Here is a 57,671-nt window from a genome sequence, read left to right on the forward strand (position 1 = left end):
TCTCGGATATCAAACACCGACTGAGTTTGGGTTAGTGGCTTAATGTTGGTGTACGGGTTTTCGAGGAAGGATCATTCTCCAACCAAAGGTTAACATTTGATTACTATCAAAAATAAGAAAAAGAGAGGTTGCCACAAGTGATGCAATTAGTATCCCAACCCCTGAAGATGCCCATATAATAGATGTTAGGAAGCTTTTGCCTTTTTCACAGGACTCAATTATTAATGTTGTTGCGCCAATACCTTCACCACCGACAGATAAACCTTGAGCAAGCCTAAGTATTAAAATTGCTAATGGAGCGAGAACTCCTATTTCCTGATACGTTGGTATTAGCCCCATAAACAGAGTAGATACGGTCATAGTAAGCAGAGTTATAAATAACACTTTTTTTCTACCGTATCTATCTCCAATATAACCAAATAAAATTCCACCAAGTGGTCGAATTAAGTAACTTAATATAAAGACAGTGAAATATAACAAAAACGAGACACGTTGATCATTATTAGGAAAAAATAGGTCTGACATTACCTTAGACAGATAAACATAAATGGTAAAATCATACCATTCAAAAACAGTTCCCATGGAACTGAGCAGGACTATAAGGCTAGTTTTCTTCACACATTAACTTCTTAAACCAAACAATGATTTTTATAAACTCAACTACCTCTAAACCTACACTATTTTGTTTATCTAAAGACTCAAATATGTAATCTGTATTAGTCTTAGTAATGATTGATAAAAATTTTTCTCCTTCTACACACCTCACATAAGCAAGACTCTGTAAATATAAATCCAACTCTTTTACATCTACCTGCTTTAAACCAATATAATCACCTATATGGGCTAACGGTTCAAAGCGATTGTCGCCCACAACTAAGACCTCCAATCCTGGATTATTTTGCTTAAAAAATAAAACTTCATTCAATGTCTTCTCATTGACAGGATCAAAATCAATCGATGATGCATAGTCAATTGACTCTTTAAGCATGATGGGAGACTCACCCATTCCACTTAAAAACCATTCAAAGCTGCAATTGATACCATTACTATTTAATAAATCCACTACTCTCTTAATTGCATTGTCAGTGAACCTTTTTTCCCCTATCTCCCACGCTCTTAGAGTATGCCGACTGATCCCAAATTTTATTTCAAAATTTTTCCTAGTTAGCCCCAAATACAATCTAAGTTTTTTCAGTCGAGAAGCCTGATCTGATAAGATCGCAGTTTCTGCCGCCATTATTCCCCCATCAAATAATGAGTTATTATTTTTTTTCTACAAGACAGCAAAAATTTCGTTAAGACATTTTTCTTATTATTTAATAAAATTCGCATTGCTAGGTTATCTCGATATTCCTCTGAAGCCACAGCAATAGCATCGTGATGTTTGCCAAAATAGGTCGATAAAGTTATTCCATGACATAAACCAATATCTGTCCTCATTCCCATTATTTCTCGATATACACGCGGTTGTTCTCTTGACACAAAATCATCCCAAACCAAAATTAAATTCTTACTTTGACGTGAAAATATGTCTAATGGACATTGCTCAATTAAAGGTAAGCCATTGTATTTTTCATTATCATATGTCTTCGCCCATAGCGGATCACTTCTAAAGCTGTACCGAATTTTATTCATATAATCAAAGGTATAAGACATATATGTGACACCGAGATTATGACATAACTCTATAAATAATTTATAGAGTTCTATTTCAATTATGTCATCAAATTCGTGACATTTTGATTTTTCGTATAACTGAACTTTATCTATTACTTGGAAAGTCATTTTTAATAAAACCTGAAACATCATTGTAAATATTTTTGCCTTCCAATGTAGATAGATGCCCGCAATTACTATAGGCTACAAGTTTGGAATCTGTTATTAAATCAAACATTTCATACGAATCTTCAACAGGTAAAATCTGATCATTTTTACCCGAAATAATCAATGTTTGTATATTTATTTCTTGCAATCTATTGGTTAAATCCTCTCTGGATATTATCGCTGTCTGTTGATTTATATAAGCATCAGCCCCAACACTGATCCCCATTCTGATTTCCAGCTCATCAGTCTCTTTGCTTGTTTTAAAGAAACAATATCCCTTAGAGGACTTTAAGACCTCTGAAAATCGCCCTTCTTTCACATACTCAATCATTTCTAAACGATTTGACACAGTTTCTGGAGCAACTGCATGGCTAGAAGTATTTATGAGTACTAACATTTTTATTTGTCTAATGTGCTGTAATGCCAAATTCAAAGCCACATATCCACCCATAGATATACCGATTGCAACAATGCTATTTTCTGCCTCTTGCGCAATCATACTAATTGTATCTTCGGACATTCCAAAGATTGAGTTATTTCTCGAAACATCTGCATCAAAGCAATCAAAATCATTACGTAACAAATTTAAACCACCCCAAACTTCAGAAGTGCAGAGCAAACCAGGAATAAACAGAATTTTCATAGACAAAAGAGTAAAAAATTTACACCAAATATTACACCTCTATTCCTTTATTGTCTAACCACTAAACCTGAATAAATATATTCCGCTATTTCTTTTTATTATTGTTTAAAGCAAGAGTTGAAAAAAATAAAAAAATTGCGGTGGCACTCGTATAAACATTTTAACCCTTAAAGAGACTCATAGTGTAATGTGAGCCAATGTTCGATAAAAGTAACTGTCTCTTCAAGGACTGAAACAGCTTGTTCGTACAGTTTTTCAAACAATTCTCGTTGACCTGATTTCCAATAACGTTCTAGGTATTGGCAGGCATATTTCATACGAATAGTCCCTACATAGACAGCACCACCTTTCATTTTATGAGCTAACTTTTCAACTTGTTCATAGTCTTTAGCTGCAAAAGCGTCTTTCATTCGAGGGAGGTCTTGAGGGATGCTCACATTAATTAAATCTTGCAAGAGCTCAATAAATACTGATTTATTGCCTAAGTTTTTTAAGGTTTGTTCAACTTCTAAGAGAGGAAATTGTTTAAGTGCAAATAGCTCTGCTTCGGTATCGGGTAAGTCGAGTTTAGCTTGTTCTATTTTTTCTCGTTTAACACCTTCAGGATTTCTAATAAAGTGATTTAAGATATTAGACGCATGAGTTTTAGTAATTGGTTTTGATAAAACAGCATCCATACCTGCTTCAATACAAGATTGTTTGTTTTCTTCTGCAGCATGAGCCGTTAAGGCTACGATAGGGGTATGTTCATTGTCTGTTTCTTGTTTTCGAATTTGTCGGGTGACCTCATAGCCATCTGCACCTGCGCCAAGACCTATATCCATAAAGATAAGGTCGTAGTGATTTTGCTTTATTTTTTCAATCGCTTCCTGGCCTGAACTGGCTAGCTCTACGTGACAGTCCATTGAGTTAAGTAAAGTTCTTGCGACTTTTTGAGCGATAGGATTGTCTTCTACAACGAGTACTTTGTTTCGTTTAGCTAAATTCGGATGGTGACTTATTTGAGGAGAGGGTGTTATTAAATAAGGCTTACCTTCAAAATCTGATTCCTCTTCATCAATTCCATCACTATCATCAAGAAGAGATTCTTGAAGAGGAATTAAGCAAGTGAAAGAGGTGCCTTCTCCAATCTTGCTTTTTACATAAATTTCACCATTTAACTCATCAATAAATTGCTTAACGACGTACAACCCTAAACCTGTTCCCTTATAAAGTCCTTCATAAGAAGGAATAAGTCTTTTAAACTGGAGATAAATGTCTTGTTGTTTGTCCTTGGCAATGCCTATCCCTGAATCAGAAACTTTAATTCGAACAATTAAATCCCGTTTTTGAATTTTAGCGAGTTCTACGGTTAGTGTGACATGGCCTTTTTGAGTAAAATTGAGGGCATTGCCAATCAGTTCTGAGATAATTCGCTGTATACGAATTTTATCCCCAATCACAAAGCGGGGTAATTTTTTATCAATAATCGCATTCAAGAGAACTTTCTTTTCAGAAGCTTTTGCTTTATGTAAATCAATCACTTTAGCTAGCAAGGAATTAAAATCAAATTTACGCTTAAGTTTTGGGATTTCTCCTGAACTGACTCTTACTGCCTCTAAAACCTCATCCATTAGGTCAAGCAGGGCATAGCTTGAGGCAATAAGGTTATCAGCATACTCTTTTGTGTGTAGCTCTTTTGATTCTGTTTTCAAAATTTCTGAAAATCCCACTATTCCTGAAAGTGGAGTACGAATATCATGGCGCATATTTGCCAGAAACTCAGTTTTTGCCCGGTCGCCAGCCTCAGCTGCGTCCTTAGCTAACTTAAGCTCATCTTCCATTTTTTTACGTTCTGTTATTTCCGTTGAAATACCAAGCATGCCAATAACGTGGCCACGCTCATCACGTAAGGGCACTTTTTTGGATAGATAAACTAATTTACTTCCATCAGGTTGGTATAGGGGCTCTTCTAGATTCACTGATAGTCCCTGTTCGATGACCTTTCTATCCGATTTTATATAAGAATCAGTAGACTTTTGGTCGTATAAATCCTTATAAGTTTTACCGACTATCTCTTGACGAGAGCCTAAATTAAGAAGCTTCGCCATGTTATTGCTACATCCTTGATAGATATAATCTTTGTTCATCCAGTATACACTTACTGGAATTTGAGAAATGATAATATCCAGATATTGACGATCGTTGAGATTGGAAATAGGGTTTGTTTTGCGAGCGTCCTGAACAATTATTGCATAGCAGAGCTGGTGTTTTGATTTAAGATTAATTGTTACAAGACCCGTGGTGGTTAATTGATCGAGCTCTTCTTGGGTGCATAGCTCTTTTAAGGAGGTTCCTATCACTTTATTTTTTGCAAGAGCGAGTTGTTGTTCTGCAGCGCTATTTAAGTTTTGGATTGTATAGTCACTATTTACTAATAAAATGGATTTTTGAACCATTTGGATTAGCATTGTTAAAGCTTGCTCATCAATAGATGTCATTTCGTCAACGTCCATGAGGTTGGATAAATTTTCAACTTATCAGATTATTATTCTATAGCACAGTATTTAGGGAGTTTAAACTTTCATTCAATTTCTTAGCTAAAATACGGATATTAGGTTCTGAAAACATACTCTCATGGTCGCCCGGTACTAAATGACATAGAATGTTCCCGGAGATGACGTTTTCCCACCAATTTAATGGGGCGTCATAATTAAAAATTTCGGTTAAGATTTCTGCTTTAAATAACATCAAATGACATTTAAGATGAGGGAGCTTATAGTGCATCAACATTTTTTCTCTATGCCATTGTAACTCTAATAAGGCCTCTGAATTAGATATTTGATATTTCAGATGTTGTTCTAGGATGCGCGCATTTTGTTCTCGCATCAATTCTTTGAAATAGTCTTCATTTCTTTGAAGTGCAGGGTATTCTGCCCATCCGTCAAGTGAGATAATGGCTTTTATATTCTCATTCATGTTTTGAAGTTGCTTAGCTATTTCTATAGCAATAGTGCTTCCAAACGAGGCACCTCCAATTAAATAGGGGCCTTTGGGTTGAATGGTTTGAATCGCTTTAATATAAGAACCTGCCATCTGCTCAATGTTATTAAACAATAAATCTTGATGTTCCAATCCGGGATCTTGTAGACCATATAGGGGGAAATCTTCATCAAGGTATTTTTCTAAGTCCTTATACCAAAAGATACTTCCTCCTATGGGATGAATAAAAAATATGGGGGTTCGTATACCCGTTCGCCTAATTGGCACAATAATCCGATCAGAGAATGATAATTCTTTATATTCATTATTTGTTGCTAGCAGTGATTGTTCTATTTCAAGAGCCAAAGAATGAATCGTGGGATGATTAAATAAGAGGCTCATGCTTATATCGATTTTAAACTGGTCTTGAATCTGAGTTATAATGCTCATTGCAACGAGGGAATGCCCTCCTATTTCAAAGAAATTATCATAGATACCTATATCATCTAAATTCATTACTGAGCACCAAATGCTATGTAATTTATTCTCAACCTCATTTTGAGGAGGAAGATGTTCTTTGCTTAAATAAAGTTGCTTTATGGGCGTTAGATCATGTTTTCTATCTAGTTTTCCATTGGATGTTATCAATAATTTTTCGACTACAAAAAATCGAGAGGGGATCATATAGTCAGGAAGCTCATGCTTTAAAAAGTTTCGAATCTCTGTTGCCGTTATGGGGTTATTATCAACAAGGACAAGAAAGGCAGATAAAGAAAGACCTGTGTTATTTATATTTTCTGGTTTTACGAGGCATTGATAAATACATGCTATTTTATCCAGGCATGATTCTATTTCACTGATTTCTATTCGAAATCCTCGTATTTTGACCTGACTGTCTTCTCGTTCATGATATTCGATAATACCCTTAGATTGCCATTTTACTAAATCCCCTGTTTTATAGAGGCGCTTATCTTTAAGATTCTCAAAAGGATTGGGCAGAAATTTTTGTTGGGTTAAGACCTCATTATTGAGGTAGCCATCTGCTAATCCCTCGCCGGAGAGATAGAGTTCTCCTAGTATACCTGTAGGGACTAATTGCAAGCACCTATCCAATATATAAGCTTTCATATTCGAAATAGGCTTTCCTATTCGGTTAATTGGATAATCTGCATCTTTAGGCGAGCATGTATAAGTCAGCGAATCAATCGTTGCTTCCGTCGGGCCATACAAATTATGCAACGCACATGGGGACGCGCACTGTTCATAAAAAGAATGAATAATTTCTGGTAATAATATTTCACCACCACAAAAGACCTGTTTTAGGGAGGTGCAAGAAACAAATCTTGGCGTTAAGGTTATCTCTCTTAACATGGGGGGAACGAGTTGGAGTATTGTTACTTTATTTTTGATGACTAGCTCAATCAACTCGGTGGGGCTTTTGTGTGCATGCACAGGCGCTATCACTAGGGTGCCACCAACCCATAAAGGCATAAAAAATTCCCAAACTGAAGCATCAAACGAGAAGGGTGTTTTTTGTAAAAAAATATCTTTCTGAGTAAAATTGTAAGCGCTTTTCATCCATGTCATATGGTTACAGGCGGCTTTATGAGAAACACATACCCCTTTTGGGGTTCCTGTTGTGCCAGAGGTATATATGATATAGGCTAAATCGGATGGTTGGGTTTTTATGTCCGGTAGCTCAGTATTAAATTCTTGAGATTGTAAGATGGTTTCTACATCGATGATTTTGCCTTCAAATCCCTGGAATCCTTTGTCAGCGAGAGACTCATGTGTCAATAGAAGCGGTGATCCACTATTGTGAAGCATATAATTAATCCGTTTATCGGGATAAGTAGGATCTAGAGGTAAATAGGCAGCTCCTGCTTTTAAAACACCAAGGATGCTTATTAACATATACATGCTTCGGTGAATATAAATGCCTACTATGTCATTCGGTTTAATGCCGTGAGATATCAAACAATGGGCGAGCTGATTAGATTGTTCATGAAGTGTCTTATAAGTGAGTGTATGTCCATTGAACCTTGCGGCGATTGCCTGAGGAACATTGGTAACTTGAGTTTCGATGGCTTGATGAAGTAGGCGACTGAGATCATAAGATTGTTCGGTCTTATTCCATTGAAACAAAAGACAGTCTTTTTCATTTCTTCCAATAATAGACAATTCAAACAGTCTCTTGTCATGATCATGGATAGCATCTTCTAATAAAACGAGCAGATGTTCTTCCATAAAATTAAAAAAACTATATGATTCTTCCCAATCTTTATAGTTAGTTTTGTTATCAATGGTGACGGAAGAGCCATCTTCGGCGATATAGAAATTTAATTTTTTGCAACATTTCGATACAAGAGGCGCTATGGGATCAGCAATAGTAATACTGATATCGATTTCCTCTGCTATGCCATGTAGTTCAGGATAGCGAACTAAAATATCTTTACAGTAGCTATCATTTGGAATGAGACGCTCCTGTTCTTTGTGAATAAAAAATAATACCTCACGAAAACTACTCGAGCTGTCAAAGTGTGATGTTAAGGGGATATGCCTACTTATTAATCCATGAAGTTTGTTTTCATTCTTGTTAGAGACGGGAGTATAATCGAGCGTGAAATTGTTATAGTTGTTAAGACGGTAAATATAAGTCAGTACCAGTCCGACAAGAATAGATTGGGCTAAGATAGAATGTTCATGCGCATATTGGTTTATTTGGCTGAGCAAATGATTAGGCAAGATTACTTTTTTTATTGTCGAATCATTAGTTTTGTAAAGATGAGATAAAAACGAAACGCCACCGTGGACAGATTTTAGGAGTTCTTTCACCCAAAATTTTTCTTTATTGGGCTGATATAACACAGGATTATTAGTTAACTCCTGGATGTGATGAGGCGTCAGTTCAGTAAGAACTTGTCCGACCGATATACTCTTTTGTTTAATAATAGACTCTATGGGGAGTACTTCGCCGCTTAGGCTCATTAACTCGTAAAAAACTATATCTGTTGTAAGTGTCGCAATTTGTAAGTCTGTGGCAGAACAGTGTACGATGGTTCCTGATTCTCTTCCTGATGAAATCCCTAGTTTTCTATATGCTTTAACAATCATAATTTCATCGTGTAGGAGTACCTTTGGGGTAACTAATTCATTTTTATACTCTCCAAAGGTCAATGCCCGACATAGCGTATCAATTGCTTCAGCCGTATTGTTCCATGAAATAAAACCATAAGATTCAGGTTTATTTTTTAAACCATAGTAGGAGCGTGTAGAGAGATCTTGCTTCAATAAGGCTGTAGTGTTTGATGAAAGTTCATCAATTAATTCGTTAAAGGCTTTAACTGCATGTTCATAGCATTTTAGGTTTAAGCTCAATGCCGTTTCATCTTCATTAATGCTAAATCGAGGTTGCTTTAAAATCTCACCCGCATCAACCTGTTCGCACATGATGTGCCAGGTGATCGCATGTTCTTTTTCTTTATTAAGAAGTGCCCAGGTGGTTGCATATAATCCAGCATACTTAGGCAAGGGGCTGTTATGATAATTAATGGCAGCGATGCGGGGATAATTAAGTATTTTAGGCTTAAGAATTGTCCCATTGGCGATACTGAACAAATAATCACAAGGGTTATTTAAACAATGTGTTTCGAAATCTTTAAGACTTCTAACAGAAGGAATAGAATTAAGGCTGCACCATTTTTTAATTTTTCGAGAGGAGGATATTATTCCCAAAATATGGTGGTTTTTTGCACGTATCAATGAGGCACACTCAAGAGTGATATTATCATCGCCGATGAGGTAACAGTTGAATGATTTATTCTGCACGATACATGCCTTTTTGATGGTCTTTGGTTTTCCTATTATAACTCGGCTTATACGGTCTTTTTCATCAACAACTATTATTGAGTGTAATTTAATCAATTTCTGATACAAACTTAGCCTTTTCCATAAAGATGATAGACAACGTATTTCAATTGACGATGATAGATTGCCGATTCATTTTAATTTAAACTTAAGTGTTTTTTTGCTAATCCCTGCAAGTTACTGAAGCGAAGAAAAAAGCAGATACTATTTTTCAAAGCCACCGCACAACTTTTCCGTTTAAAACTCACATTCTTCGAAACTGTTATTCAATTTGTCTTAGTACTAAAAAACAATTAATTTTATACTCCAAAGCCTTATATCTGCTTAAAACTTTTCAAATGAATTTCGGAAGAAAGAAAGTTTGGTTAAGATGGTTTTTTAGGAGCAAACATCGAGAAGTGCATGTGTCCAGAGCTTTCAAAAAAGCAATCTTAAAATCAAAAACAGCGCCTCATTTAAAAGAGTTTGAAGTAATTATACTATCACTGTCGTCCAATCAAACCCTATAGTTTGTATCAATAGGTTTGGTAGACGATAAGCAATTTTCTTTTGCGCGAATTATGGTATGCGATATTTGCAGAGCGCTATGAAATTTCCCTCCTTCTTACTTTAGATGAATGCGGATTGTATCTATATTATGAAAAATAAAAATAATTAAGGCTTTTATATCTGAAGAGATTTCAGATAAGCGCTTTAAACCACAGTCTCATCTCAAATAACATTCTCTAATTAAATGAATAATAACGCATTTTAAAAAAAAGCATACTGACAAAATCTGTCATAGTGAAAGATTAATATATCGTCCTCAGTATTTAAAAGGAGTCATCGATATGTCGTTTAGTGAGCCTAAATTAGCAACTCTTAAAAGCTTTATTGTTTCTGGTTTAAGTGTGCGGACTAAAAACAGTGAGGAGTTTAATCAGAGTACGGCAAAGTTGCCTAAGCTTTGGGAGGATTTTGGAGGGGTTGTGCATAACCTATCTGGTTCGAAGGAATTCTCAGAGGTATTTGGGGTGTATTCCGATTATGATTTTGATGCGACAGGGTATTATAAAGTCACCGTTGGGATTCCTGTGAAGTCTTGGCAAATATCACCTGAGTTTTCGACTGTCATCATTCAAGCGGGTAACTATTTAGTTTTTAGTGGGAAGGGGGAAATGCCTAAAACTGTTATCGAAATTTGGTTGAGGATTTGGTCTTTTTTTGAATCGCGTGTTGAGTATACACGTAATTTTATTTCTGATTTTGAGCGATATCGCGGGGATGAAATTGATATTCATATCGGTATAACAAGTTAAAATTTTCAGTTGAATTCACATTTTGGGCGTGAAATTATTTAGTCCGAAAGGTATCGATGGTCGGAAGATCCTTTTGTTTGGATTAACTTTCATGCCTGGGAAGTCTCCCATTTATTTAAAATGCAAGCCCTTGATTAGCTCTAATTAAGAATGGTTGTCCGAAAGGAGCTAAAAAGCATTTTCTGTTTTTTCAATATATCTTTTTTATTCATCAGCCTATCTCTTTTAACAAGCAAGGTCATTAATTTTCCATTCACTTTATAATCAACTGCAATTTTATTTAAACACAGTTAATAATATCTTAACAAATTGAGACTATATTGTACTTATAAAGTATAGATAGAGGTGAATGCAATGAAGTTGATACAGGTGTATGTAAGAAATGATTGGCTCCAGCAAAATACCAATCGTCAGAAATTTAGAGAAGTGGAACCAAAAGATGTGTTGTCAATTTCTGCGAAAGTATTGAAAGCCGCTCCACTGCTAACTATTGCGACTGCTGGCATGAGCAAAGGTATGTTGACTCAGAGTATGAGTTTGCTCAATTTTAGTATGCACATTTTAAAACAAGCCCATACAGGTATAGGAAATGTAGGAAAAAATAAAGGTTGTTCTTTTTATGAAGACATTGATTTACTTAAGCAGAAAAAACTTGCAGGAACACTCGATGGGCACCCTGAATTACCCTATGCTAAATTGTGGTTAGCAACGGACGAGGATTCGTCTGTAATTGAAACAGGGGTCTTGTTCTATAGCAAAACAGAAGCAGCTAAGTTTGCAGAAATGTATTCTAGTTTAGATAAATATACTCAATCCGGTTTTTATAAATATAAAGGTATTTCTGTTCAAATCAAAGAAGATGACCTTCCGACCTTTGAAAAGGAAATGCTTGATTATCTCAAAGTTCGTGAAAATCGATTGTGGTCTCAGCTTATTCAGACCCAAGCAGTGAGTGGTGAGCATTTTATAGCGAATTATACGGATGAATATGTGGCTACTACAGAGCTTAGCGAAACATCGGTAATACAAATCGATTTTCCTGAAACGGTGAGTCAAAAAGAGTTAGAAAAGTATTTCCCAGAAACTTTGAAATCTCTGGTAAAAGAAGAAGAGAAGAAACTATCATCCGCAAACATAGCTGAATTTGAAAGTACCAATGTCTATGAAGCGCTTGTTCAAAACGTTGAAGAGTTGAGTGATTCAGAGCTCGAAGATAGCGAAATCGAGGTAGATGAATTTAGTGGCTACGGAGCAGAGCTTGAAGAGGTTGAATCAGCGTCTGAAGAATATGAAAAAGAAACGGAGAAGGGAAAAGAAAAGCCAAAGTCTTATTTAAATAAAAACAAGGAAGAGGTTGTCTCTCCAACAACGACCTCTGCTCAGTCAGCTAGTTCAGGACTAAGTTCTCAAGCCGAAGGCCAATTAATTAAAGAAAGCTCCTTTCAGTCTTCATCGGTTGATTCCGATATAAATCCTCAAGCCAGCGGGAAACTCTCTAAGAAAAGCCCTTTGGTTCAATCTATGAGTGAAGGAATTTTCAAAACGAAAGAAAAAGAGGCTAAAACCGATGAATTGACTCCAGATTCTGAGTCTGATGCAACCTTAAAACATTAATAACTTTAGGCATTAAAATTTGATTGATTGGTCAATATGAGTTAATATTGGCCATCTGGATTTTTAATGTGCAAAGGTTATGCGTAATAAAAATGAACAAAGATCTCCAAATGATAGAGCTGTTCGAGATCCTAGAAACACTCGACCCAATACAAAAATGGATAAATTACCGCCAGCGATCAATGGTGCAATAAAAAACCAACTTGAATTCATGCGGCAATATTTGAGTGAAAAAGGTTCGGATGTATTATTACAAGAAAGAGAAGTCATAACAAATGGGACTGCTCTTCATCTGGCTGCTTTTTGTGGTCATCTCAATATGTTAAGGTTTCTAGTCGATTTTGCAGGTAAACAAAATTTACTTGAGGTTAACAAAGAGGGTTGTTCAGTTTTAGATACCACACTTGATAGTCCAAGACGATCAGCTGGGGTTTTTATCTATCTTTTATTTGAAGTGAAGGTTCCTTTTAATGATAAGAAGACCTTAGATTTGCTGAAGAAAAAGAAAGACCTTTTTATTGAAGAAATTAAAAAAGATTTTCCAGAGACGAACCAATTTCCAAGCAAATCAGCTTTTTATCTAGCACAATTAGAAGACTTATTACGCCATGCGGATGAACCTGAATGGACCAAAAAGAGAGAGGCTAACTTTAATTTGCCTAAAGTCCTGAGTTTGTTTCAGTACGCTACTCGCTCAAGTTTCTTTCTTAAAGATCTCAAGGAAAAAATGGAAATTTTACCTATGGATATTCAAGAGAAAATGACCGACCAGATGTGGCTTGATGGTCAGGATGAACTACTTGAGACATTTAAATTAAAGTAAATCGAAAGTCTTGAATCAATAGAACTAGATTTCATTAAAATTTCGTCGCTTCATGTACTCTATTAAGTTTTTCGGACGATAAGTCTTATCATTTAAATATCGCTCTAGTACTGAGGAATGAAGTGATTGACAGCTTTCTTTTCTTGAGTCTGCGATTTTTTGATCGATCGGTCTTAAATACGGGGGGTATAATATCCTCTACCGCATAAGTTCCGCGAAAAAGAGTGATTCAATCTGTCGCGGCTGTGATGCAGGTGAGCGTGAATTGTAGAGTTTGAAAGCCTGATCGATTTTATCAATTTCATTGGGTCGAAGAATTCCGCAATTGCGAATCATTCTAGCCTAGGTTCTTACGGTGAAAGCGCCTCGACTAACTCGACTAAAGCCAAAAAAGAATAACTCATCGCCAATTTCGTAATTGTGAACAAGATAGCGGTAGGCATTTAACAGGGTTTCAAACAAACCGTTTCCAGTAATGCCATCAATAAGTCGATTTAATCGGCTTCCAGAAGTATCAATCCCCATTTCATAAAACATCATCTGCTTGACGCCGGTGTTAGTTGTTAAAACGGCGCCAGCAATCTTTGCGACATTGGTTTTTACCGGTACGCCATTGATATTATATCGGGAGAATCCCATGTACCATCACAGCAGATAACGATGCGTTTCACGAACCTGATCCCTTTACCAATAATTATCGAGTAGCGTATACAATAATTCCACCAATTTTCTGTTCTCTGAGATCGATTAGTAGCTGGTGATAACTATCACGCATTGTCTTAAACAAAGACAGGTCAAACTGTGAGAGGATCGCTTCTTTTTTGGTCTCGAAATAGTGTAGCAATTGAACATACCAATGTTCGAATTGAGTACTAACGTCTAAACTCGTTTTATAATGCCAGCCTGCTACTGAGAGTTGTTCTTTTAATTCAGGTAAATAAATAGGATGAAATCTCGAAGCAGTTTTGGACCAAGAAAACGGACTTTCAAGAGGTGAGGCATGGGGACGGGAATAATCAAAAATCATTAAATTGCATCCCTTGTCTGCCAAACCTGCAAATTGATGAAGCGCATTTTGTTGCGAGGAAAAGCAAAAGAAAGAGCTAAAACAATAAATGACATTGAAGGTTTGCGATATTTCCGCCTGTAAAATATCGCCCTGAACAAAAGAGACTTCTGGATAATGTTTTTTGGCATACTGTATGAGCTCATTATCCAAATCAATACCAGTAATTTCACCCCAATTTCGTTGTTGCAAATAATGTGCGGTCCCGCCTAAACCACAGCCGACATCAAGAAGACGCTGTGACTTGTTTTTGGGAATGGGTGCCATAGCGAGCTGAATCGCTTCAACCTCACCAGGATGAGCAAAGTCACCATGTCGGGCATAAGAGAGTAATTGCTTGGTTTGACTCATATTTTTCTCAAATTTGAAGTGAATAATTAAACTAGCATTTTTTGCGAACAAGTTTAATCTTTATTAACTAATTCCTTAATTTTGACCAATAGACAATAAGATTAGGACAGAATACAATCAATTGGTGCTAATTATATATTAAGGAATCATATGTTAAGGAAAACACATGTAATTGGACTAGTCTCTTTGTTAGCTGCAAACCCCTGTTTTTCTGGTTTTTATGTTGGCGGTGCTTTTGGTCCCGAAGCTGCAAGATTTAGTCAAAAAGCACATGTCCAGCGCTTGGGGACATTCGATGTAGTGGCCAAGCAACGTTTAGGAGGAGCAGGTTTTTTTGGTACTATTTTTGCGGGATTTAGTTATATCTATAAGCAAATTTTTATAGCAGCTGAAGTCAATGGAACGCTGAGTTCAGTCGAATATAAATTAACCAATGATGAATATCTCAATCTGAACTTCCAGAAAAACAGATTCACTATCAGAAACAGTTATGGTGTGAGTGCATTGCCAGGCTTTCTTATTTCTCCCGATACTACACTCTATGGCCGTATTGGCTATGCCAATGGTAGGGTGGAAATCTTTGAAGGGGCAGACCCATCAATACAAAGTTCTAGATCCAGAAAAAGTGGCCTGCGCTGGGGGGCTGGAATTCGCCATGCTTTCACAGAGAAACTTTCTGTGATGGTTGACTTTAGTGCAATCACTTATCGAAGTGTCTACAGCTTTGTTTATGATCCCAATGGTCAGGTCACTAAATCTACAAAAATCACACCCCAAACAGGTCAGGTGGCTTTTGGTCTAATCTACCGATTCGATGCCCCACCGCCACCAGTTTATGTAAAATAATCGTGTAGGTTGGGCCAAGGCCTGCCCAACCGCTTTCACGGCGCAAACTAGAGAGAAAATCCGCGTAATAAAACGCTCATTTACCGTATATTTTATTATCAAGCCAGTTAAATAATAATTTCTGTGTCGACTCCGGTGCTTCATCAATACTTTGTAGGCATATAAATGGAATATTATTTTTCTTGTCTGCCCGCGCTAATCGTGACTTAATTTTAGCCAGGGAATGAAAGCCACCGTTTACTGTTATTACTTTTAGTGAAGAGTCGAAAATGACATTTCCCCTTTGAATTTCTTGATGTTGAATCAAGGAAATGGGCCAAAATTGTTTAAGATCACGCAGAGGGTGGCTTAAATTTTCGGATAGTAATTGGGGATTTTCTTGAAAACAACGTTCAAAAATTGTTTTCTTAACCGGATAGGGTGCATGGGGGAGATGAAAAAAACGCTTATGAAAACCTGCTAGCCTCGCACTTTTTTCTTGTACTGCTCGATGCGGGTTATTTATTGCCCAGTTTTGCCTGGTTTTCAGGAAATAATTTTTTACCTTATTATGCCATTTTTGTTCAAACTGAACGCTCCATTCGCCACGCAAGACTAGTTTATTATCACGAAAGAAATCTTCTGGGAACACAGGACGAATCAGCGAAAAATCATCATTAAAATAAATAAATTGCTCAGAGAGCCCCGGGATGCGCCATAAAACGGTTTCGATGGTTAAGCTATTAAAAGTGGGTAAATAGTTTTCAAACCCGTAGAAGATATCACGATGATCAATAAGTTTTACCTTAGCTGCATGAGCAGTTCCTTCCAATTGCTTGATAATAGGAGGAATTTGATTATCAGTGACAATATAAATGGTTCTAAGCCAAGGTGCAAAGCGCAGCAGAGAACTCACACAGTAACTCAGTTCCCCACGCTCATTAAATCGAGTAGGTGCAGCACCTGCTGAACGTTTGATGCCGTGCTGTAGGCAGTAATTCGTTAATTTTTCAGCGTGCGCTTTATCACTACCATCGACCCAGGTAATGACCGCATCCACTGCTTCATTAGAAACCATTAGAAGCTCAAACCATTATTTAAAACCGCAGAGTATAACGCTCCTTGCTATTCATTATCAAAGTTTCAGGTATTTTTTCTTTATTTGCTGGATCATCGCTGTGGATCCCGCCTCGCGGAGGTTCAGCCAAGTAGAGCCTTAAGCAAAGTTTTTAATCAAGGTTTTTAGCGTTAGAGTTAATATCTGGCAGAGTTTTGATAAAGATTCAGCATTACTCATTAAAGTTTGGTTTGATTCGATTTCAATCCCGGCGTATTCATCATCCATAAAACGTTTACGTAGAGCTGAGGTAAATCCGTCGCTGACGCCTCGGTAAGGGTAATTCAGACGTACCCGTAAATTTGAGTTATGATCTTTAAATTGTCTTTGCCAAAGTGTAGCAAGTTTTTTTTCATTATTTCGTTTGGGATCATACAGGAAACCCACATCCGTATTGCGAGTGAGATTGTTTAAGGTAGGTGTGAAACTATGCATGGATAAATGCAACACTAATTTTCCTTGCTGGATGTGTTTTTTTATATTTTCTTCAACTTGCTGACGGTAGGGCAAATAATATTGATGGATCAGGAAGGTCTTTTCTTCTTTCGATAAAACAGTCGTGATTTCAGAAAAGCAATGGCGGTGATGTAGACTCCGATTACAGTCGATCAGCAAACGAGTTGCTTGAGCAAGCACCAGATCGCAACTAAATTGTTGGCTAAAAAAATAGGCAAGATCTTGGGCCCCTAAATCGAGGCCGCGGTGAGTTTTTAATAATTCCAAATGTGAGGCAAAGAGATCCTGGTAAGCATTCGGAACGGTATTGACTGCATGTTCACAGCTTACAATAAGAGCGATTTCTTTCATGTAGGATTAAAAACCTGATTCGTTAACAAACAATGACCCAATTGGCGATAAACGCGTGTTAAAGTCGATTTACTATAATCATTTCCACAAGCGCGAACAATTCGCTCGCTTAAATTACCCTGACTCAAAATATATTCAAGTGCCTGCTGACTGGGCTTATCCAAATCGGTGCTAACACGTTCAATAAGCTGAGACCAAATCTGCTGGGCGCTCATTTTTCGTTTAGGAAGTTGCCACTGATTACATAGATCGGAATCATCAATAGTTGATGCTAAGCCGGTTTTTATCGTTTGATCATAAACAGATCGCAAGCGTTTAATATCACAGGGATTGTCTAAATAATAGCTCGAATTAGCTTGCCAATTTTTCAAAATAGCGTGAATTGCAAGTACTATGGCAATGTCTGATTGAACGCATTCTTGTGAATCGAGAATACGAATTTCAATGGCTTTATAATTGAATTTAGGAATAGCTGCGCGAGAATTAAGCCATTCATGTTGCAAAATTCCTTGAGGATCAAAAGGACGAATGTCTTTATACATCGGCTCTAAGATTTCTTGCTGGTATTGTGCTTCAGAGCAGATAAATTCAGGAATAATCTCCCCGCTAATCGAGGGAATACTTTGCTGATTCTTGCCGTAATAATACAAACGCGAATCGTTAAGTCCTGTTTTGTTTCCGTCTAAAAAGGGTGTACTTGCGGCAATTGCGGGTAGTAAAGGCAGAATCAGACGAATTAAATTATGGAGCTGACAAAATTCTTCATCATTGGCAAAGGGCAGATTAAGATGCACACATTGCAAATTTGCCCAGCCATGTCCTTGGCAATTGAAGATAGAATCATATTGGCGATAGATATCCATATTGCCGTGTGGCCAGCGCTTCGTTTCAGTCAGAGGATCCATCCAGGGATGAGCGCCTGTCGGGAGTAAACACAAATTATGTTGAGTCAATAAAGGTTGTAATTGCTCTATTGTTTGTTGAAATTGTTGCACTATCGGCGCGTTTGCTGGCTTAGGTCCATTATTTTTTAGCTCAAGAACATGCAGAACTAGCTCATTACTCACGGCAATATCGCCTAATTCAACCTCATTAGCTTGTTTTCCCGCCAAAGCGCTCAAAATGATATCGCTTTTAGGCTGTACATTTAATTTTTCAGGGTCGACGAGCATATACTCAATTTCAATACCTAATACAGAAAAAAGTGAATAATTAGACATAACCATGCTTCCTGCGAATTCGTTGTAAAAAGACATTCATAATCTGCTCATAAAGAGCTTCACCAACCAGTCTATCTTCGATGCCAAAATCAATATTGGGATTGTCGTTTACTTCAATGACGTAATGTTTATCTCCCTGACTTTTAATATCTACCCCATATAAACCGTCGCCAATTAAACGAGTGCATTTTAATGCCGTTTTAACGATGGCTTCGGGTACCTCATGGATTGGAATTGTTTCGTGAGGCCCTTCTATTTTTTCATTCATTGGTTCTCTCATGGAATCCTTTTCACCCATCGCTTCCCAGTTATAAATTTGCCAATGGTTTTTAGCCATGTAATAGCGGCAGGCGAAAATAGGTTTATTGTCTAAAATGCCAATTCGCCAATCATATTCCGTCGGAATAAAAGGCTGGATTAATACCAAATCAGAGATTTTAAAAAATTGAGCGAGCGATTTTTGTAATGCTTTTGAATCATCTAGTTTAAGTACGCCATGTGAAAAGGCGCTATCCGGGCGTTTTAGGACGCAGGGAAATTCAATATTGGGAATATCTTTATCGTATTTGCTAATAAAGGTGGTATCAGGCGTTAAAATTTGATGGCTACGCATTAATTCGGCCAAATAAACTTTATTGCTGCATTTGACAATAGATTGCGGATCATCGATGACCACAAGATTTTCTTGGGCTGCTCGCCTTGCCATGCGGTAAGTGTAATGATTCACTGCCGTCGTGGCGCGAATAAACAAAGCATCATATTCGGCAATACTTCGGCTATCATTCCTTTCAATAAAATCAACGTTTAAACCCAGTGACTCACCTACATTAGCAAAAATGTCTAAGGCTTTTCTATTCGATGGGGCATTCGGCTCGCTGGGGTCGATAAGAATGGCTAAATCATGAAAACGTTGTTTTTTACGCCATTGATGAAAGCGTTTTTTGGATAGATAGCATTCCGACGCATGTCGCATGAATTCCTGGTGATTAGCAGGAATGTCATCAGGAGATAGAATTTGTAATCCTTTAATTCGCCACTGTTTTTTCTTTTCAAATGTAAAACGAAGCATGGGTAATGGAAATAATCCATGTAATTTTTTAGCCAGGGAAGCATGACATTTAGCCATATTTTGACCAAAATAAAGGCTGAATATAAATTCGTCAGTTTTAATGTCATGTAAACTATGTTGAATCTCGTCATCCACATCCTGCGAAATAAATTTAGATAAACTTGAACTTAAAACATCTTGAATGCTATCTACTGAGGGGATGGCTTTATGATCGCGCGCATGAGCAAGTAGTGAGACATAATAGCCTATTGTTTGATGCTCATAAGAGCGACAAAGGTTAATGACCCGCACGGATTTGCTTTGATGGTAATTGGCATTGGATAAGTAATCTGAGGCATGAATAATTGAGGCAAGAGGGGATAAAAAGTTCCAGCTCAAGGGATCATCCGTAACAATTATAGTTTCCATTTAAAGACCTGTCGGTTGAATAATTAATAAGTTAGCATCATAAGTTAAAACACCGAGTAGAATCGCATTAATCAGACGATTCGAACTTACCTTGTAATAGTTATCATGTGAAATTGGATTTTCTCGATGCGGATCGGCCACTACAATCAGTCTTTTTCTTTCATCATAACCACACAATACAACAAAATGACCACAAGGTGTACCGCGAATATCATCATAGATGGATTCCCCCAACTTAGAAAAGCGCTCACGAGAACTACGGTAGAGATATGTGGCGCTGAGACCCGTTAAGATAGGGATGTTTTTAAGAAAGTAGTCTCTTAATAATTGTACGCTCAAAGTATGAAACCGCACTCGCCCGCCCGAAGCTAAGTACTCTAAATAAGCCTCACTTGCTTGGATTATGGCTCTATCTCTTTTATGTTTCATTTGTGCGGTTAACTTGCTGGCTAAATTTTTTTGACAGACATCCTCATCTTGATCGGGTGAAAACCAGGTGGGGTCGAATACGTCGAGACTATTGATATAAATCGTTGCACTAAAACCATGCGCTAAGGCATGTTTACCCAACATTGGCGCTAAAGTTCCACCGGAAAGCGAGCGTTCTACGGTGCTAACGACCTGCTCCAGACTGATATCTAATCCATAATAGCGATAGATAGCATGTAAGCTAGTAGGACCACAACTTTCGTCATCTGGTTGAGTATGAATTATTAAATCAATCATCGCAGCTTATGCGTAATAGGCAAAATCGATATTCTTCAGTTAACGTTAGACTCCGCTAGACCGTTTGTCAATTCCTATTGAGGTGGGAATTTTAACTCGCAGCGAGTAGGGACGTATGCACGGTCAGAGTTAATTTTAGCGTTGTTGTGATAAGACCAAACAAGGATATAAAAAAAACAATTAGAATAAAAATAGAATTTTCCTGCCCGTGATTAAAGTCGTTTTTTCCTGGAAGTTGCTTCTTGAGTACGAAAAAATAATTCAACAACAGCAATCCATAAAAATAAAAAGAGGAAAAAATAAAAGAAACTGCAAAGTTTTGCATCGCATTAGTTGTCACATAACTTTGCGGTACATTAATCAGGAAAAAACACAGTAGCCATAGCAAGATGGTTTTTTTTGTCGATTTGATCTCATTAGTAGCAATTGCCCAACCTAATGCAAGTGGGAAAATAAGGATTGGAAAATAATAAAGCCAGCCAAATGGACTGATCAGTAACATCATTGTCAGAGTCAAACTAAAAGGTTGATGATTCACTTCTGTTGTTTGATTTGGCTGAAGATTGTAAAAATATCCTCCTAAAAAGCTAAAAAATAAAACGAGATAACCAAGTTCCAGATAATGCTTGTCATGGTAACCAAATAAACGAAAAATATAGCCATAGATCGAAGCATTCCAGTTATCGCCATACCAAAATACGCGCTTCATCACGGCAAAATAAGCCAAATAAATGTCGGTTCCATAACTAACAAAAGGCATTAAACTGAATACTAAAAAGCTGGCAAGCATTATAAAAAAAACAGACGAGCGGCCCTGTTTGATAACATAAAAAAATATTAAAGCAGGGAATAACTTAATTGCTACGACAAATCCCCAAATAAATCCGGCAAGAAAGCTGCGATCTCTCAGGAAAAAATAATAACCAATCATTATAAAAAATAATAAAAAAGAACCCACTTGAACTAAAATGGTGTTGACCATCGTCGGGAAAAATGACAAATAAAATAATAATAAGAGCAGCCAATATTTTTTCAGAAAATTAAATGAAAATGCATAATAAAAAGCAAGGCCTGCACCTAACAATCCTAGCGTAAACGAAAAGGCGATCCAGAGAAGAAGTGCAGCATAGTAATTGAGCTTAACTAGCGGGCTGAAAATCCATAACAGAGCAGGTGGATTTAAATTGGGTGTTAATTCTTTGGCTACTGGTAAAAAATGGCTCCATAATACTCCATAAGGATTCTCATGATTTTTTAGCGATACAAGCGCTGCATAAAAAGAAGTAAAATCCAGTTGATTGGGGTGGTTTAATAGGAAATAAAAAATCAGGTAATAAGCGATAAGAAGAATAGAAATAAAAGCGGTTGGCAAATAACGACTATTCATGATAATAGGTTGTGACCACGGTATTTAGCTTCACTGACTAACTCCTTTATTATTTAAATTTTCCATTTGCCTAAGCAGCTTAGCTCTATCCTCCGGCGTTAGGGACAAGCTAATTAGGAAGCTATTAAGTGGCACAATTAAGCCAAATATAAAAAAGATAGCTACTGCAAGAAGCGAGCGACGCTTTCTCTCATTTTCGAGCATGGTTTCTATCTTTAACTCATTATTTCCTTGAATTTGTTGATTAGAGGTTAAAATATAAAATAAAACTAATAAGCCATAAAAATCAAATGAAAATAAGGTAATTCGCTCAGTAAAATTATGCATGCTTTTATTAATAACATAAGCCTGTGGGAAATTAATGAGAAAGAAACAAGCAGTCCACAATAAGACGGGAATAGAGGAGGTTTTTTTATCAAAAGAGATCATGAAACTAAGAATTAATGGAAACATTAAAACTGAAAAATAGTATAACCAGCCAAAAGGACTTAATAATAACATCATTACAAGAGTTAGGCAGAAGGGTTGATGATTGCTCTGATCCGTTTGGCCCTTGATATAACGTGGCCCAAGCGCTTTTAAATAGACAAGAAGTGAAATTAAAAATAGGCCTGCATACAAGAGTTCTATGGGCATCAAATTATGATAACTAGAGTTTGTATCAATAAGTAGACGGAATAGGAAGCCATAGATAGAAGCATTCCAGCTATCACCAAACCATAGTATGCGTGCCACCATGGAATGATATTGCGAATAAATCGTCGGACCATAGATCAAAACGGGAATTAGGCAAGCTAATAAAAAAGTTGCAAGCATGCTCAAAAATACCTGCCTTCTCCCTTGTTTTAAGACGTAGAAAAATAATAAGGCTGGAAATAGTTTTAGAGCAATAATAATTCCCCATGAAATGCCAGCCAGATAGCAACGATCATTAAGATAAAAATGGTAGCCTACCATCATAAAAAAAGCTAAAACAGCCCCGATTTGTACAATGGAGGTATCCATTAAAATTGGGAAAAATGAAAAATAAATAATGTAAAAAATTAGTCGATATTTTTTCCAAATTTCATCAGAAAAAGCATAGCGAAATGCAATATTAGCCGCTACCAATCCCAAGCAAAGCGACATAATTGCCCATATAATCAGTGCCTTATGATAGCTAAGATAGGCCAGAGGACTAAAAAGCCAGATAAAAAAAGGAGGGTTTAAATTCACTGAGATAATCAATTGAACTGGGTAAGGATTATTCCCAGAAAGAAGTAATTTCGCAGAGGTATAAAAGGGAGTAAAATCGACAATACGTTGACTAGAAAAAATAAGATAAAGCAGGATGGAATAAATAAAAATTAGAAATATCAATGGAAAGATTAGGTAGGTCGAATGAGTTTTCATTTTAGCTACTCTTCCTAAGCAGGGTCTAGATTTAAGATAAGACTTTAATTGATAGTTCTAAAATAAAATCCGCAACTTCTTCGGGATTTTCAGGGTAATTAGTATAAGCTTTAATCGTTATCGGTTTGTTAATCCGCTCCCCTGTTTTTTGCGACTCTTCAATCATTGCTTTGACCTCCTCTCCCATCTCAGAAACAAAATAAACGTCGGATTCAGGTCTCCGAAGAAATTGTGCTTGAAAGGATTTAAAAACGAGAGACATTTTTAAATTTAATTGACTCGTATAATAAAAACCGTGCAACCCACCCGCTAAGTCTGCCCCAACTGCAAGTGCGCCGAAATACATTGAATTGAGATGATTTTTACTGCGGCGCGTCAATGGAAGTTTAAGTACGGCACGTTTGCTATCAAAGGCAATTAATTTAGGTTTTAAATGACCTATTAAAGGGATTTTGAAGCGCCCAAAAGACCAAAGAAAGTATTTAAAACGCGTTAATGGTTTCATTATGCATCCTTGCTTACCTGAAGTTTAGAAATAATTTTTTTCACGCCTCGAATCGCATTGACGCGCTTTATTATAGAGACAATGGATCTATCTTGCTTCACTTTCCCTGATAAAGTCACTGTACCATTTGTTGTTGATGCATTGATTCCTACCAATGGAATTGATTCATCATCGAACACTTTTGCTTTTAAAATCGCTGCTTCGACTTTGGCTGTAATGTAGGTGTCAGCGAGTGCTGTATTGACTTGTTTAATTTCTAAATCATCGGCTTCAACTGCTTTTACGCCCTTCGTTACTTTGACAAGCTTCAAAGCATCGACAAAAGTTTGCTTGTCTTTAACATTCCCTTTGAGGGTGACGATACCATCTTTAGTTGAAACTGAAATTTTCAAAGGATTAAGATCAGAGTTTTTTGCAAATTTGGCTGTTATTTTAGCGGTAATGACGGAGTCACTAATTTGCTGCTCGAATTCTTTAAAATTGTTATCAGCATGAGCATAACCCACACAAAAAAGCAGGACTGTGCTCATAAAAAAATTTAAAAATGGGCGCATAACAAGCTTGGCTTTGTGAACGTGAAAAAGAGTATATCATCTTTAGAAATTAGAGAGCTAGGCCGAATTTAATGAAAAATCTGAAGCCCTCATTTTTGGAAATTACATATTGGAAAAAATCGAGCGACGCCTAAAAGATCTCTTCGTTTTCCTTCATGCTATTTATGAGCTATAATTTACCTTTTTTGAATTAAATATTTATGGATTCCATCAGTATTCGTGGCGCAAGAACACATAATCTTAAAAATATTAATGTGGAGTTGCCGCGTAATCAATTAATCGTGATCACCGGACTTTCAGGTTCAGGTAAATCATCCTTAGCTTTCGATACGCTTTACGCTGAAGGCCAGCGCCGTTATGTTGAATCACTTTCTGCTTACGCCCGTCAATTTTTATCGATGATGGAAAAACCAGATGTTGATTCGATTGAGGGACTTTCGCCGGCAATTTCAATCGAACAAAAAGCAACCTCACACAACCCTCGTTCTACTGTCGGAACAATCACTGAAATTTATGATTATTTACGTCTGTTGTTTGCGCGAGTAGGCGAGCCTCGCTGCCCCATTCATGGGGTTAGTTTGCATGCTCAAACTATCAGCCAAATGGTTGATCAAGTTCTGGCAATGCCGGAAGGAACTAAGGCGATGATTTTGGCGCCAGTAGTGCGAGAGCGGAAAGGGGAGCATGTGCAATTATTGCAACAACTGCAAGCACAAGGCTATGTTCGTGCGCGGATTGATGGAGAGTTGTGCGAACTAGATGATCCGCCCAAATTAACCTTGCGTCAAAAGCATACTATCGAAGTAGTTATTGATCGAGTTAAAGTCCGAGCTGATTTAGCCCAGCGTTTAAGTGAATCCTTTGAAAATGCGTTGAATCGTGCAGAAGGTTTGGCAATTGTTGCTCCTATTGACGATGATTTTTCTGAAATTGTTTTTTCCTCAAAATTTGCTTGTCCCGAGTGTGGCTATAGTTTAAGCGAATTGGAACCGCGGCTGTTTTCGTTCAATAACCCTGTGGGTGCTTGTCCTTCATGCGATGGTTTAGGAGTCGATCAATTTTTTGATCCCGAGCGAGTGATTCATGATAAAACGGCAAGTTTGGCCGAGGGCGCTATTCGTGGCTGGGATAAAAAAACCACTTATTATTACCCGATGTTGGAGTCTTTGGCGCGACATTATCACTTCGATATTGAAACGGCTTTTTGCGATTTGCCCGAAGAAATTCAGCAAATAGTTCTTTATGGCAGTGGAAAGGACATTATTGAATTTCACTATCAAAGAGGACAGGGCGATTACATGGTTAAAAATCATCCCTTTGAAGGGATTATTCCGAACATGAAACGCCGTTATCACGAATCGGATTCTGCAATGGTTCGTGAAGAGTTGGCTAAATATTTGTCTTCACGCCCTTGTCAATTATGTCAGGGGGCTCGCCTGCGTGAGGAAGCTCGGCATGTGTTTGTTGACGATAAAAACCTTCCTGAAATTACTTCTTATTCCATCGAAAAAGCCTACGACTTTTTTAGCTGTCTCGAGCTGACCGGTTATCGAGGCGAAATTGCTGCAAAAATTAATAAAGAAATCGTGGAGCGCTTGGGATTTTTAGTGAATGTTGGCTTAGATTATTTATCACTCGCTCGAAGTGCCGAAACACTGTCTGGGGGCGAAGCCCAGCGAATTCGTTTGGCAAGTCAGATTGGTTCTGGTTTGGTGGGCGTTATGTATATTCTCGACGAACCGTCTATTGGTTTGCATCAACGCGACAATGATCGCTTGCTCAAGACTTTGCTGCATTTACGGAATTTGGGAAATACTGTGATTGTGGTGGAGCATGATCATGATGCCATTCTATCGGCGGATTATGTTTTAGATATCGGTCCTGGTGCCGGTGTGCATGGTGGAAAAGTGGTTGCTCAGGGCACGCCAAAAGAGGTCATGGCAAATCAAGCGTCCTTAACAGGACAATATCTCTCGGGTAAACAGTCGATTGCAGTGCCTGCCACAAGAACCGCGATTGATGAATCAAGAATGATTCATTTAAAAGGCGTTAAGTGCAATAATTTAAGCAATGTCGAGGTGAGGATTCCATTGGGAATTATTACTTGCATTACTGGCGTTTCAGGTTCTGGAAAATCGAGTTTAATTAACGATACTTTATACCCGATTGCAGCCAACAAATTAAACCGCGCAAGTTTACTCACAACCGGGGCAGTGAAAGAAATTACGGGCCTAGAGTTGTGTGACAAAGTCATTGATATAGACCAAAGCCCCATTGGTCGAACCCCACGCTCTAACCCGGCGACTTATACTGGTATTTTTACCCCCATTCGCGAACTATTTTCAGGAACACCTGAAGCGCGTGCAAGAGGTTATCAGCCTGGTCGTTTTAGCTTTAACGTTCGCGGAGGACGTTGTGAAGCTTGTCAGGGTGACGGTTTAATCAAAGTAGAAATGCATTTTTTACCGGATATTTATGTATCCTGCGATGTTTGCAAGAGTAAGCGTTACAACAGAGAAACCTTAGAAATTGAATATAAGGGCAAAAATATTCACGAAATCCTTGAGTTGACTGTTGAAGATGCACGCAGTTTCTTTGATGCAATTCCAGTTATTGCCAGAAAATGTCAGACCTTAATTGATGTTGGTTTGTCTTATATTCGTTTAGGCCAAAGCGCGACGACATTGTCGGGCGGAGAAGCTCAGCGAATAAAGTTAGCTCGTGAATTATCAAAACGAGATACAGGAAATACCTTGTACATTCTTGATGAACCAACAACAGGCCTGCATTTTCACGATACAAAACAATTGCTTAGTGTATTGTTTCGTTTGCGAGAGCAAGGTAATACGATCATTATTATTGAACATAATTTAGATGTCATAAAAACAGCGGATTGGATCATTGATTTAGGACCTGAGGGCGGAAGTAAAGGTGGACAAATTATTGCGGTTGGTACGCCCGAAACAGTGGCGAAGAATAAGAAGTCTTACACAGGCCATTTTTTGAAACCTTTGTTGAAGCTGTAATCGGTAACTGCTCGGGCTGAGGAGGCGTTTACGCCGTCTCGAAGTCTCGCCTCAGGATTTGCAAGGCTTCCAGATGGTCTTACGGCCTCCTCAGCCCGAACGGAGTCAAATAATTTTTCCGTGCATATCAAGATAGATAAACCTTGATTACAACTTCGTCTCAATCAAGGCTATTTGATCAAGCATAAGGAAGCACTAAAACAGTCGTTCCGACATCGATAAAATTCTCATTTAACCATTTCGCCGCACCTGGAAGCACCCGGATACAGCCGTGGCTGCTGTTATAAGTGGGTACCTCATAAGCAGCGTGAATAGCATAACCATGATAGAAGTGCATGCAGTAGGGCATTTTTGCTCCGCCAGCATGCCCGTCGAGAGAGATTGGGAATTCACTTGATTTACAATCGGCTCCTTTTTTGTCATAAACAGTATAGGTGCCTGTTACTGTTCGGCAGGATTGCATGATGTCTTTGCAGAAATCCATTCCTCCAGAAGCGGAGCCTGTCATAACGCGCTTGCCTTGCTCATTGTAAGCTGCCCAGGCTGAAGCTTTAGGATCAAAGATGAATAATTTTTCTCCAGTTGCTTGTCGCTGCATTGGAAAAACAGCTTGTCCTCGCGTATCGCCTTGATAAGGAATAGTGTAATGCGGATAACCGGCGTCATCAGTTACAACATCCATGTTTTGATGAGTCAGACAGGAAGCAAGAAGAATGGAACTAAGTAAGGGCAAAAGATTTATTTTTTTCATGATTAACTTCTAATAATATTTTGTGAGCGATAAGGTAAGAACAGAAAATCCCCCTCTGTTTTGCAAAGGGGGAGATTTAGCTAATTACAAGGCTTTCATAAATGCAGTTAGATCTTGCTTTTCTTGTTGATTAAGCTGAACTCCGAGTACTAAATTGAAAAATTCAACGGTATCTTCCAGCGTGAGCAAGCGGCCATCATGCAGATAAGGGGGTGAATCTTTGATTCCACGTAAGGGGAACGTTTTGATTGAACCATCGCCTACTGCTTTAATGCCATTAATCATCTGCGGACTAAAGAAACGCTCTGTTTGTAAATTATGCATGGTATTGTCGGTATAGTAGGGAGGGGCGTGGCAGGTAGCGCATTGTGCTTTGCCGAAAAACAGCTCTTGTCCGCGTAACTCTTGTGGTGTCGCTTTAGCTGGATCAAGTTTACCATCCCATTTTAATTTAGGTGCTGGAGGGAAATCCAAAATCTCTTGGAATTCAGCCATAAAATGGACCTGACTGCCACGCTCAAGTATATTGACTCCTTTTTTAGTCGCAATCACCGGGTCTCCATCAAAATAAGCAGCGCGTTGCTCGAATTCAGTAAAATCCTCTATTGTTTTAAGAGCCCGTTGGGAACCGTACAAACGTTGAATATTAACGCCTCTTAAACTTGGCGTAGTAATGCGATGGCGAAACTCTTGTGGGCGTATATCACCTACTAAATGAGTCGCTTCATTGGTATGACCATTCGCATGACAATCCAGGCAAGCAACGCCACGGCTTGCTTTAACTGTGCGTCGATCGTCTGTTTGGTTATATTGCTGCTGAGGAAATGGAGTGACTAATAATCTTAAACCTTCTAACTGTTTAGGGTTAAGGATGCCATTAAAAATATCAAAATAATTCTCGATAGTAACAAGTTTACCTTGAGAAACATCACCAAGATCGGGACGGGTTGTTAAATAGATTGCTGGTGGAAAGGCAGGTAAAAAATGATCAGGAATATCGAAATCAAGGTCAAAACGAGTTAAGTCGCGACCTTCTTGTTTATTAATCTCGTCGATAGCAAATTTAGGAAACAGCATTCCCCCTTCCGCTTGATTGGGGTGGGGTAGAGGCAGAAAACCTTGTGGGAACAATCCCCTTTCCTTAATTTGCTCCGGGGTCATCTTAGCCAAATCATCCCAGCTCGTACCCTGCGGCAGTTTTACGCGTACGCCATCTTGGAGCGGTTTACCCGTGGACATCGTGTCTTTTGAGGGTTTATTACTCAAATCATAGCGTTGATTAAGTAAGCCTTGTTGCCTATCATTCAGGCCTTGTTTTGCGCCGGACATGCGCTCTAAAACTGTCTGAAAACTTTCTTTATCAACGACAGGCATATAACTTGAAGTAGGAGGTGGCGGAGCTGCATGGCTTTGGAGCAAAAAGCTACAGGAAAAAAGAGCAACCCAAGAGGTTTTTTTTAACATGGAAGATCCGTTTCATAGAATTCTCATCTATAAATCATAAAATACTTGTGAATTGTTTACAACTGTATACCTGAGGGGGTGAAAACCGAATCACTTAAGATCTAAAGGAAAACTAACCAAAACTTTCAGCCCTCCCTGTGCACGATTTGTCAGACTGATTTTGCCGTTATGAAGTTGAATAATTTCCTTCGCAATAGTTAATCCTAATCCAGCGCCGCCAGTCTCGCGTGAGCGGGAACTGTCACCGCGATAATAGGGAAGAAAGACTTGTTCAATCTCATTTTCTTTTAACCCAGAACCACTGTCTTCTATGGAAATTTCCACCTGATTTCCTTCTTTCTCGATAGAAACAACGGCCTCTTTACCGTAATAAATGGCATTATTTATTAAATTAGAAAAAGCGCGTTTTAGTAAATTGAGGGAACCAAAATAAATTAATTTATTTATCTTAGAAGAAAATTGCACATTAAATTTTAGATCCGCAGCATCTTCACAAAGCGATTGCAGCATGGCAATTAAGTCAAAGCGCTGTTTTTTTTCTTCATCGTGAGCTTCTTTGAAATAGTCCAAGGTTTCACGGATCATCATTTCCATGTCGTTAATATCATGCATCATTTTGTCAAAATGCTCGTTTTGCGTGAGGTATTCCATGCGTAATTTTAAACGAGTCAAGGGCGTGCGCAGATCATGAGAAATAGCAGTGACGACTTGAGTGCGGTTTTGTAATAGTTTGCTCATTTTCATTTGTAATGAGTTAATCTGATTAAACAGCATACGTTGATCGCCATTTCCGGTGAGAGGAATCGGTAGCCAATTTTCTTGGCTTTCATTGTATTTCAGGCTTTGGATTAATGTTTGAATTGGTTGATTGAGATTTTTTACTGCCCAATAATTGATTAAAAATAACAGAAATAATAATCCCAGAAGCGCAGCAATCAAAGCAGCCCTCAAACTGGTGTGATTATGAAGAGGCGGAATCAAACTAAAATTTAACCAAGATTTTTCCTTAATAAAAACAGAAAGTTGCAATTTCTTATGCTGTTTTAATAAATCAAAAATGACCGGAGGTTGAATTCTAAGCAAGGCATCCTGATAAAGCGGTGTTTCTGATAAGGACATTTTTGACCAGGGTATTTTTTGTTTCTGTAATACTGTAGGCCAATTGGCTTCTGGCTGTGATTGTAGCCGATGGACCAATTTGGTAATGGAGTGCACTGTATTGGGTGGGATAACCGGTTTAAATGCAGAAAAAATAAAATATTGAATTAAAATAATACAGGCTAGCAACACGAGTAGATTGCCTGTAATGAGTAAAGCATAGGTTTTTTTAGCGGATGAAGTTAATTTGCTCATGATAAGCTGACTTGTACTTTTAGTTGATAACCACCGCCTCTAATCGTTTTTAGCAAGAGAGGATTACGCGCGTCTAATTCGATTTTTTTGCGTAAACGACCAATTAAAACATCGATTGTGCGGTCCATGGGATCACAATCACGATCGTATAGCAAATCGGTTAACTGGTCGCGACTTAGAATTCGGCTTGGATGCTCTAGAAAAATAAGCAATAAGTCATATTCACGCTGGCTTAAAGAAATTGCAATATCCTCCTCATCGATTAGGCAATGCGTTTCTCGATCCAATTGCCAATTAGCAAATCGCAAGCGTTTCATTGGTTTTAAGCGTTGACTGGTTTGTTGCAATTCACCATTAGCCCGTCTTAGCTGAGCTTTGACTCGAGCCAACAGTTCTCTTGCGCTAAAGGGCTTGGTGATATAGTCATCAGCACCCAATTCCAATCCAGCAACACGATCGGCCGTGCTGTCGGCGGCACTTAACATAAAAATAGGCACGTCATAATTTTGTCGAATTGTCTTACATAAACTCAAACCATCCGGACCTGGCAACATAATATCAAGAATGATTAAGTCAAAATTATTGTCACGTAATAAATGCGCTAAATTGCTTCCGTTATAGGCACAGGTTGTTCTATAACCATGTTGAGATAAATAATCACTAATTAATAAATTAATCTCTTTATCATCATCGATAATTAAAATATGATTTTTTTTCATGTTCATAAATACTATTTAGACCTAACCTCATTTTAGCGCTAAATTTTTTTAAGATACCTCAAGAGGCAAAAAATAGCATTTTGGAGTTTCTTGGGTATATTATATCACTCCTATGTAACAAGGTTGTTACATCGATAAGGTAAGGATTCAAAGGGATTTAATTTCGATTGAGCCTAAGTTTTACCGAGCAATAATGATAGCTGAATTTTATAAATTAATATTGATAACTCATCGGCAAGAACAGCCATTAGCCGATTATTTGCAGTTTATCGAAAAATGCATCGCTTCAGGAGTGACTAGTGTACAGCTACGCGAAAAAGGAGCTACACGCGCATTCCTCCTCGATTATGCTCGTCAACTAAAAGCACTGTTAGATCAATTCCATATTCCTTTAATTATTAATGATAATGTAGAGCTTGCTTTAGAAATTGATGCTCATGGGGTGCATTTAGGGCAATCAGATGGCTCCCCCCTCGTTGCTCGTCGACGGTTAGGCGCGAATAAATGGATAGGTTTATCTATCGAAACAGGACAAGAACTTGTTAAAGCGAATGCCTATGAAGTGAATTATGTCGCGGCGAGTGCTGTTTTCCCAACGAATAATAAGGCGAATATTTGTAAAGTTTGGGGCGCAGCGGGTTTAAATGCCTTGGCTAAGAATTCTATACATCCGGTGGTTGCCATCGGAGGAATTAATCAACATAACATTCAAGAAGTTATGACAGCCGGAGCTAAAGGGGTTGCGGTGATTGGTGCTTTGCACGATGCTGCCAATCCTAGTGCGATGACCACTCATTTGCGTCAATTAGTTGAACGTAGTTAAATGTCTGGAGAGGAAAAAATGATTAAGTTAATTAAAGAATTAGAAGCCTCTTTAACTAATTTACGTCAGATTAAACCCCTAGTATTATGTTTAACTAATTTTGTCACCATGGATTTGATGGCAAATAGCTTACTAGCTCTGGGTGCGGCGCCGTTGATGAGTCAATCCCGCGAAGAACTAGCCGAGTTGGTTAGCATTAGCCAAGCAGTTTATCTCAATATCGGCACCTTAGATCAACGTTTTTGCGAAAGAGCAGAGCAAGCCGCAGAAATGGCGAGCTGCCAAAAAAAGCCAGTGATTTTAGATCCGGTCGGAGCAGGAGCTAGTCGATTACGGACAGAAGCCGCCAAAAATTTTCTTCCTTTTGCCGATATTATTCGTGGTAATGCCAGTGAAATTTTAGCCTTAGTTGGTGACGTGAGTGAAACAAAAGGAGTGGAGGCTTCGCGTTCTGTGAATCAAGCTGCGGCCGCTGCTCAAACACTTGCTTCTTCCATGCAGAAAGTGGTTGTCGTCAGTGGGCCTATTGATTTAATTACTGATGGCGCAGAAAAAATGAGCCTCCCATTTGGCTCGCCACTGATGCCCTTGGTTACCGGAATGGGTTGTACTTTAACTGCTGTGATTGCAGCATTCGCGGCAACAGGTTTAAATTTTTATCAAGCCGCTGTCCATGGGACTGCTTATTTTGGTTTATGCGGTCAATCAGTCCATCAACAAGCTCAAGGACCTGGTCATTTCAGACAATTATTTATCGATAATTTGTATAATCCGGATTGGGTCTTATTCAACGAAGAACTTTCCTTGGTCTCTGGGGATGAGTGTATATTGTAAACTGATTGGGAAGTTTGGGGGATTAAAAATGAGTATGCGTTACAAAGCCTTGTCTATTGCTGGATTTGATGGCTCTGGGGGAGCAGGTATTCAAGCGGATTTAAAAACCTTTTCCGCTTTTGGGTGTTATGGGATGACTGTTTTAACTGCTCTACCTGTGCAAAATACTCAGGGGGTTAAATCCTGTTATGAGCTTCCCATATCCGCAATCGATGAGCAGTTGCATGCCATTTTTGAAGATATTAGACCGGATAGTATCAAAATTGGCATGTTATTTAAAAAAGAAATTGTTGAGCTTGTTGCCAACTTCATTAATCAATACGCCCAGGGAATTCCTATTGTGCTTGATCCGGTCACTGTTGCTAAAAGTGGCGATTCCTTATTAGATCCCGCAGCTTTAGATGCTATGAAAACCCATCTTATTCCTTTAACAAGCATAATAACCCCCAATTTACCTGAGGCAAAAACCTTACTAGGTTCCACAAGTCTAACAAACCTGCCTGAAATGGCTCAACAACTTTTGGAATTAGGAACAGAATACGTGTTATTAAAAGGCGGACATTTAGAAGATAAGCACTCTAATGATCTCTTGCTTGATAGAGAAGGGAATAGCCATTGGCTAGAAAGCCCGAGAGTTATATCCAAAAATACCCACGGAACGGGCTGCACCTTATCGGCAGCAATTGCTTCATGCTTAGCGCTTGGATTTAATATGCCTGAGGCTTGTCAAACTGCGAAAAGATACATTTTTCGTGCAATTGATTCAGCAAAAAATGAAGATTTGGGCAAAGGTTTTGGACCTGTTCATCATTTTTACCATCTATGGCCGACACTTGAGAAAATAAATTAGCTTAGCGCCAGTCGGCTCTGGACTTCATTCTCGCTTCGAACTTTCAATAGTCAATTTGATTTTTTCCTACTATTAGGGCTATAAATTATTGGTGGCTAAATAAAAAAGGAATGAAGCGATGCGTACCTTTCTGATTGCGATTTTAGTGATAGTCGTTCTCTTGGTATTCTGGATTGTCGGTATTTTTAATAGCCTTATTGGCTTAATTGAATCCATTAATAACAATAAGAGACAAATCGATATTCAATTGGACCGGCGGTATAAAGTTTTCGAATCCCTAATTGAGACAGTCAAAAAATACATGGATTACGAGCAGACTACCTTAAAGGATGTGGTGGCTCTGCGAAATCAAGCTCAAGCTGCGAAGGCTGCTGGTGATGAAAAAGGACGTATAGCAGCTGAAAACGGCATCTCCCAGATTGCTTCAAATTTAAATGTGGTATTCGAGCAATACCCTGATTTGAAAGCGAATCAAAACGTAATGCAACTGCAGGAAGAGATTGTTAACACTGAGAATAAGCTAGCTTATGCAAAACAAGCTTATAACGACAGTGTGGAGCGCTATGAAGCGAAGAAAAAATCTTTCTTTGAATCATTAATAGTTAGTTTCTTCCATGATAAGTTAGACAAAGTGTTTGAATATTGGTCATTGCCCGAAGAGAAAATTCAGGCACATGAAGATTATACAGTCAAATTTTGAGCTAACTTATGCCACTTTCAGAATATCAAGCCTCTGTAGGCAATTGGCGTGAAGAGTTGCGACGAAATGAGCGCAAGACCCGTTGGGTCATTGTGCTCTTTATTGCAATTTATACCCTAGTAGGATTACTTGTAGACGCGATTATTTTAGAGGAAAATTTCATTCCTCATTCCACACTGAGCCAGTCTTTTTATGCCTTAGTAACGTTTCAAGCAATCCCTTTTGCGACGATACTCATGTTTGTTTTTGCGGTGATATCATTACTAATTACCTATGCAATGTATGACAAAATCATGCTATTGGGTACCGATTATCATGAAATCACACCTGAAACTGCGCAAAGTTTGCAAGAAAAACAACTCTATAATGTGGTTGAGGAAATGAAGGTCGCAGCGGGACTAAAGTTTATGCCAAAAGTGTATATTATTGAAGCAAACTATATGAACGCTTTTGCGAGTGGTTATAGCGAAAAATCGGCCATGGTGGCTATTACGCGGGGTTTGATGGAAAAATTAGATCGTGCAGAAATGCAGGCTGTTATGGCTCACGAATTAAGTCATATCCGACATCATGATATCAAATTAACTTTAATGGTCGCGGTGCTCTCTAATATTATGCTTATTGTGGTCGATATTTTATTTTATTCTGTGATTTTTCGAAATGATAATGATAGAAGAGGGCAAAACCAGTTTGTGCTAGTGATTACTCTTTTGCGTTATATCTTACCGATCATCACCGTAGTGCTCACACTGTTTTTAAGTCGTACCCGCGAGTATATGGCCGATTCCGGTGCCGTCGAGTTAATGCGGGATAATGAACCAATGGCGCGGGCTTTACTAAAAATTTCAGAAGATAATCAACTTCATGCGGCAGAATATGTGCAGGAATATGGAAATACTGCTCATGAACAACTTAGACAATCGTCCTATTTATTCGATCCATCCAGCATTGACCCGGTTAAATCGTTTAACAATGCGTTTTCAACCCATCCCGATATAGAAGAACGCTTGAAGGCTTTGGGCTTTAAAAGAAACGACCCCTCCTAGCCTGCCACGGAATCCGAGAGTTGGTGTAGCAACTATATGAGAATCTCTCTCTATGTCTTAAGCGAATTTTTAAGGCTAACCCGCTGCTTTGAACCCCCTCTTCGCGAAAGGTCCAGGCCCGACCTGCTTCATAAATTTGCCCAAAAAATTAATATTTTACAAAGACAAAGTTACTGCCTAGTATTAAAGATGAGTATTAGAGGATTATTAAAAATAAAAGGAGTTAATCATGCTACTAACCTGGGCTCTTATTTTCTTGGTCATTGCAATAGTTGCTGGGGTATTTGGTTTCAGAGGCGTAGCCTCCAGTGCTGTTGATATTGCAAAAGTGTTGTTTTTCTTATTTATCGTTATCTTCCTTGTTTTGTTGATTTTAAGTTTATTTGGAGTAGGGACTCCACCCGCTGTAGCACCGACAGTACCTCCCACTCCCTAAGAAAAGTGGTTGTCCCTCTTGTAGGGACAACGGCTTCCCCAATCAATTAAAGCCATTTCTTCCGTTTAAAGTATTTATAAGGAAGTAAAGCAGAAAGAAACATCATGCCGATGGCCAAGAAATAACCCCATTTGAAAGAAAGTTCGGGCATAAAACGAAAGTTCATCCCGTAAACACTAGCGATGAGAGTGGGGGGCAGAAAAATAACTGCTGCGACAGAAAATATTTTGATAATGGCGTTCTGTTCGATATTAATCAGACCTAGAGTGGCATCCAAGAGAAAATTCACTTTCGTAGAAATAAAGCTAGCATGATCGCTTAATGCGCCGACATCTTTACTTAGAGTAGCAAGCCTTGTATGTCCTTTGGTATCGAGGTCTGTCCCAACGGATTGACCGAAAAAAGGGATAAGGCGGCTAAAGGTCACCAAACACTCACGTGCTTTTGTATTTAAATCTGCATTTGTACCCATTTTTTGGATTAAAAATTGGTAATTTGGTTTTTCTTCTTCCAATGAGGAGAGGTCAGGTCTAAAAATCAATTTAGAGTATTCTTCCAGATTATGGCCGACAACTTCGAGGATATCTGCTAAGCGATCGATAGTAGCCTCGAGTAGTTCGATAAGTACCGTAGCTGCATGATTATAGTTTAAGTCGGAGCTATTTAAGTGAGAAGAAAGTAATTTAAAGGCCTGAGGCTCGATGTAACGAATAGTAACAAGTTGCTTCTTAGTTAGAATAAAAGTGACCACATCCTGCTTGGGATCCCGTGAGGTAGATTGCGCAATCATGGACGCTGTCATAAACAAGGCATCTTTATGTTTATAAAGTCGACTCGATAACTCAATCTCAATCATTTCTTCCCGAGTTGGGATATTTAAGCCGAGTAATTTCTCAAGCTCTAATTCTTCTGCACGAGTAGGTTGTAGCATATCAATCCAGACTGCATCTTTTAATGAAGAAAGATTATCCTCCCTGATTTCATAGGCTTTTAGCGTTTCCTCATTTAAGTAGGCTGTAATCATAGGATCCTAAGTTTAGAGTTTATCCATTAAATTAACCTACTTAGTTACGACAATCCAGTCCAGCTTACTGTTCGCTCTTTCGTATTGATAGGTTGGACCTTGCCCAACCTGCCAATACTCACTTAGTTGCATGGACCAATAGCGTCTAGCCATAAGTTACTAATGATGGCGAATTAACTTCGTATTGGGAACTATGATCATCATCAAGTAACACGGCTTTTAATTGTGTAGCCATATTTTTAGCAACGGGTTTTATAAGATTAGAGTTGGATTCTAATTTACATTTCCTATATTCATTTGAAAAATTTTCAATCGTCGCAGAGAGCCTTTTTTCGAGTGTACTGTCCTTGGGTATAAAAAAATCAGCTTCTTCTGTGCTACATTTTGGAAACTTAGCAGGGCGTATGTTGTTTGTTTGGTAAAAATCGAGTGATAAAGCGCTTATTACTGCAGTTCTAAAGGCCTCATTATCAGGCAGTATCTTCGCACGTAAACTGACGAATTTTTGAGGGACTTTTCCCGCATCCATAGCTAATCGTTGTCCTGTGATGAATTGTTTGTTCTGTGTGGAAAGATAACTTGCTTCAGCAGTTTTTTCTATTAATTGGGCAAGTAAAAGGTTATATGCTGGAACTTCCAAATACTGTATCAAATAAGGTAAAACTTCATTAAAAGTAGGAGAAGAAGAGGCGCGATGAAGGCATAAAAGTTGCGCCTGGAAAAAAGCACGTAGATGATATTCCAGTTGCTCGTCATGAAATTCCATTTGAGGAAGATAGTTTAGTCCTCCGTCATGATATATTGCACTAGCTAAAGGAAGAACATCCTCAAAATCATCCGAAAATAATGATTCAATGCAAGCTCTTAAATATTGAGCCAAAGCGCCAGCTTGGTTAAATTCATCATTGGTCTCCTCTAGATACTTTTGATAGCCCTTATCCAATTGTTCAAGCATCTGTTTTATTATTGAAATTTGTTTATTCTTAATCGGATGAAACGTGATTTGTTGTTGAGTAGTGAGAAAAGTTATTACAGCCTGTTGAGTATACCAAGGAAAATTACTGAATCTTTCAACAGCGTCTCCATTGAATTGTTCCATCACTTGATACACTGAAGTCTTGCGCCAAAGTTCGGGGGTACTTTGCTCTGTAATTAATGAATTCAGTTTGATACTTTGGGGGGCTTTTACAGTTTTTTTGGGCCTTAGCTTTACCGGGTAATAAATTTCTTCTGTACTAGAATCAGTTGTCGATGAAAAACGATCTATTTCTTTTTCTTTACCTTTATTTTTTTTGAGATCTAAATTATCAGTTTCAGAGTGATTAGTTTTCGTTAATTTACTGGAGAAAGAAGAGCGTTCATTTTTAGGTTTGAGGCGATTAATAATTCCACGAAAACTATTCCCTATAAAATTTGTTTTTCCTTTGTGTTCGGTTTTTGCTTGCATAATTGGTATTCCTTATCTCATCCTGTTTAAAATCCGATCAAAAGTGTAATTTAAATTAACTTTATGGTCAAATAAAAATTTTTGGATTTGGATTGGAATGGGGGGTTATTAAAAGAAAAAAATGATAATTTTCAGCAACAAAATTGCCTAATTATTTTTTATTTTTTAGTTTAATTTTGTTTTTGGAAAATGGTAAATAGGGTTTGTTTTGAATGCGTATTTGAGTCTAAAACGAAGGAAAATGGTTTAACAGAGACTGACAGATGCCCATTTTTTTGCATGAGACGAAAAAAGATTTCAAGCGAAAATCCGTTTTGCAATTTTCATATTTTTGAACAACGCTGTGCTAATACAGCCAGATTTCTGCATACAATAATAATAGCGGGAAAATTCAGCAGGTATTTCACAGCGTGGATGATTCTTTAAGCGATTTCTTTAGCGGCTCTCTTGGCAGATTTTTGGTGTTGTTTCCACTCTTTATCTTTAGCGAAGACAAAATAAGCAGCTTCTTCAATAAAAAAACCGACGTCATCAATCTTTGCCCAAGCGCAATATTGTTCAATTTGCTTTAGAATATCGATGCTTATCTCAGCTTTAATTTTTTCTTTCTTATTAGAACGACTACCATTAATAATGGCCATAATTTCTTTCTCCAGTTATATTTTTGCGAAAAAAATACTAACAGACTCTGCGCAAGAATGAAATCAAAACTTCGTGAGATCCTATTCTTACGCTCTGATTTCAATTGAAGGTTGCATCCTAGCCACTGTCTTGAGGATATCGTCTCTATCAAAATGAATTTGTTGGGCCATGCTCCAATCCTACAACAACACCTTAGCTGCCAGGGGTTTGCTGTTGAGATTGTTTCTGTGCTTCCAAAACCTCCAATAGAGGGTCTACAACATCCGCATATTGCTTATATAACCTTTCATTCATCGAAAAATCTTTTGCTCGTAACAATAATAAAGTGGCTGCTTCAAGTTTTCCTTGCACTTCCTGAATCGTCGCTTCACGATTGCTACTAGGGGTCGCTTGTTGGTTTAGATGCGTTAGAATTTGCTTTCTGAGCATTTTTTTAATCTGCGACTCATCGAAATATCGGGATGGGCTTTCATCATAGGAATTTTTTAATTGAGACTCTGGCACTTTGCTCATATCATCGATGAGCCGCATCAGCATGATTTTGAATAGTGACTTGGCCAAGGATAAGGAATCTAGCTCATTTAATCCCGCAATTTGGGCGGACCAATCTTTATCTTGAAATCCTAAAGTATAAACTGAAGTTTGAGAAATTAAGCCGTGATAGGGCGGACAGAACGTATAAAGTAAATATTTGGCAAAAGCATGATAGCCTGAATAGTCGATATCCAATCCAAGCGGATCAAGAATCGTACTTCCTTCCTTACAATGATTTTCATGACCATGTTCGGCATCATTGACCGAAGGGCGGGCAATATCGTGAAAGAGCAAGGCTAGAATATCAGATAAAGACATTTGCAAAATAAAGCTAATTCTAGCGGCTTGTAAGGCATGTTGCAGTTCGGTCACATTTTCTTGATCTTCGGTTTTTTCATAGGGTTTTTGCGCTAAATTGTTATTTAAAACATCATAGAGCAGATCGATATAGCAATTAATTTCTCTCACAAATGGAGCCAATAAACCTAGTTGTTCTTGGGTTATAGTCTCTGATTCTGCTGCTTCACAGTTTTCCTTCTCCTCTGTTTCTTCTGTTTCTGGCACCCTAGTTAAAAGGATTTTGGTGTCCGATAATTCTTTTACTAATAATTGCGCGGCGGAAATATCCATGTCAGGGGAATTGGTGCCAAAACTTTCAGCGATAAAATCCAACATAGTGTATTCTTTTAATTCTTTGTCTTTGAAGAAGCCTTTCTTTTTTAGTTCTGTTAACATGTCGGCAAAATCAGGTATCGCATCGATAAAAGATTTTAAAGTTGCTTTTTCTAAAACCAATAAATTTTGTGAGACGGGAGTAAAAAAAACGGTGGGGCTGGTAAAAACTGATTCTTTTCGTGTAGCCATGATTTTCCCTCTTTAACTGTTTAAATATAACCGTTGCTTCAATGCAACAACTCCGTTGATGGTCTAATATTACAGAGGATGTTTTATCAAAGTCGAGAGTTAAAACGACATTAGCGTGGAAGAGATATGCCTATTAACTTGACGAAACATTCAAAAATATGGATACATCCCAATGGATTTCTTCCGCAAAAAGTAGTTAATCGCTTGATCTTTCAACGGAAGGTGAGACCTAGGGATTGTTTGACCTTTTTTGTTAACCAAGCCTGTGCGAACAAAGAAGAGCTTAAGATTGAGCAATTAAAGAAATATGGAATTAAAATAAAAATCATTGAAGACTGTTTAACTGAAACCTTTGATGATGACTTCCTCATTTGTTTTGCAAAAAAAGTCATGCAAAGAGTGGCTGAAACACAAAGTATTCGGGACATAGTCTACGCAACCGATATCTTAAGACTCATGAAAGTTGTTCAGCGAGAAGGATTGTATTCAGATAATGATGTTTTATTTCTCAATTTTAATAAAAGTTCTGAAATAATGAAAAAATATCTGTTTGGCTGTCACGCACACGGTATGCCTGATATCCATATTTTTGGAATTGATTTAAACTATTGTGAAGACTTCTATCGTGGATTAATTAATAAAATCAAAGAGATGTGCGGCGATCCCCCTTGTCCAGATGATGAGGCCTGTGCCATCCCCGGTCTTGCGTTTATCCCCGATAACATCAATCTGTTTGCTTATGGTCATTTGGCTTTTAAAGCAACAAGCGATAATGTGGTTTCAGGGAAAGAAAATGATCCAAACCGAAGTGAGACGATTTATTACGCTGAAGGTCCGGATTTATTTTTAGAAGAAGTAAAGCTAGCATTAAAGGAAGGTTGTGTAAAAAGAGTTTGGCTGAGTACTCTTATAAAAGGTTCTGGAGACGATTCCAAAAAATAGAAGTTGAGTTGGGCCTTAGCCCAACTTACTGAATTTGCGCGATATTTAATTATGCAACAATAACTACTCCCCTAGTTCTGCGCGCCCAAGTAAAAAAACTAACAGCGCTTTTTGTACATGCAATCTATTTTCACTTTGTGCAAAAATTGCCGATGCAGGCTCGTCTGGCAAAGTAAGCGACACTTCTTTTCCTCGCTCCATCGGCATGCAATGCATGAAGATTGCTTCTGGTTTGGCCTGGGCCATGAGCGCTTCATTGACTTGCAAGCCGGCAAAAAGTTCTTCCGAACGCTGATGTTCAAATCCCATGCTTGTCCATACATCAGTATAAACAGCGTGTGCATCATGGACCGCAGCTTTTGGTGTTGCATGACTGTCTATCATTTGCTCGAATTGATTCAAAGAATGATTAAGCAGTTTCGCGTTGGGTTGATGAGTTGGCGGACAACAATAATTGATTTTTATCCCTAATTGCGGCGCTAAGGCTAAAAGAGTATGTAAAATATTATTACCATCACCAATATAAGCCAGGGTCAACCCTTCCAATTGACCAAAATATTCTTGCAACGTAAGAAGATCCGCAAGAATTTGGCAGGGATGATAGAGTGCCGATAAGCCATTAATTATAGGAACTGTTGCGTACCGAGCCATTTCTTCTAAGACCTCGTCTTCGTGAGTTCTTATCATGACAGCATCACAATAGCCATTTAATACGCGAATCAAATCACGTGGCTCCTCTGATTTTCTAGTGCTACTTACACTTTCTATCACTGTTCCACCCAAACTCTGTATCGCACGGGTAAAACTGAGTCGCGTGCGAAAAGAAGGTTTTTCGAAAATCAGGGCTAAATTTTTATTGACCAATAAATGACTAAATTTTTCAGGATTTTGTTTTAATTTAGCTGCCAATTTAAGAATAATTTTGATTTCTTTGACAGTTAACTCCAAACCAGTCAAAACATGACGAGTTTTGCTCGGATGTTTAATTTGTTGATAGAGTGTTTGCAAGCAATCCAGCTTTTGTGTACTAAGCATTGGATAGGCATGATTAATTAAGCTGCGCACCACCATCACTGCCGCTTCACGCGTAGAGATATAGGGAAGATTATGTTGTAAGGCGTAAGATAAATTCTCTCTCGCACCATCAATTGCGATGACAACATCAGGCGTACCCGCTTCAAGCTGATTCACCACGGTGAAGCCGGCTTGTTTTAATGTAATCAGTAATTCATCATCGGCAGCTAGTCCTGAAACTAAAACTTGCCTGGATTGACCAAGACTAAAATCATGCCCAGCTGCAATTTGCGCTTTCAAATAAGCTTCATAAGGAGTCTGTCCTATCCCCATGACTTCACCAGTTCCTTTCATTTCTGGACTAAGTATGGGCGAGGAAGTTTGAAATTTACGAAAAGGCAGAACAGCTTCCTTCACACAATAATAAGGTAAATGAATAGGACTTAAGCAGTGTTGTTCTTTGAGAGAATGACCAAGTAGGCATTTTACGGCGATTTCAACAAGAGGTATTCCCGTCGCTTTACAAATAAAAGGAGTCGTTCTTGACGCCCTTGGATTAACCTCAATCAAAAATACCTCAGAATCTTTCACCGCATACTGCACATTCATAAGCCCTTTCAGGTTGAGAGCACGTGCCAGTTTTTTTGTTTGTTGATGAATGAGATTAATCATTGCGGGAGAAAGACGATAAGGCGGCGTGATGCAAGCAGAGTCCCCTGAGTGAACGCCGGCTGCTTCAATGTGTTCGAGAACAGTTGGAATAAACAGATCTTCACCATCGGACACCGCATCCACATCGACTTCGATTGCGCCTGCGAGAAATTCTTCAAGTAAAACCGCATGAGTGGTTATTTTAAAAAGTTCGCTGAGTTTTTCTTTGAGAATTTCTTTATCGCTCACGATTTCCATTCCCCGTCCTCCGAGTACAAAAGAAGGGCGAATGATTAAGGGAAATTGGAGCTCTTTGAGGGCTGAATCCAGTTCTTCTAAGTGGTTGATCGCTCGATTTTTAGGCTGTTTTAAATTTAAGCGCTGAACGAGGGCACTGAAGAGATCACGATCTTCGGTGATATTGACGATCTCGCTGGTTAAACCTAAAAGAGGAACACCGGCTTGATGAAGTGCGTCAAGTAAATTTAAAGGGGTCTGACCACCGAATTGCAAAGCAATGGCCTGAGGCTGCTCTTTTTCGATCAAATCCAGCACTTTCTCATAAGTGAGGGGCACAAAATAGAGTTTAGACGCCACATCATAATCAGTGGATACCGTTTCAGGATTGCAATTTACCATAATCGTTTCAAAGCCTGCCGCAGCAAAAGCTTGAATCGCTTTCACGCAGACATAGTCAAATTCAATGCCCTGACCGATGCGATTAGGTCCGCTGCCAAGGATCATGATTTTTGCTTTATCACTTCGCTTTGACTCACAATAGTCCTGATAAGTGCTATATAAATAAGCCGTTTCGGTTTTAAACTCCCCCGCACAACTGTCGACACATTTATAAACCGGATGAATCGTCAGTTGTTGTCGATATTGGCGTACCGCCGCTTCGGTGCTTTGAGTCAGTTGGGCGATGCGCTGATCGGAAAAGCCTTGTTTTTTTAATTTTAAAACTGTTGATTGATCAAGGTCACTCAGCGTTTTGCTCTGCAGAGTTTGCTCCAGATCAACCAGCGATTTTATTTGCTGCAAGAACCATGGGTCGATAAAACAAGCGGCATGGATCTCTTCGACAGAAAATCCACGACGAAAACTTTCAGCGACGCACCAAAGATGTTTAGCCGTATGGCGCTTTAATTCTAAGCTTAATGCTTCATCATCTAATTCGCTTATCGCATCTATGGCGTTCAGACCGGAAGCGTTAATTTCAAGACTTAAAATGGCATTTTGTAAACTTTCAGCAAAAGTTGAACCTATCGCCATTACTTCGCCGACAGAACGCATTTGCGGGCCTCGCGCTAAGCCTTGAGCATTAAATTTTTCATCATGAAAACGTGGAATTTTCACGACGGTATAATCAATACTAGGCTCAAAAGAAGCGGGTAAAGCATCGGCAGTGATCTCATTTCGCAACTCATCAAGGGTATAGCCAACTGCGAGTTTGGCGGCAATTTTTGCGATAGGAAAACCGGTTGCCTTCGACACCAAGGCAGAGGATCGAGAAACCCGTGGATTCATTTCAATCACCACCATTCGCCCCGTCCGTGGATTAATAGCAAATTGTACATTGCTGCCACCTGTTTCCACCCCTACTGCTCGAAGCACAGCAAAGGCAGCATCTCGCATCGCTTGATATTCATCATCGGTCAAAGTTTGGATAGGTGCGACGGTAATCGAATCGCCAGTATGAATGCCGAGAGGGTCGACATTTTCTACGCCGCAAACCACGATGCAATTGTCATTCGTATCGCGTACTACTTCGAGTTCAAATTCTTTCCAGCCAATGAGTGCTTCATCAATTGTAATTTCTGAGTCACCCGCCTGAGCAAAAGCCTGCTTAAAAATAGCGAGTGCTTCGTCTTTGCTGTGTACCAGAGCGGCACCTGAGCCGCCCAGGGAGAATGAAGAACGAATCATCAAAGGCAGACCCAAGTTTTGCATAATCTGTATTGCGGATTCGATTGATTTTGCGGTCTGACTTTTAGGGACATCTAAACCAATCTCAATCATCTTTTGATGAAACAGCGTCCTATCTTCGGCAAGTCTAATCGCTTCAATCGAAGCGCCAATCAGCTCGACCTCATATTTCGCTAAAATGCCTTTTCGATGAAGCTCTAAAGCACAATTTAACGAGGTTTGGCCGCCTAAAGTCGCAACCAGCGCATCGGGGCGTTCTATATCAATTATGGCGCTGACATAGTCGCTAGTTATCGGTTCAATGTAAGTGGCATCTGCCAATTCCGGATCCGTCATGATGGTCGCTGGATTTGAATTAACGAGAATCACTCGATAACCTTCCTCACGCAGAGCTTTTAATGCCTGAGTACCGGAATAATCAAATTCACAAGCTTGCCCAATATTGATGGGACCGGAGCCGATGACCAAAATGCTTTTAATTTTAGTGTTTTTGGGCATGTTGCACCTCATTGATGAACTGTTTAAATAAGACCATAAGTTCATTGGGTCCTGGATTTGCTTCTGGATGCCCTTGGAATGAAAACGCAGGTGCTTGGCGGTGCCTAAGTCCGGCAATGGTGCCATCAAATAAAGAAATATGAGTGATTTCTAAATCGCTTGGCAAGGAGGTTTCATCGACGACAAAACCATGATTTTGCGAACTAATAAATACGCTACCTGTTTTGCAACATTTAATCGGATGATTCGCACCACGATGGCCAAATTTCATTTTCTTGGTTTTAGCCCCAGCAGCAAGGGCTAAAATTTGATGCCCGAGACAAATACCAAAAATGGGGATTTGCCGCTGCAAAAGTTGATTGGTTAATTGAATTACTGATTCACAATGCACAGGATCACCAGGGCCATTAGAAAGCAGGACCCCATCGGGTGCGAAGGCATTCAGCTCCTTCATGCTAATTGATTCGGGAGCCACGGAAATTTTGATAGGGTATTGCGCTAGTGTCTTTAAAATCCCCTTTTTCACCCCACAGTCAACCACTACCACATGCGCACTGCTGCTATTTTCTGGATCCTGATAAAGATAAGGTTCCTTCGTGGAAACCAAGGCAGCTAAACTCCTGCTTAGATGATGCTGTGCCAAATAAAGCGCTTTTTCAGGAGTGATGGTGTCAGTAGTCACAATACAACCGGTTTGGCTGCCTTTTTCTCGTAAATGCAGAGTTAATGCGCGCGTATCAATTCCCGATAAAGTGGCAATCTGATGATTTACCAAGAAATTTTGCAAGCTATCTTCGGCACGCCAATTACTAAAATGAGTCGAAAAATCGCGAAACAGGGCGCCAGTCGCATGTATTTTTTCCGATTCATTATCCTCTTGATTGACGCCTACATTGCCAATATGCGGCATTGTAAAATTGATAATCTGACCATGATAAGAAGGGTCGGTTAAAATTTCTTGATAACCGGTATGTGAGGTATTAAAAACCATCTCGCCAAGGGCATAAGAAGGCGTACCGATCGCTTCCCCTCTAAAAATCGTACCATCCGCGAGCATCAGGAAAGCCATGACTTGTTCTCCTTCATAATCTCTGAGAGCGAGCAGCCCTTTTCAAACGCTTGGCTAACCCAAGAACCCACTTGATGATGAGCATCTCGGAATGGAACGCCTTGTAGCACCAGCGATTCCAAAACCGCTGTTGCATCCAAATACCCCCCCTGCGCTTTTTCTTTCATCAAACCAGTATTGAACTGCAAGCTTTGCAAGAAGGGAGAAATCACTTCCAAGCAACCAAGTAGAGTATTAACTGTATCGAATAACCCTTCTTTGTCTTCCTGCATGTCTTTGTTATAAGCAAGAGGCAGGGCTTTCATTACTGTTAATATGCCAACTAAATGGCCAAATACTCGGGCAGTTTTACCGCGAATAAGTTCGAGCACATCGGGATTTTTCTTATTGGGCATCAGCGATGAACCAGTAGCAAAGGCATCATCAAGAGTAACGAAGGAAAATTCCTGCGTGGCCCACAGAATTAAATCTTCGGCCAAACGAGAAAGATGCACCATCAGAATTGAGGCAGCTGAGCAAAGCTCGATAATAAAATCACGATCACTCACAGCATCCAATGTGTTCTCAATGACGCCACTAAAACCCAGGGTTTTAGCGACCCATTCTCTATCCAAAGGCAAATTAGAACCGGCCAATGCACCAGCTCCCAGTGGCGAAAAATTCATCCGTGCTTGCCAGTCCTTTAGTCGGCTCAAATCACGTTGAAACATGGAAAGATAGGCCGCAAAAAATTGCCCTAATTGCACAGGCTGTGCTTGCTGTAAATGAGTGTAGCCCGGCATCAAATCATTAGCATGCTTGCTGGCTAGGTGTTCTAAAGTCTGAGTTAGTTCCAGCAGTAAACTAGCTATTTTCTCAGAGGCATCCCGTGTGTAAAGTCTCAGATCAAGGGCGACCTGATCGTTTCGACTTCGTCCAGTGTGTAATTTTTTACCGACATCACCGATTTTTTGAATGAGTAAATGCTCAATAAACATGTGAATATCTTCGCAAGTTTCATCCAAGGGATGCTGACCCTGCGCAATTTCATGACTAATTTCAGCGAGCGCGCTAGTAATTGCTTGAGCTTCTTCCGTCTCAATTAACCCTTGTCGTGCCAGCATTTGCGCATGGACCTTGCTGCCTGCAATATCATGAGCATAAAGAACATAATCAAATGCAAGAGAGGCATTAAATCTTACCACTCTGGAATCAAGCGGTTTTTTGAATCGTCCGCCCCAGGTTTTATGACTCATGCTGATTTCTCCTTATGGACCATGCCGTAAACCTTGGCAGATAAGGAAAATAAATTAATAAATCCTTCGGCATCTTGTTGATTATAAACACTATCTTCTTCGAAAGTTGCCAACGCAGGATTATGCAGGCTATAAGGTGACTCCATCCCGCAGGCAATCATATTGCCTTTGAAAAGTTTTAATTTAACCGTGCCTGTGATGTGTTGCTGAGTGACTTCAATCAAGGCGTCGAGCGCGTCTTTGGTTTGTGAAAACCATCGACCTTCGTACACTAGGTTGGCATAGCTAGCTTGTAGAGATTGTTTCAAATGAAGCGTCGCTCTATCAAGGCAAAGGCTTTCTAGCATTTGATGAGCGTTATAAAGCACTGCCGCAGCAGGGGCTTCATAAACTCCTCTAATTTTCATCCCTACTAGGCGATTTTCTACAATATCAGCTACTCCAATACCATGTTTCCCGGCTATTTTGTTGAGTTCAGTCAGTAATTCGATGGGATTCAGGGCTTGATTATTTAAAGCAACCGGGACTCCTTTTTCAAAGTGAATAGAGACAAGCTCGGGCTTATCAGGGGTTTGCTCGATACTGTTAGTCATTAATAGCAAATCGTCTGGTTTTTCTTGGCTGGGATCCTCCAAAACGCCGCCTTCATGAGAAATATACCAAATATTATGATCTCGCGAATAAGGTGATTTAGGCGTTACTGGTACTTCAATGCCATGCGCTTTCGCATAGTCGATGGCTTGTTGCCTTGATTTAATTTCCCAGGTTCGCCAAGGTGCAATAATTTTGAGTTGAGGCGCTAGTGCCTTAACGGTATATTCAAAACGTACCTGATCATTTCCTTTGCCTGTTGCGCCATGAGCGACCGCGTCAGCTTTTTCTTGCAAAGCAATTTCCACCAGTTTTTGCGCAATCAATGGTCGAGAAATAGTGCCCAAAATGTATTGATTTTCGTACAGCGCCCCCGCTTTAACCAATTGCCAAAGATAATGGCTAACGAATTCTTCTTGAACATTAACTACATAGGCCTTGGCCGCGCCGCTTTTGATCGCTTTCTCTTTAATCGCGGTCAGATCTTCATTTTGGCCAAGATCACAAATGACAGCGATAATTTCTGCTTGTTGATGATTTTCCTTAAGCCAAGGGATCATCACGGAGGTATCGAGTCCGCCGGAATAGGCTAAGGCGATTTTTTTGATGGATTCTGTCATTTTTTACTCCTGGTAGTATTTTTTTAAATCATGAACGGGATGGGCCAATTCGGTTGGTTTAACATCCGCAACGAGTTGTCCGCCTTTAAGGACAACAATTCGGTCTGCCATTTTGCTGAGAAAATCGAGATCGTGTGAGGCGATGATCATCGTCACACCCATCGATTTGATGGAGTTCAATAAATGAATGACGTCTTCAATGGTTGCTAAATCCAAACCTGAAGTGGGTTCATCGCAGAGCAATACCTTTGGTTGCATCATCAAACTTCTGGCCAACGCGACGCGCTGCTTTTGGCCACCAGAAAGCTGCTCAGGATAGGCCTTTGCTTTTTCCGCTATCCCAAGACTAGTTAACAATTGCAGAGCAGATTCTTCATGGTTGACGGCTTTATTCTGCAATTTGGGGGCGTAAATTAAGTTTTGCAGCACAGTCATGTGAGGAAAAAGTTGGAAATCTTGAAACATAAACCCCATTTTTCCTGCGCAATTAATTTCACCAGAGTCTAAGGACTCTAGGCCTTGAATGCATCGAAGTAGGGTTGATTTCCCCCCGCCGGAAGGACCTGCGAGGCCGACAACAGTCTGCGTTTCGATGGTGAAACTGACTTGATTTAATACCGGCATCGCCGCGAACTGTTTAGAGACCCCATTAACCTGCAACATGCTTGCCTCCTTGTTCAATTTTTTTGCCCAACTGTTCTATCAATAAAACAAGACCATAGTAGTAACAACCGGCAATGCAAAGTGGTAAAAAATAGGTAAATTGTTCGGCAGCAACAGACTGAGCTTTTCGCATCAGATCCATTCCGCCAATCGTCGAAATTAAAGCGGTTTCTTTAAGCAGCGCGATCATTTCATTCATCAATGCTGGCAAAATGTTTTTTATCACCTGCGGCAGAATAATGTCTTTCCATAAATAGAAACTAGGAATGTGCAGTGTCTTAGCTGCTTCAAATTGTCCTTTAGGCAAATTGTCTATACCTGATCGCAGAATTTCAGCAATGTAGGCCGAACTGTTAAGTCCGAATGTGAGAATTCCAGCAACTAGAATATTAGCTTTAAGGCCTATTAAAGCCGGCAAAGCAAAATACACAAAACTGAGTTGTAAAATGAGTGGCGTGCCTCTCATGACTGAAATAAATCGATTAATTAATCCCTGAGCAAAACCGTTATATCGCAGTACAGCCAAGATTGTTCCAAGCAGCATGCCAATCAACATGCCACCGGCCATCAGTTCTAAAGTGAGAACGGTACCCTGACCAATGAAGAGGAGATTTTGACTTAGCTCTTCCATTGTGTCCCCTCCAACCAAGTTTTCTGCAGTTTGGCAAGCTCACCTGTTTCTTTAAGCGTATTTAAAATTCGATTAATTCTTGCCGTCAGTAAGGATTCTTTTGGAAGCGCAATGCCATACCCGTCTTCAGCTTTGGCGATAATGGCGTAGGAAAGTCCCTGATTTTTTTGGCTGAAAATAGCACCCTGAGCGCCATCCATTAACACCACATCCACATGACCAGCTTTTAAGGCTTCAATGGCTTGATTGTTATTATCCATCATCATAAGTTCTTCATTGGCAGCGTGTTTTTTGAGCCAAATTTCCATAGTACTCCCAAGTTGAGCTGCTATTTTTTTCCCTGTTAGTTGCAAAGGATCTGCAATAGGAGAGTTTTTCTTGAAGACAGCAGCCATCCCTTCAAAATAATAGGGTGTTGAAAAATCGAAATTTTTCTCTCGGTCCGCGGTGATTGTAATCGTCGATATCGCTAGATCAGACTGCCCGGAAGAGAGCGACGGGAGAATACTAGAAAATTGCATATTGTCGAAAACGGCTTTTTTGCCGAGATGTTTAGCAATTAATTGAGCGAGTTCGATATCAAACCCCTTCAATTTACCATTTTCTTGATATTCAAAAGGTGGATATTCTGCCGAGGTAGCAAAATGAATGCTGTCGTCTTCTTTTCTTGATCCGCACCCTGCTAATAAAAGGGATAAGCTTATTGTTGTCAAAAGAATAAATTTTTTCATGATGATTATATATCCATTTTTTATCCATTCTGTGACTATATTGTTTTTGGATTGTTATGTCAACAAGAAATGAATATAATTAAGGAAAAATGGTTTTATATTCATTTTGAGGAAATTCTATGTCTTATGACAATGTTCTGGATGGGCATATTTTGAGTATTGTGCAAACTCAGGAAATCCCAGAGCAAATTGATTTGCAAAACAAGTTGAAAGAACGCGGTTACGATATTCCGCAAGCAACCTTATCGCGGCGCTTAAAAAAATTAAAAATTGCTAAGGTTGCGGGTGTTTATCGAGTTGTCGATTTCAATATGCCGAGCTTGCCACTCGTTCTTAACATGCAGATTTCAGAGTTTGGCTTGATCGTTTTGCATACACATCCCGGTAGTGCCAGCAGCCTAGGTTCATTTATTGACAGAAAATATGTGTCATTTTCTCTGGAAACGGCCGCTGAGTCAGGAATTTTAGGAACGATTGCAGGCGATGATACTGTAATCCTAATTATCAAATCGAAGCAAATGCTCGATGAGGTAGTGCGAATTATCCTGGAAGAATTTCCTTATCTCAAAGTCAAATAATAGCCACTACTCGCATCAAAAAATTTAACAGTCGTAGGTGGGTCCTTGGTTCACAGAGGCTCGTGGGGACAAGCCTGCTGGTTATTTTTCAAGTTTGGAAACTCAGAGATTCAGGAGAGAGTTTTTTTTCTTCTGCAATAGAACCCTCTTTATGCTTATTAAAGTAAAGAAATCTGTTATTGCTGTAAGAACAAATCATATCAGCCGCAATTTCTAATTTTTGCACTCTACTTAGGCCATGAGGAACAGGGATATCTGGATTAGGTTGATAATTCCTTATATTGTGATCCAATATATCTTCAGAAGTCATCTCTTGAGGTGCTAAAGATGCGCTAATTAAACGGGATAATTGACTGGGATAAGCTGGGTCTCTTTTTGTTGAAGTATTCACTAGGCTTAGAGATGAACCACCGACAATTTCTTGCGGAAATAGGGAGGCTTTCGGTGCATTTTTTTCTGGAGTTGGCATGGCCTCGAGAGCTTCAGGTGTCTTGCAGGGCTGAGGAAACCAAGGTTTAAAATTGTCTACATTTTGTGGATAAGGATAGCTAGTCCAAGGATAAAAATCAGTTAAACCACAACTCCAGCGAATTGCAATGGTTGGTGGAGCAGTATTCATATAGGTTATATCTTCAATAAATTGCTTTTTCCGTGAAAAAATGGGTTGATTTGGAATAAGCTGATTATTACTTACGATAAATGGATAGGTCCTATTATGAAACAGTAACCCAAAGTCACTTAAACTATGCTGGGAGGGATAAGTTGTCCATGTGTAAACCTGGGTAGTGTCATTTGTCCAATGAATAGAAATCTTTGGTGGAAAAGTATAAATGTAAGTCGCTTCTTTTATTAACGGTTTCATTGATTTAAAAAAATTCTGGTTGAGGGCGAACGATAATACAGGAAAACTATGACTGGTAAAAATTATAATCAATTTTCTTCTAAAATATCTTGGACTATTTGAATAAAATAACGAATTTTTAGCTTAAGTTCGCCTGTAAGCGATGTTTTCATTGCCGCAAACAACCAATCGATGTAGCAAGACATTAGTTCCTCATTGAAAAAGCCCTCGCTTTTTTGTTTGCTAGCAAAGCAAGAAAAGAGAACATTTTGTTGATAGGATTCTGAACTAAGTTCGTCTGCTAAAACTTGCTGATAAAAATGACTCACCCAGTTGATGCTGGCTTGAGAGTTCTTTAAGTATTGACGAACTTGTCGCATAGGTTGGGTGACTTGCTGATGCCACTCATCGATCAATTGATAGGCTTGATTAAATTCAAGCTGAGAAATAGCTTCGATTGCATAAGACAACCAGCAGCAAACTAATAATAAATTAACGTTTACCCCTTCTTGATTTTGGAAGGAGAGGCAAGCCGTTTTAACCTTTTCATGTCGATAAAGCTTGAGTGAAAATTGCCAAAAAGGATTGTCTAAATTACTTATCAGTGCATTAACCATTCTTCAATTCAATCACGGTCACGTGCAAGGGCTCTTTACCCATATTTTCATCTTGATGAGGTTCTTTTCCTTGGGCGATACTTAAATATACCGGGATTTGTTTTTTTAGATTTATAAAGTCCTCTTTGCCTGATTGATATGTGACTTTTAGACTACCTGTTTCTTCAGGAATGACAACTCGAGAATAATGATGAACATGAAAGGAAAGTTTTTGATTAGGGCAGATAGTTGTTTTCCATACTTTGGTTGCCGTATTTTCAATAAAAATCTCACGCTTGGTGATACAGGTTTCAGCGAAAGTGAATTGGCTGATTAATAATAACAAAGCAGTTATTAATTTAGTCATTGCAAAATATCCTTTTATAATTGGAAGGCAACTGTGCGGAGCGGGCTTGTAATGGATCTCATGGTCAAGTCACGCGCTTCATGAAGCGGCAGGCAGGGTTAGCCTAAATGAAGTTACACAACATAACATGGTCTAAAGTAGATGAAAATACATTTTTGCAAAACGCATGATTGCTAACCACATCCAAGTGTATGGGTTTGTTCTTCGATTGTTTGAGACTGGACTAGAGTTACTTCTGGGGTGTGGAGATCTTTATAGATAATAAGAGCATCCTGTAATAGGCTATTCGTAAGGGCTAAAAGCCTATCCTCATCCCTATGCGCGGCAGCATTGTTCGCTAATAGCTTAATGCAAGCCGCATGATTTTTGTTGAAAGTGATTTGAGCGCAATAGTTACCTGGACGCTTAGATTCTGATGGATGCTTATTCACTTCGAGTGCAGGAGGAAGTTTAGCTAACTTGACTAACGCATCTTCTAAATCATTCGAATTCAAGCGTTTGATAAGATTAAGCATATTAAGATGCATGAGTGCTTTAGGAGTCTCAAGCAGTTCAAAAATCAAGTTGACTAATGCTTCAGTTTGTTTTGGGTAGTAAAAAGCTTTTAATCTTTCAAGTGCAGAGATTTGTGTTTCTATATTGCCAACCCAAGAGCTTATTAGTAAAGAGAGATCTCTTGGCTGTCCTCGTTTCCTTAAGAGGCGAGCATTTTCTTCTGAGCCTGCAAAAAAACTGAATACAGAAACAGGGATAAGATCAGCCAAAAATGAACAGCAATCACCGTTGAGTAATTGAAGATAATCACAAAGTAAATGATGTAATTCCTTGATCGAATTTGCATGTGGGAGATCTTTAGAGAGTGCAATTGCAATTCGCTCTTGTCGATAGGAGGAAAATTTATAATGTCCTAACATTAAATGATAAATTTCGGTTAGTGAATTTTTCATTTCCACCTCGTTGCAGGCTTTTAGTTATTCGCGCAAGCCAATTCCTTTTTTTAACAGAATCATATTGAGCGCGGTCAATAAAACCAACATTATGCAAATAATAAATACAGAGGTCAACATATCGACTTCGCAGATATTAATCATGGCATTGCGAAGCGCATTCACCATATAAAGAATGGGGTTTAAATGAGAAATTTTCTGCCAGAAAGGAGGGAGCATGTTGGTTGTATAAAAGACGCCGCCTAAATAAGTGAGCGGAGTTAGAATAAAGGTGGGAATGAGCATTATATCATCAAAATTACGGGCAACCATCGCGTTGGTAAATCCAGCAAGTGAAAATACCGCCGACACGAGAAGTACGACTAATAGCGTCATCGGAATATGACTGAATTGTATTTCCAAGAAGAAGCTGGACACAATATAAACCAATATAGCAACAATCAAACCTCTTGCTACCCCGCCTAAAACATAACCAAAAAGTAATAAACCATCATGCATTGGACTCACTAAAATCTCATCAATACTTCGTTGAAAACGTACGCTATAGAGCGAGGAGGAGACATTGGCATAGGAGTTGGATATGACCGACATCATAATAAGTCCGGGAGCGATGAAAACCGGATAACTTACGCCGTCAATATAGCCTATGCGACTACCTATCAGGCTGCCAAAGATTAAAAAATAAAGGGCTGTCATAATGATAGGTGGTAAAAAGACTTGGCTGGATATGCGAAACATTCTTACCAATTCACGTCTTACAATCGTATAAAGGGCGATAGCTTGTTGGTTAGTGGCCATGGCTGATGAGATCCAAAAACAGTTCTTCTAAGCGATTGGTTTTGTTCCGTATGCTATGAACAGTAATACCGTGTTCGGTTAATACGGTAAAGACAGCATTGAGAGAACATTCATTATCAATGCGTAATTCAAACGTATTGCAGTCAATCAATTTAGGAATAAAACCATTCACTGCGGGTAAATGATTAATCGGTTCATTCGTAGTCAAGATCAGAGTCTGATGTCTTAAAGTTTGGAGTAACTTTTTCATCGAGGTATTCGCTACAAGCTGACCCAGGTCAATGATAGCGATGTTCTTACAGAGCTGCTCAGCCTCCTCAAGATAATGGGTTGTTAAAATAATGGTGGTTCCCTCATTATTAGTATTGGTTAAAAATTCCCACATGCTACGACGAATTTCAATATCCACTCCTGCTGTCGGCTCATCCAGAATTAATACTCTAGGTTGATGAATTAAAGCCCGTGCTATCATCAGCCGACGCTTCATACCGCCGGATAGATGACGAGCAATCTCATCTCGTTTTTCCCATAAACCAAGCTGATGTAGGAGTTTTTTTGCACGAATAGTAGCTTCTTTTCGTAAAATACCATAATACCCTGCTTGATTTACTAAAATTTGCTCACAGGTTTCAAAAATGTTGAGGTTGATTTCTTGAGGAACTAAACCCAGACAAGCTTTCGCTAAGTCGGGCGAATCATCCAAATCAAAGCCATGGATTTTGATGCTGCCCGAAGTTTTGGTGAGGAGCGAGGTGATTAAGCCGATGGTTGTGGATTTGCCCGCACCGTTAGCACCTAAAAGGGCAAAAAAATCGCCAGTTTTTACGGTTAAATCGATGCCTTTAAGCGCTTCAACGCCATTGGCATAGACTTTACGTAACTGATGAATTTCTAAAGCGTACATAGTAGCTGATGACAAGAAAAACATTCATTATACACTAGAAAATTACGGACATCGAACGGGTCTTCATCCAGCCGGCGATGCTATAGCGGGCACATTTAGTTTCACAGACTTCATGAGGTAAATCGCTATTAAAACAGATGAAGCGATTGCCCTGGGGAAGGACATTCGCGAGTAGTTGATCGCTTTTATCAAAGAGTTTTAAGTGCCCAGCATAGGCTTCTTGCCAAGACTCATTGAGATAATAAACGCAGGATATGCGGCGCTCTTGAGTTGAAACAAATTGGTCAACGTGTTTTTTATAAAAAGAACCAGGTTGGTAAATCGCAAAATGAGTTTCGAAATCGACCAAACCTAAAAATAAAGTTTGGTTTAATTGATCCGCAATAGCACGAATTTTATTGAAATAGGCATTAATAGCGGTATCACTGGAATCATCATCCAGCCAGCATATTTTATCGCGGCGAATATCGGAATTATGAGCCGCCTCGATTCGATGCCCTATTTTAGCGCTTTTAAATTGTCCCTGGCTGTACATCAATTCAGCTTTTGCAGAGAGCAGCGCAAAATCTTGCGGTTTTAGAAAATTATCAATAATGTGAAATCCCTTTTCGTAGATTTCATCTTCTATTTGATTGTTCAATAGTGCACCCGGGTTAGTGTTAGCTTTGTTATGAATTCGTCATCTAGGTTAAAGATGAGCAAATTCTACGCGAATGTTCTGTGCTTCACGATAACTGTTTTCATCAACGTAAAGGTTTTTCTTCCAATTGATTTTTTAAATCGCGCCATTGAGGTAAGAATTGATCCATAAATGCATGAAAACGCTTATTATGACTAGCTTCTAAAAGATGCACTAATTCATGCACCAGCACATATTCTAAGCAGGGTAAAGGTTTGGTAATGAGATTTAAATTAAGCCATATGCGTCTTTTAGTCGTATTACAGGAACCCCAGCGTGTTTTCATTGATTTAATACCCCAACTGCTCGCTGTGACGCCAATAATGCCTTCCCATTTTCTGAACAGTTCGGGTAGCAAGGCTTTCATTTGTTGTCTGTACCAGTTTTCTAAAAGTATTTTTCTGTCCTCAGCACGAGCAT

The 57,671-nt window shown here is 38.9% G+C and carries 53 protein-coding genes (1 of these 53 running past the window's edge); 13 read left to right on the top strand and 40 right to left on the bottom strand.

Going from position 1 to position 57,671, the window contains the following annotated elements; all coding sequences use genetic code 11:
- Positions 1-39: 39 nt before the first annotated feature.
- From Ldro_RS04325 to Ldro_RS04350, 6 genes are all read right to left on the bottom strand, one after another.
- A complete protein-coding gene (locus Ldro_RS04325) occupies positions 40-618 on the bottom strand; it encodes an MFS transporter (RefSeq protein WP_058495195.1) in 579 nt (192 codons plus the stop codon).
- Entirely contained in the window at positions 605-1,237 is a 633-nt protein-coding gene (locus tag Ldro_RS04330; RefSeq protein WP_058495196.1) for a helix-turn-helix domain-containing protein, read from the bottom strand. Before Ldro_RS04330 ends, Ldro_RS04325 begins: the two co-directional genes overlap by 14 nt.
- Positions 1,237-1,785 carry a hypothetical protein gene (locus Ldro_RS04335; RefSeq protein WP_131764393.1) on the bottom strand — a complete coding sequence of 183 codons (549 nt, stop codon included), beginning with the start codon at positions 1,783-1,785 and terminating at the stop codon, positions 1,237-1,239. Before Ldro_RS04335 ends, Ldro_RS04330 begins: the two co-directional genes overlap by 1 nt.
- On the bottom strand, positions 1,763-2,467 hold the full coding sequence (locus Ldro_RS04340; protein WP_058495198.1) for an alpha/beta fold hydrolase: 705 nt from the start codon (positions 2,465-2,467) through the stop codon (positions 1,763-1,765). The genes Ldro_RS04335 and Ldro_RS04340 overlap by 23 nt, the downstream gene beginning before the upstream one ends.
- Before the next feature lie 167 nt (positions 2,468-2,634).
- The gene (locus tag Ldro_RS04345) at positions 2,635-4,947 is read right to left on the bottom strand and encodes a response regulator (protein WP_238583964.1); all 2,313 of its coding nucleotides are present in this window, start codon (positions 4,945-4,947) and stop codon (positions 2,635-2,637) included.
- A 52-nt stretch (positions 4,948-4,999) separates the two neighbouring features.
- The gene (locus Ldro_RS04350; protein ID WP_058495199.1) at positions 5,000-9,256 is read right to left on the bottom strand and encodes an amino acid adenylation domain-containing protein; all 4,257 of its coding nucleotides are present in this window, start codon (positions 9,254-9,256) and stop codon (positions 5,000-5,002) included.
- A gap of 869 nt (positions 9,257-10,125) precedes the next feature.
- On the opposite strand from Ldro_RS04350, the gene Ldro_RS04355 reads away from it, so the two are divergent.
- The 3 genes from Ldro_RS04355 (at position 10,126) to Ldro_RS04365 (ending at position 13,030) form a co-directional block, all read left to right on the top strand.
- Positions 10,126-10,593, top strand: a complete 468-nt coding sequence (locus Ldro_RS04355) for a GyrI-like domain-containing protein (RefSeq protein ID WP_058495200.1) — start codon at positions 10,126-10,128, stop codon at positions 10,591-10,593.
- A 345-nt stretch (positions 10,594-10,938) separates the two neighbouring features.
- Positions 10,939-12,207, top strand: coding sequence for a hypothetical protein (locus tag Ldro_RS04360; protein WP_157066460.1), 1,269 nt, complete (start codon positions 10,939-10,941; stop codon positions 12,205-12,207).
- 79 nt (positions 12,208-12,286) lie between these two features.
- On the top strand, positions 12,287-13,030 hold the full coding sequence (locus Ldro_RS04365) for an ankyrin repeat domain-containing protein (protein ID WP_058495202.1): 744 nt from the start codon (positions 12,287-12,289) through the stop codon (positions 13,028-13,030).
- Positions 13,031-13,372: 342 nt separating this feature from the next.
- On the opposite strand, the gene Ldro_RS04370 is transcribed toward Ldro_RS04365, so the two are convergent.
- Both Ldro_RS04370 and Ldro_RS04375 read right to left on the bottom strand, forming a co-directional pair.
- On the bottom strand, positions 13,373-13,669 hold the full coding sequence (locus Ldro_RS04370) for a phospholipase effector Tle1 domain-containing protein (protein WP_058495203.1): 297 nt from the start codon (positions 13,667-13,669) through the stop codon (positions 13,373-13,375).
- A 55-nt stretch (positions 13,670-13,724) separates the two neighbouring features.
- Entirely contained in the window at positions 13,725-14,447 is a 723-nt protein-coding gene (locus Ldro_RS04375; protein ID WP_083497926.1) for a class I SAM-dependent methyltransferase, read from the bottom strand.
- Between the two features lie 150 nt (positions 14,448-14,597).
- Here Ldro_RS04375 and Ldro_RS04380 point away from each other — a divergent pair, with 150 nt between their 5' ends.
- Positions 14,598-15,293, top strand: coding sequence for an outer membrane protein (locus tag Ldro_RS04380; RefSeq protein ID WP_058495205.1), 696 nt, complete (start codon positions 14,598-14,600; stop codon positions 15,291-15,293).
- A gap of 76 nt (positions 15,294-15,369) precedes the next feature.
- On the opposite strand, the gene Ldro_RS04385 is transcribed toward Ldro_RS04380, so the two are convergent.
- The 9 genes from Ldro_RS04385 to Ldro_RS04425 all read right to left on the bottom strand — a co-directional run bounded on the left by Ldro_RS04385 (position 15,370) and on the right by Ldro_RS04425 (position 24,433).
- Positions 15,370-16,350 (bottom strand): Stealth CR1 domain-containing protein, encoded by a 981-nt coding sequence (locus tag Ldro_RS04385; RefSeq protein WP_058495206.1) that lies wholly within the window; start codon positions 16,348-16,350, stop codon positions 15,370-15,372.
- 138 nt (positions 16,351-16,488) lie between these two features.
- Complete coding sequence (locus Ldro_RS04390; RefSeq protein WP_058495207.1) at positions 16,489-17,196, bottom strand: N-formylglutamate amidohydrolase; 708 nt, start codon at positions 17,194-17,196, stop codon at positions 16,489-16,491.
- Positions 17,193-18,416: a carboxylate-amine ligase gene (locus Ldro_RS04395; RefSeq protein ID WP_058495208.1), complete on the bottom strand. Its 1,224-nt coding sequence runs from the start codon at positions 18,414-18,416 to the stop codon at positions 17,193-17,195. Before Ldro_RS04395 ends, Ldro_RS04390 begins: the two co-directional genes overlap by 4 nt.
- Positions 18,409-19,893, bottom strand: coding sequence for a RimK family protein (locus Ldro_RS04400; RefSeq protein ID WP_058495209.1), 1,485 nt, complete (start codon positions 19,891-19,893; stop codon positions 18,409-18,411). Before Ldro_RS04400 ends, Ldro_RS04395 begins: the two co-directional genes overlap by 8 nt.
- A complete protein-coding gene (locus Ldro_RS04405; protein ID WP_058495210.1) occupies positions 19,894-20,619 on the bottom strand; it encodes a C39 family peptidase in 726 nt (241 codons plus the stop codon).
- A 91-nt stretch (positions 20,620-20,710) separates the two neighbouring features.
- The gene (locus Ldro_RS04410) at positions 20,711-22,006 is read right to left on the bottom strand and encodes a glycosyltransferase family 87 protein (RefSeq protein ID WP_058495211.1); all 1,296 of its coding nucleotides are present in this window, start codon (positions 22,004-22,006) and stop codon (positions 20,711-20,713) included.
- A 30-nt stretch (positions 22,007-22,036) separates the two neighbouring features.
- On the bottom strand, positions 22,037-23,398 hold the full coding sequence (locus Ldro_RS04415; protein WP_058495212.1) for a glycosyltransferase family 87 protein: 1,362 nt from the start codon (positions 23,396-23,398) through the stop codon (positions 22,037-22,039).
- 31 nt (positions 23,399-23,429) lie between these two features.
- Positions 23,430-23,903, bottom strand: coding sequence for a PaaI family thioesterase (locus tag Ldro_RS04420; RefSeq protein WP_058495213.1), 474 nt, complete (start codon positions 23,901-23,903; stop codon positions 23,430-23,432).
- Positions 23,903-24,433, bottom strand: coding sequence for a BON domain-containing protein (locus Ldro_RS04425; protein WP_238583965.1), 531 nt, complete (start codon positions 24,431-24,433; stop codon positions 23,903-23,905). Before Ldro_RS04425 ends, Ldro_RS04420 begins: the two co-directional genes overlap by 1 nt.
- 224 nt (positions 24,434-24,657) lie before the next feature.
- Between Ldro_RS04425 and uvrA the strand changes: the two genes are divergently transcribed.
- Positions 24,658-27,483 (top strand): excinuclease ABC subunit UvrA, encoded by a 2,826-nt coding sequence (uvrA, locus tag Ldro_RS04430; RefSeq protein WP_058495215.1) that lies wholly within the window; start codon positions 24,658-24,660, stop codon positions 27,481-27,483.
- A gap of 178 nt (positions 27,484-27,661) precedes the next feature.
- Here the strand turns inward: uvrA and Ldro_RS04435 are convergent, their stop codons facing one another.
- From Ldro_RS04435 to Ldro_RS04450, 4 genes are all read right to left on the bottom strand, one after another.
- The gene (locus Ldro_RS04435; protein WP_058495216.1) at positions 27,662-28,234 is read right to left on the bottom strand and encodes a L,D-transpeptidase; all 573 of its coding nucleotides are present in this window, start codon (positions 28,232-28,234) and stop codon (positions 27,662-27,664) included.
- A gap of 84 nt (positions 28,235-28,318) precedes the next feature.
- Positions 28,319-29,698 carry a hypothetical protein gene (locus Ldro_RS04440; protein ID WP_058495217.1) on the bottom strand — a complete coding sequence of 460 codons (1,380 nt, stop codon included), beginning with the start codon at positions 29,696-29,698 and terminating at the stop codon, positions 28,319-28,321.
- A 90-nt stretch (positions 29,699-29,788) separates the two neighbouring features.
- On the bottom strand, positions 29,789-31,051 hold the full coding sequence (locus Ldro_RS04445; protein ID WP_058495218.1) for a sensor histidine kinase: 1,263 nt from the start codon (positions 31,049-31,051) through the stop codon (positions 29,789-29,791).
- The gene (locus Ldro_RS04450) at positions 31,048-31,770 is read right to left on the bottom strand and encodes a response regulator transcription factor (protein WP_238583966.1); all 723 of its coding nucleotides are present in this window, start codon (positions 31,768-31,770) and stop codon (positions 31,048-31,050) included. Before Ldro_RS04450 ends, Ldro_RS04445 begins: the two co-directional genes overlap by 4 nt.
- Before the next feature lie 193 nt (positions 31,771-31,963).
- On the opposite strand from Ldro_RS04450, the gene thiE reads away from it, so the two are divergent.
- The 6 genes from thiE to Ldro_RS04480 all read left to right on the top strand — a co-directional run bounded on the left by thiE (position 31,964) and on the right by Ldro_RS04480 (position 36,459).
- A complete protein-coding gene (gene thiE, locus Ldro_RS04455; protein WP_058495220.1) occupies positions 31,964-32,593 on the top strand; it encodes a thiamine phosphate synthase in 630 nt (209 codons plus the stop codon).
- A gap of 18 nt (positions 32,594-32,611) precedes the next feature.
- Entirely contained in the window at positions 32,612-33,427 is an 816-nt protein-coding gene (thiM, locus tag Ldro_RS04460; RefSeq protein WP_058495221.1) for a hydroxyethylthiazole kinase, read from the top strand.
- 28 nt (positions 33,428-33,455) lie between these two features.
- On the top strand, positions 33,456-34,277 hold the full coding sequence (gene thiD, locus Ldro_RS04465; RefSeq protein ID WP_338011182.1) for a bifunctional hydroxymethylpyrimidine kinase/phosphomethylpyrimidine kinase: 822 nt from the start codon (positions 33,456-33,458) through the stop codon (positions 34,275-34,277).
- Positions 34,278-34,395: 118 nt separating this feature from the next.
- Positions 34,396-34,977: a LemA family protein gene (locus Ldro_RS04470; RefSeq protein ID WP_058495222.1), complete on the top strand. Its 582-nt coding sequence runs from the start codon at positions 34,396-34,398 to the stop codon at positions 34,975-34,977.
- Between the two features lie 8 nt (positions 34,978-34,985).
- Complete coding sequence (gene htpX, locus Ldro_RS04475; protein ID WP_058495223.1) at positions 34,986-36,023, top strand: zinc metalloprotease HtpX; 1,038 nt, start codon at positions 34,986-34,988, stop codon at positions 36,021-36,023.
- Positions 36,024-36,252: 229 nt separating this feature from the next.
- Positions 36,253-36,459, top strand: coding sequence for a DUF1328 domain-containing protein (locus Ldro_RS04480; RefSeq protein WP_058495224.1), 207 nt, complete (start codon positions 36,253-36,255; stop codon positions 36,457-36,459).
- A 46-nt stretch (positions 36,460-36,505) separates the two neighbouring features.
- On the opposite strand, the gene Ldro_RS04485 is transcribed toward Ldro_RS04480, so the two are convergent.
- From Ldro_RS04485 to Ldro_RS04500, 4 genes are all read right to left on the bottom strand, one after another.
- Positions 36,506-37,483, bottom strand: coding sequence for a magnesium transporter CorA family protein (locus Ldro_RS04485; RefSeq protein ID WP_058495225.1), 978 nt, complete (start codon positions 37,481-37,483; stop codon positions 36,506-36,508).
- 145 nt (positions 37,484-37,628) lie between these two features.
- Positions 37,629-38,930 carry a hypothetical protein gene (locus tag Ldro_RS04490; protein WP_058495226.1) on the bottom strand — a complete coding sequence of 434 codons (1,302 nt, stop codon included), beginning with the start codon at positions 38,928-38,930 and terminating at the stop codon, positions 37,629-37,631.
- Between the two features lie 422 nt (positions 38,931-39,352).
- The gene (locus tag Ldro_RS04495; protein WP_058495227.1) at positions 39,353-39,571 is read right to left on the bottom strand and encodes a hypothetical protein; all 219 of its coding nucleotides are present in this window, start codon (positions 39,569-39,571) and stop codon (positions 39,353-39,355) included.
- 193 nt (positions 39,572-39,764) lie between these two features.
- Positions 39,765-40,970: a hypothetical protein gene (locus Ldro_RS04500; protein WP_058495228.1), complete on the bottom strand. Its 1,206-nt coding sequence runs from the start codon at positions 40,968-40,970 to the stop codon at positions 39,765-39,767.
- A gap of 126 nt (positions 40,971-41,096) precedes the next feature.
- Between Ldro_RS04500 and Ldro_RS04505 the strand changes: the two genes are divergently transcribed.
- Positions 41,097-41,912 carry a hypothetical protein gene (locus Ldro_RS04505; protein ID WP_058495229.1) on the top strand — a complete coding sequence of 272 codons (816 nt, stop codon included), beginning with the start codon at positions 41,097-41,099 and terminating at the stop codon, positions 41,910-41,912.
- A 63-nt stretch (positions 41,913-41,975) separates the two neighbouring features.
- Here the strand turns inward: Ldro_RS04505 and carB are convergent, their stop codons facing one another.
- Genes carB through Ldro_RS04540 form a run of 7 tightly spaced genes read right to left on the bottom strand, consistent with a single transcriptional unit; the run spans position 41,976 to position 51,541 of the window.
- Positions 41,976-46,001: a carbamoyl-phosphate synthase large subunit gene (carB, locus tag Ldro_RS04510; RefSeq protein WP_065235901.1), complete on the bottom strand. Its 4,026-nt coding sequence runs from the start codon at positions 45,999-46,001 to the stop codon at positions 41,976-41,978.
- Entirely contained in the window at positions 45,985-47,070 is a 1,086-nt protein-coding gene (gene carA, locus Ldro_RS04515) for a glutamine-hydrolyzing carbamoyl-phosphate synthase small subunit (protein ID WP_058495230.1), read from the bottom strand. The genes carB and carA overlap by 17 nt, the downstream gene beginning before the upstream one ends.
- Positions 47,058-48,305: an argininosuccinate lyase gene (gene argH, locus Ldro_RS04520; RefSeq protein WP_058495231.1), complete on the bottom strand. Its 1,248-nt coding sequence runs from the start codon at positions 48,303-48,305 to the stop codon at positions 47,058-47,060. The genes carA and argH overlap by 13 nt, the downstream gene beginning before the upstream one ends.
- Positions 48,302-49,516, bottom strand: coding sequence for an argininosuccinate synthase (locus Ldro_RS04525; protein WP_058495232.1), 1,215 nt, complete (start codon positions 49,514-49,516; stop codon positions 48,302-48,304). Before Ldro_RS04525 ends, argH begins: the two co-directional genes overlap by 4 nt.
- A gap of 3 nt (positions 49,517-49,519) precedes the next feature.
- A complete protein-coding gene (locus tag Ldro_RS04530; protein ID WP_058495233.1) occupies positions 49,520-50,179 on the bottom strand; it encodes an amino acid ABC transporter ATP-binding protein in 660 nt (219 codons plus the stop codon).
- Positions 50,166-50,810, bottom strand: coding sequence for an amino acid ABC transporter permease (locus Ldro_RS04535; protein ID WP_058495234.1), 645 nt, complete (start codon positions 50,808-50,810; stop codon positions 50,166-50,168). Before Ldro_RS04535 ends, Ldro_RS04530 begins: the two co-directional genes overlap by 14 nt.
- Positions 50,798-51,541, bottom strand: a complete 744-nt coding sequence (locus Ldro_RS04540; RefSeq protein ID WP_058495235.1) for an ABC transporter substrate-binding protein — start codon at positions 51,539-51,541, stop codon at positions 50,798-50,800. Before Ldro_RS04540 ends, Ldro_RS04535 begins: the two co-directional genes overlap by 13 nt.
- A 119-nt stretch (positions 51,542-51,660) precedes the next feature.
- Between Ldro_RS04540 and Ldro_RS04545 the strand changes: the two genes are divergently transcribed.
- Positions 51,661-52,119 carry an arginine repressor gene (locus Ldro_RS04545; protein ID WP_058495236.1) on the top strand — a complete coding sequence of 153 codons (459 nt, stop codon included), beginning with the start codon at positions 51,661-51,663 and terminating at the stop codon, positions 52,117-52,119.
- 88 nt (positions 52,120-52,207) lie between these two features.
- Here the strand turns inward: Ldro_RS04545 and Ldro_RS04550 are convergent, their stop codons facing one another.
- The 8 genes from Ldro_RS04550 to Ldro_RS04585 form a co-directional block, all read right to left on the bottom strand.
- Positions 52,208-52,981, bottom strand: a complete 774-nt coding sequence (locus tag Ldro_RS04550) for a hypothetical protein (RefSeq protein WP_131764396.1) — start codon at positions 52,979-52,981, stop codon at positions 52,208-52,210.
- A 68-nt stretch (positions 52,982-53,049) separates the two neighbouring features.
- Positions 53,050-53,577 (bottom strand): TIGR02444 family protein, encoded by a 528-nt coding sequence (locus Ldro_RS04555; RefSeq protein WP_058495238.1) that lies wholly within the window; start codon positions 53,575-53,577, stop codon positions 53,050-53,052.
- Positions 53,570-53,923, bottom strand: a complete 354-nt coding sequence (locus Ldro_RS04560) for a cupin domain-containing protein (protein ID WP_058495239.1) — start codon at positions 53,921-53,923, stop codon at positions 53,570-53,572. The genes Ldro_RS04555 and Ldro_RS04560 overlap by 8 nt, the downstream gene beginning before the upstream one ends.
- Before the next feature lie 173 nt (positions 53,924-54,096).
- Positions 54,097-54,870 carry a hypothetical protein gene (locus Ldro_RS04565; RefSeq protein ID WP_058495240.1) on the bottom strand — a complete coding sequence of 258 codons (774 nt, stop codon included), beginning with the start codon at positions 54,868-54,870 and terminating at the stop codon, positions 54,097-54,099.
- 24 nt (positions 54,871-54,894) lie between these two features.
- Complete coding sequence (locus Ldro_RS04570; protein WP_058495241.1) at positions 54,895-55,668, bottom strand: ABC transporter permease; 774 nt, start codon at positions 55,666-55,668, stop codon at positions 54,895-54,897.
- Complete coding sequence (locus Ldro_RS04575; protein ID WP_058495242.1) at positions 55,658-56,572, bottom strand: ABC transporter ATP-binding protein; 915 nt, start codon at positions 56,570-56,572, stop codon at positions 55,658-55,660. The genes Ldro_RS04570 and Ldro_RS04575 overlap by 11 nt, the downstream gene beginning before the upstream one ends.
- 34 nt (positions 56,573-56,606) lie before the next feature.
- A complete protein-coding gene (locus Ldro_RS04580; protein WP_058495243.1) occupies positions 56,607-57,212 on the bottom strand; it encodes a 2OG-Fe(II) oxygenase in 606 nt (201 codons plus the stop codon).
- 103 nt (positions 57,213-57,315) lie between these two features.
- On the bottom strand, positions 57,316-57,671 hold the 3' portion of the coding sequence (locus Ldro_RS04585; protein ID WP_058495244.1) for a M48 family metallopeptidase. The gene runs 346 nt beyond the window's last position; the window shows 356 of its 702 coding nt (coding positions 347-702); its start codon lies beyond the right edge, outside the window — the gene reads right to left on this strand; its stop codon occupies positions 57,316-57,318.

The organism is Legionella drozanskii LLAP-1, assembly GCF_001467585.1.
GTDB classification, from domain to species: Bacteria; Pseudomonadota; Gammaproteobacteria; order Legionellales; family Legionellaceae; genus Tatlockia; species Tatlockia drozanskii.

What these genes read in the sequence shown, in the direction of transcription:
- Ldro_RS04330 (WP_058495196.1), bottom strand. Translation starts at nt 1,237, where the DNA reads ATGGCGGCAGAAACTGCGATCTTATCAGATCAGGCTTCTCGACTGAAA.
- Ldro_RS04335 (WP_131764393.1), bottom strand. Translation starts at nt 1,785, where the DNA reads ATGACTTTCCAAGTAATAGATAAAGTTCAGTTATACGAAAAATCAAAA.
- Ldro_RS04340 (WP_058495198.1), bottom strand. Translation starts at nt 2,467, where the DNA reads ATGAAAATTCTGTTTATTCCTGGTTTGCTCTGCACTTCTGAAGTTTGG.
- Ldro_RS04345 (WP_238583964.1), bottom strand. Translation starts at nt 4,947, where the DNA reads ATGACATCTATTGATGAGCAAGCTTTAACAATGCTAATCCAAATGGTT.
- Ldro_RS04355 (WP_058495200.1), top strand. Translation starts at nt 10,126, where the DNA reads ATGTCGTTTAGTGAGCCTAAATTAGCAACTCTTAAAAGCTTTATTGTT.
- Ldro_RS04365 (WP_058495202.1), top strand. Translation starts at nt 12,287, where the DNA reads ATGCGTAATAAAAATGAACAAAGATCTCCAAATGATAGAGCTGTTCGA.
- Ldro_RS04370 (WP_058495203.1), bottom strand. Translation starts at nt 13,669, where the DNA reads ATGGGATTCTCCCGATATAATATCAATGGCGTACCGGTAAAAACCAAT.
- Ldro_RS04375 (WP_083497926.1), bottom strand. Translation starts at nt 14,447, where the DNA reads ATGAGTCAAACCAAGCAATTACTCTCTTATGCCCGACATGGTGACTTT.
- Ldro_RS04380 (WP_058495205.1), top strand. Translation starts at nt 14,598, where the DNA reads ATGTTAAGGAAAACACATGTAATTGGACTAGTCTCTTTGTTAGCTGCA.
- Ldro_RS04385 (WP_058495206.1), bottom strand. Translation starts at nt 16,350, where the DNA reads ATGGTTTCTAATGAAGCAGTGGATGCGGTCATTACCTGGGTCGATGGT.
- Ldro_RS04390 (WP_058495207.1), bottom strand. Translation starts at nt 17,196, where the DNA reads ATGAAAGAAATCGCTCTTATTGTAAGCTGTGAACATGCAGTCAATACC.
- Ldro_RS04395 (WP_058495208.1), bottom strand. Translation starts at nt 18,416, where the DNA reads ATGTCTAATTATTCACTTTTTTCTGTATTAGGTATTGAAATTGAGTAT.
- Ldro_RS04400 (WP_058495209.1), bottom strand. Translation starts at nt 19,893, where the DNA reads ATGGAAACTATAATTGTTACGGATGATCCCTTGAGCTGGAACTTTTTA.
- Ldro_RS04405 (WP_058495210.1), bottom strand. Translation starts at nt 20,619, where the DNA reads ATGATTGATTTAATAATTCATACTCAACCAGATGACGAAAGTTGTGGT.
- Ldro_RS04410 (WP_058495211.1), bottom strand. Translation starts at nt 22,006, where the DNA reads ATGAATAGTCGTTATTTGCCAACCGCTTTTATTTCTATTCTTCTTATC.
- Ldro_RS04415 (WP_058495212.1), bottom strand. Translation starts at nt 23,398, where the DNA reads ATGAAAACTCATTCGACCTACCTAATCTTTCCATTGATATTTCTAATT.
- Ldro_RS04420 (WP_058495213.1), bottom strand. Translation starts at nt 23,903, where the DNA reads ATGAAACCATTAACGCGTTTTAAATACTTTCTTTGGTCTTTTGGGCGC.
- Ldro_RS04425 (WP_238583965.1), bottom strand. Translation starts at nt 24,433, where the DNA reads ATGAGCACAGTCCTGCTTTTTTGTGTGGGTTATGCTCATGCTGATAAC.
- uvrA (WP_058495215.1), top strand. Translation starts at nt 24,658, where the DNA reads ATGGATTCCATCAGTATTCGTGGCGCAAGAACACATAATCTTAAAAAT.
- Ldro_RS04435 (WP_058495216.1), bottom strand. Translation starts at nt 28,234, where the DNA reads ATGAAAAAAATAAATCTTTTGCCCTTACTTAGTTCCATTCTTCTTGCT.
- Ldro_RS04440 (WP_058495217.1), bottom strand. Translation starts at nt 29,698, where the DNA reads ATGTTAAAAAAAACCTCTTGGGTTGCTCTTTTTTCCTGTAGCTTTTTG.
- Ldro_RS04445 (WP_058495218.1), bottom strand. Translation starts at nt 31,051, where the DNA reads ATGAGCAAATTAACTTCATCCGCTAAAAAAACCTATGCTTTACTCATT.
- Ldro_RS04450 (WP_238583966.1), bottom strand. Translation starts at nt 31,770, where the DNA reads ATGAAAAAAAATCATATTTTAATTATCGATGATGATAAAGAGATTAAT.
- thiE (WP_058495220.1), top strand. Translation starts at nt 31,964, where the DNA reads ATGATAGCTGAATTTTATAAATTAATATTGATAACTCATCGGCAAGAA.
- thiM (WP_058495221.1), top strand. Translation starts at nt 32,612, where the DNA reads ATGATTAAGTTAATTAAAGAATTAGAAGCCTCTTTAACTAATTTACGT.
- thiD (WP_338011182.1), top strand. Translation starts at nt 33,456, where the DNA reads ATGAGTATGCGTTACAAAGCCTTGTCTATTGCTGGATTTGATGGCTCT.
- Ldro_RS04470 (WP_058495222.1), top strand. Translation starts at nt 34,396, where the DNA reads ATGCGTACCTTTCTGATTGCGATTTTAGTGATAGTCGTTCTCTTGGTA.
- htpX (WP_058495223.1), top strand. Translation starts at nt 34,986, where the DNA reads ATGCCACTTTCAGAATATCAAGCCTCTGTAGGCAATTGGCGTGAAGAG.
- Ldro_RS04480 (WP_058495224.1), top strand. Translation starts at nt 36,253, where the DNA reads ATGCTACTAACCTGGGCTCTTATTTTCTTGGTCATTGCAATAGTTGCT.
- Ldro_RS04485 (WP_058495225.1), bottom strand. Translation starts at nt 37,483, where the DNA reads ATGATTACAGCCTACTTAAATGAGGAAACGCTAAAAGCCTATGAAATC.
- Ldro_RS04490 (WP_058495226.1), bottom strand. Translation starts at nt 38,930, where the DNA reads ATGCAAGCAAAAACCGAACACAAAGGAAAAACAAATTTTATAGGGAAT.
- Ldro_RS04495 (WP_058495227.1), bottom strand. Translation starts at nt 39,571, where the DNA reads ATGGCCATTATTAATGGTAGTCGTTCTAATAAGAAAGAAAAAATTAAA.
- Ldro_RS04500 (WP_058495228.1), bottom strand. Translation starts at nt 40,970, where the DNA reads ATGGCTACACGAAAAGAATCAGTTTTTACCAGCCCCACCGTTTTTTTT.
- Ldro_RS04505 (WP_058495229.1), top strand. Translation starts at nt 41,097, where the DNA reads ATGCCTATTAACTTGACGAAACATTCAAAAATATGGATACATCCCAAT.
- carB (WP_065235901.1), bottom strand. Translation starts at nt 46,001, where the DNA reads ATGCCCAAAAACACTAAAATTAAAAGCATTTTGGTCATCGGCTCCGGT.
- carA (WP_058495230.1), bottom strand. Translation starts at nt 47,070, where the DNA reads ATGGCTTTCCTGATGCTCGCGGATGGTACGATTTTTAGAGGGGAAGCG.
- argH (WP_058495231.1), bottom strand. Translation starts at nt 48,305, where the DNA reads ATGAGTCATAAAACCTGGGGCGGACGATTCAAAAAACCGCTTGATTCC.
- Ldro_RS04525 (WP_058495232.1), bottom strand. Translation starts at nt 49,516, where the DNA reads ATGACAGAATCCATCAAAAAAATCGCCTTAGCCTATTCCGGCGGACTC.
- Ldro_RS04530 (WP_058495233.1), bottom strand. Translation starts at nt 50,179, where the DNA reads ATGTTGCAGGTTAATGGGGTCTCTAAACAGTTCGCGGCGATGCCGGTA.
- Ldro_RS04535 (WP_058495234.1), bottom strand. Translation starts at nt 50,810, where the DNA reads ATGGAAGAGCTAAGTCAAAATCTCCTCTTCATTGGTCAGGGTACCGTT.
- Ldro_RS04540 (WP_058495235.1), bottom strand. Translation starts at nt 51,541, where the DNA reads ATGAAAAAATTTATTCTTTTGACAACAATAAGCTTATCCCTTTTATTA.
- Ldro_RS04545 (WP_058495236.1), top strand. Translation starts at nt 51,661, where the DNA reads ATGTCTTATGACAATGTTCTGGATGGGCATATTTTGAGTATTGTGCAA.
- Ldro_RS04550 (WP_131764396.1), bottom strand. Translation starts at nt 52,981, where the DNA reads ATGAAACCGTTAATAAAAGAAGCGACTTACATTTATACTTTTCCACCA.
- Ldro_RS04555 (WP_058495238.1), bottom strand. Translation starts at nt 53,577, where the DNA reads ATGGTTAATGCACTGATAAGTAATTTAGACAATCCTTTTTGGCAATTT.
- Ldro_RS04560 (WP_058495239.1), bottom strand. Translation starts at nt 53,923, where the DNA reads ATGACTAAATTAATAACTGCTTTGTTATTATTAATCAGCCAATTCACT.
- Ldro_RS04565 (WP_058495240.1), bottom strand. Translation starts at nt 54,870, where the DNA reads ATGAAAAATTCACTAACCGAAATTTATCATTTAATGTTAGGACATTAT.
- Ldro_RS04570 (WP_058495241.1), bottom strand. Translation starts at nt 55,668, where the DNA reads ATGGCCACTAACCAACAAGCTATCGCCCTTTATACGATTGTAAGACGT.
- Ldro_RS04575 (WP_058495242.1), bottom strand. Translation starts at nt 56,572, where the DNA reads ATGTACGCTTTAGAAATTCATCAGTTACGTAAAGTCTATGCCAATGGC.